This window comes from Mycoavidus sp. SF9855 (assembly GCF_024582735.1).
GTDB lineage: Bacteria > Pseudomonadota > Gammaproteobacteria > Burkholderiales > Burkholderiaceae > Mycoavidus.
Window position 1 is genome coordinate 915,712 of record NZ_CP102085.1, and the last position, 57,671, is coordinate 973,382.

Annotated in this window: 13 protein-coding genes and 2 pseudogenes (2 of these 15 only partly in view); 12 read left to right on the top strand and 3 right to left on the bottom strand. The window is 54.1% G+C overall.

Features of this window, described 5'->3' with window-relative positions:
- On the top strand, window positions 1-17,841 hold the 3' portion of the coding sequence (locus NQD60_RS03910; RefSeq protein WP_257101144.1) for an SDR family NAD(P)-dependent oxidoreductase. Its footprint begins 17,205 nt before the window's first position; only the last 17,841 of its 35,046 coding nucleotides appear in the window; its start codon lies off the left edge, out of view; it ends in the stop codon at window positions 17,839-17,841.
- 169 nt (window positions 17,842-18,010) lie between these two features.
- On the opposite strand, the gene NQD60_RS03915 is transcribed toward NQD60_RS03910, so the two are convergent.
- Window positions 18,011-18,865: a sulfurtransferase gene (locus NQD60_RS03915; RefSeq protein WP_257101145.1), complete on the bottom strand. Its 855-nt coding sequence runs from the start codon at window positions 18,863-18,865 to the stop codon at window positions 18,011-18,013.
- Between the two features lie 224 nt (window positions 18,866-19,089).
- On the opposite strand from NQD60_RS03915, the gene dnaE reads away from it, so the two are divergent.
- The 3 genes from dnaE to NQD60_RS03930 are packed head-to-tail and all read left to right on the top strand — an operon-like array spanning window position 19,090 to window position 25,148.
- Entirely contained in the window at window positions 19,090-22,662 is a 3,573-nt protein-coding gene (gene dnaE / locus NQD60_RS03920; RefSeq protein ID WP_257101261.1) for a DNA polymerase III subunit alpha, read from the top strand.
- Window positions 22,663-22,675: 13 nt separating this feature from the next.
- Window positions 22,676-24,754: an LTA synthase family protein gene (locus NQD60_RS03925; protein WP_257101146.1), complete on the top strand. Its 2,079-nt coding sequence runs from the start codon at window positions 22,676-22,678 to the stop codon at window positions 24,752-24,754.
- A complete protein-coding gene (locus tag NQD60_RS03930; protein WP_257101147.1) occupies window positions 24,747-25,148 on the top strand; it encodes a diacylglycerol kinase in 402 nt (133 codons plus the stop codon). The genes NQD60_RS03925 and NQD60_RS03930 overlap by 8 nt, the downstream gene beginning before the upstream one ends.
- Before the next feature lie 103 nt (window positions 25,149-25,251).
- Here the strand turns inward: NQD60_RS03930 and NQD60_RS03935 are convergent.
- Window positions 25,252-25,389: pseudogene (locus NQD60_RS03935) on the bottom strand (IS5/IS1182 family transposase); the annotation flags it as partial.
- Between the two features lie 745 nt (window positions 25,390-26,134).
- Between NQD60_RS03935 and NQD60_RS03940 the strand changes: the two are divergent.
- The 8 genes and pseudogenes from NQD60_RS03940 (at window position 26,135) to NQD60_RS03975 (ending at window position 57,566) form a co-directional block, all read left to right on the top strand.
- Window positions 26,135-31,966, top strand: a complete 5,832-nt coding sequence (locus NQD60_RS03940) for a HEAT repeat domain-containing protein (RefSeq protein WP_257101148.1) — start codon at window positions 26,135-26,137, stop codon at window positions 31,964-31,966.
- Between the two features lie 59 nt (window positions 31,967-32,025).
- Window positions 32,026-32,109 (top strand): annotated as a pseudogene (locus NQD60_RS03945) (IS5/IS1182 family transposase); the annotation flags it as partial.
- Window positions 32,110-32,327: 218 nt separating this feature from the next.
- A complete protein-coding gene (locus NQD60_RS03950) occupies window positions 32,328-53,150 on the top strand; it encodes an SDR family NAD(P)-dependent oxidoreductase (protein ID WP_257101149.1) in 20,823 nt (6,940 codons plus the stop codon).
- A gap of 125 nt (window positions 53,151-53,275) precedes the next feature.
- On the top strand, window positions 53,276-53,524 hold the full coding sequence (locus tag NQD60_RS03955) for an acyl carrier protein (protein WP_223694478.1): 249 nt from the start codon (window positions 53,276-53,278) through the stop codon (window positions 53,522-53,524).
- Window positions 53,502-54,731 (top strand): beta-ketoacyl synthase N-terminal-like domain-containing protein, encoded by a 1,230-nt coding sequence (locus NQD60_RS03960; RefSeq protein WP_257101150.1) that lies wholly within the window; start codon window positions 53,502-53,504, stop codon window positions 54,729-54,731. Before NQD60_RS03955 ends, NQD60_RS03960 begins: the two co-directional genes overlap by 23 nt.
- A 30-nt stretch (window positions 54,732-54,761) precedes the next feature.
- A complete protein-coding gene (locus NQD60_RS03965; protein ID WP_257101151.1) occupies window positions 54,762-56,024 on the top strand; it encodes a hydroxymethylglutaryl-CoA synthase family protein in 1,263 nt (420 codons plus the stop codon).
- Window positions 56,018-56,815 (top strand): enoyl-CoA hydratase/isomerase, encoded by a 798-nt coding sequence (locus NQD60_RS03970; protein WP_257101262.1) that lies wholly within the window; start codon window positions 56,018-56,020, stop codon window positions 56,813-56,815. The genes NQD60_RS03965 and NQD60_RS03970 overlap by 7 nt, the downstream gene beginning before the upstream one ends.
- 1 nt (window position 56,816) lies before the next feature.
- Window positions 56,817-57,566: a polyketide synthase gene (locus NQD60_RS03975; RefSeq protein ID WP_257101152.1), complete on the top strand. Its 750-nt coding sequence runs from the start codon at window positions 56,817-56,819 to the stop codon at window positions 57,564-57,566.
- A 14-nt stretch (window positions 57,567-57,580) separates the two neighbouring features.
- Here the strand turns inward: NQD60_RS03975 and NQD60_RS03980 are convergent, their stop codons facing one another.
- On the bottom strand, window positions 57,581-57,671 hold the final stretch of the coding sequence (locus NQD60_RS03980) for a glycosyltransferase family 2 protein (protein WP_257101153.1). Its footprint extends 821 nt past the window's final position; 91 of the gene's 912 nt are visible here — the last part of the coding sequence; the start codon falls outside the window, past its right edge — the gene reads right to left on this strand; its stop codon occupies window positions 57,581-57,583.

Below are 57,671 nucleotides of genomic sequence, written 5' to 3' on the forward strand. Positions count from 1 at the left end.
CAGCTCTCATGTTATACGCGAGATGAGGGGGCATGCGCGGATATGTACCAAGGCGAGCTTAAGCGTAGCCAGGAGATACAGACGCTACTCCGAGATGATGAAGGGATACAAAGGGCGGTCGAAGCTTGGGCCATCAATGGTAGGCTTGGTAAGCTCGCGCAGTTATGGGCACAGGGGTTTGAACTGGAATGGGGACAATTATATAGAGCGGCAAAACCGCAGCGGATCAGCCTTCCGACGTATCCCTTTGCTAAGGAACGGTACTGGGTGCCGCACACAGAGGTGACAACATCTGTTGAGTTCACTGCTCAGCAAAATCGCCGGTTAATTGAGAAATCAACCATTGCTCAAACGCTGCCTGCCACCACGCTAATGTCTTTCGCAGAAACATGGCAGGTCCAAGCGCTTAAGTCGTTAACCATTCAAACTCCCCAACTCTTGGTATGTCTGCTATCTAATCCAAGGCACCAGGAAATAGCGGCGAAGGTGTTTGCGCAGCGAGCACCTCAAACCAAGCTTGTATTTGTGGCACAAGGAGAGGAAGGACTCGCTGCTGCCGTAGAAGCCCAATGCTACTGTATCTCATCGCAAGCACCTGCTGAATCCTACGCCACATTGCTGCGCCAGATTCAGGCTAGCCATGGGGCAGTAGATGCAGTGCTTTACTTATGGCCTTTGGAGACGTCTGAACTCATCGAAGATGTGACCCCGATGGTGCATTTGCTACAAGCAATCGGGCATAGCGCATTGCCTTGTCGCGAGGTACTGTTAGCTGGGTACAGTGCAGACGACTTGGCGCTCGCTTACTTAGAATCGTGGATCGGTATCGAGCGTTCGCTTGGTTTGATTATGCCTAACACCCGCATCACAGTGGTCATCGAAAAAGCACTGAAGCTCAATATGGTCGCTTGGACCGAACGCCTATTGACCGAATTGGCGAGCGCCTCGATGCAAAGCGCGTTGTACTGCGCTGGACAACGTTATGTTTGCCATATTGATCCCCTGGAAATGAATTCAGACGCAATACCACTCCGGCAGGGTGGGACTTACTGGATTATTGGTGGCTGTGGCGGACTCGGCGCAGCCCTAGCAAAACATCTTGCCGGCACATACGGTGCTAACCTTGTGCTCAGTGGGCGAGGATCACTCGATGATAGTAAGCGGCAGCAACTCCAGAAACTAGAAACGCTGCGCGCCCAGGTGTTATACCAACAGGCTGATGTAACGGATGCTGTTGCTTTGCGCGCAGTTCTGATTCAGGCTCATAAACGGTTCGGGCGGATTGACGGTGTCATCCATGCGGCAGGCATTAGTGAAAGGCACAGTCTTTTGGAGCAAGATATCGTCCAATTTCGCCAGGAACTCACGCCCAAAATCCAAGGTACGCTAGTACTCGACACCGTGCTGCAGGATCAGCCGCTAGATTTTCTGTGCTATTTCTCTTCCTCCTCAGCAATTCTTGGTGACTTCGGAGCGTGTAGCTATGCGATGGGCAACCGCTTTCTGATGGCCTATGCGCGGGCTCGACAAATGCGGGTCGAGCGCGGTGCGGCGATGGGTAAGACGCTGGCGATCGGCTGGCCGCTATGGCGTGATGGTGGGATGCAGGTGGGCGATGCACAACAGACAAAGTTGTATCTAGCATCGAGTGGGCAGCGGGTGTTGGAGATGAGTGAGGGGTGTGAGCTGTTTGGGCGGCTACTGGGCCAATCGGCAGGCCAGCCGTTAATTATAGCGGGCCATCCCGAGCGAGTCCAGCGCTTGCTGGCCCGGGTCTCGGCAGGGGACAGCGGTGCCTTAGCGCATCCTGAGGGCGCTGCTCAGGGTCAGGGTTATCGCTTGGAACTCAAAGGCTTGAGTCTATTGCAGTGTGTGGCGTGGGATTTAACGGAACATTCACATCAGTTGCTCAGAGTGCCGCGCAATGTACTTGAACTGGATACGAATCTGGCAGAATTCGGTTTTGATTCGATTGGGCTCAAAGAGTTTGCACAGCGTTTGAGCGTGCATTACGGATTGGCGCTCTCTCCCTCACTGTTCTTTAGCTATGCGAGTCTGGGACAATTAGCCGAGTATCTGCTAACGACGTATAGGCCTGAATTGGAAAAATTTTACCAGACGGGTGTTGTAGCCGTGCCGGACACGATCATGCCGAGCAGAGCACTCCCTCAAATGTTACGCTCAACGTTATCTGATTTAGCCAGTGCCGTAGGTACGGCTGAGCCCATTGCACTGATTGGTATGAGTGGGCGTTTTCCAAGCGCGCGCACGGTCGATGAACTCTGGCAAATTCTGCGGGATGGTCAAGAGGTTGTGCGGGAAATTCCAGTGGATCGCTTTGATTGGCGGCAATGCTACGGCGATCCGAAGCAAGGGCCGGACAAGACCCCAGGTAAATGGTTAGGTGCCATGCCAGGCGTAGATGAATTCGATCCCCTGTTTTTTGAGATTTCGCCGCGCGAGGCTGAAATGATGGATCCGCGCCAGCGTTTACTGCTACAAGAGGCATGGCGAGCACTAGAAGACGCAGGCTACGGTAATACTCATCTGCAGCAGCACACAATCGGGATGTTCGTGGGCGTGGAGCAGGGTGATTACCAGTTGCTGGCCAGGCAACAGGCTACGGGTACGTCAAACCACGACGGAATTCTGGCCGCCCGCTTGGCTTATGCGCTGAATTTTCGGGGGCCGGCAATGGCGATCAATACCGCTTGCTCGTCGGGACTGGTGGCGGTACATCAAGCGTGTCAGAGCTTGCGTAGCGGCGAGTGCAGTACGGCAATTGCCGCAGGAGTGAGCCTATTACTGACGCCAAACACCCTAATTTCTATGGGACAGCTGGGCATGCTTTCGCCCCAGGGCAAGTGCTATGCGTTCGATCGACGGGCCGATGGGATGGTGCCAGGCGAGGCGGTGGTCGCTGTAGTTTTGAAGCCTGTGTCGCAAGCACAAGCCGACGGAGATCCGATCTACGCGGTGATTGCCGGCAGTGGTATCAACTATGATGGCAAGACCCAAGGTATTACGGCGCCCAGCGGCGCTGCGCAGACGCAACTATTGCAAACGGTCTACGAACGCTTCCGGATCAATCCCAGCGAGTTGGACTATATTGTGACGCACGGTACAGGTACCGCGTTAGGCGATCCGATCGAAATCAGTGCATTGGCCGACGCCTTCAAGCCATATACCCCAAAGCACGGATATTGCGCGCTAACGTCGACTAAAACCAATCTAGGACACACGTTGGCGGCCTCGGGCCTAGTTAGTCTAGTGAGTTTAGTACAGGCGATGCGTCACGAGGTGATTCCACCCAGTCTGCACTGTGCAGAGGAGAGTGATTACATCGTCTGGCAGACGAGCCCATTTTATGTCAATAAGGTAGCGAAGCCGTGGCCGGTGCGTATGGATCGGTCCAGGTTGGGGGCAGTCAGTGCATTCGGCATGAGCGGCACAAATGCGCATATAGTCGTGCAAAGCTATGAAGGTGATGACCTAGGCAGTGCGGGCGAGTCACTAGGAAAATCGTACTCTCTGCTTGCGTTATCGGCGAAGACGGCTCAGGCGCTGCGTGATCGGGTCGAGGATCTATTGGCGGTAATCAAAGCGCAATCGTGGGACGGTGCGCGTTCGCGTGCGATCAGTTATACATTGCTCACGGGACGGCAGCATTTTGCTTATCGATGTGCGATGGTGATTCAGGATCGGGAAGATGCAGTTTATATACTGCAACAAGCGCTGGGACTCGAGAAACGCGTGAATTTATTTCGTGGGCAGGTGGAGCGGGAATTTGAAGCGCAAAAGGCGTTGTTTAATTATGGCGAAGAATTACTGAAACGAGTGGCAGCGCAGCAAAACCATGATAGCGCAGTGCAAGAAGCGCTCTACGCTCTGGCTGATATGTATTGTCAAGGCTATGAGCTACCGTGGGAGCAGCTATACGGTGGGGTAAAACCGAGGCGGATCAGCCTGCCGGCGTATCCGTTTGCTAAGGAGCGATATTGGGTCCCACAAACGGTAGTGCAAGGTGGGCCAGAACGCCAACTGCATCCGCTGGTACACCGAAATACATCATCTTTGAGTCAGCAGCGTTTTAGTACGACGCTCACGGGCGAGGAATTCTTCCTACGTGATCACGTAGTGCAAGGTCAGCGGGTGGTGCCCGGAGTCGCTCAGCTAGAGTGGGCACGGGCGGCGGTGGCATTAGCTAGCTATGACGAGGTCGGTACAGCGGGATTATCAGTTTTGCTGGAGGAGGTGACGTGGTTGCGCCCACTGATAGTCGCGCAGTCGCAGGAAGTACATATCGGTCTGGATATACATGAAGACCGTCGTATTGGCTTTGAGATCTACAGCGGCAGTGGGGATGAAGTGGTCGTGTATAGCCAGGGCTTGGCTCAACTCACCGAGGCGGGTGAAGCACCGTGGATTGATCTGGAGGGGGCGCGAGAAAAATGTGAGCAGACGTTGGCAGGCAAGGCGTGTTATGCGCAGTTTGCGCAACTGGGGTTAGATTACGGCCTGAGCTTCCAGGTTCTGAATGAATTGCGGGTAGGTCATCACCTGGCAGTGGGCGCCTTGTGTATGGTGGCAGAGGCGCTCACAGGATATGTGTGGAAGCCGAATCTACTAGATGGAGCACTGCAAACGAGCTTAGGTCTGATGCAAGACGAGGCTGGCGTACTCCTGCCAGCGTTGCCGTTTGCGGTGGCGCAAGTAAGGCAATGGAGTCAATTGCCGATGCCGGCGTGGGCGGTAGTGCGTGCAGGGATCGGCGATAGCGCGTCAATGCGCAAGTTCGACATCGACATTGTCGATGCGGGTGGGCAAGTGGCGTTACGCTTAAGTGGTTTGAGTACACGGCCTCTGCATGATGCAGTCAAGCAGTTGGCAGCCCCACCTCAGACTGTCCTGTTGACGCCGCAATGGACAACACAAGCTATAGCACAACCCACGGCAATACCGGTGTATGGGATACACGGAATTCTGCTATGCGAGGTTGGCGAAGGTGATTCAAATACAGTCGTTGAACTTGCCGCTGCAGTACCAGTAGCGCAGTGTGTGCGCTTGACCGCAACGGGCCTTCTGGCGCAGCGCTATATAGCGTATGCGACGCAATTGCTGGCATGGATACAGAAAGAGGTGACAGCCCATGCGGACAAGGCGCTGTTGCTCCAACTGGTGGTTCCTAATGAAGGCGAAGGCACAGTGTTGCAGGGGCTGGGCGGGTTACTGCGTAGCGCGCAGCAGGAATACCCATTGTTGGTGTGCCAGGTGGTGGCGGTGGCAGCTGAGACATCCATACCAGTATTGGCACAACGATTGCGAGCTGAAGCGTCGTCACCAACGCCCATGGTGCGCTACTTAGAAGGTGAACGAGAGGTTTGGGACTTTGCTCGATTGGAAAGCAAAGAGACGATGCTACCGTGGCATGAAAAGGGCGTTTATCTGATTACAGGTGGTTTGGGTGGACTAGGGCAAGTGTTCGCCCGAGCGATTGCACAGGTTCGCCGTCCAGTGCTGGTCCTCACCGGGCGTGGTGCGCTAAAGCCAGCACAGGAGCATGTGCTGCAAGAGCTACAGACAATGGGTGCCCAGGTCGTGTACCGAGCGGTGGACGTGAGCGATACAGTAGCAGTGGCCGCCTTAGTGACGGAAATAGTGGCGCAGTACGGGCAATTGAATGGCGTGATCCATAGCGCTGGAGTGTTGCACGATGGCTTGTTAGCCCAGAAAACTGACGAGACCCTACGGCAGGTGTTAGCGCCGAAGGTGGCGGGTTTGATGGCCTTGGATAAGGCGACACGAGAGGTAGCGCTGGACTGGCTGGTATTGTGCTCGTCGGTGGCTGGCGTGTGGGGCAATCTGGGGCAGACGGATTATGCGGCGGGCAATGGTTTTTTAGACACATATGCGCAGTATCGAGCAGATTTAGTGGCTCAGGGGCAGCGTCAAGGCCATACCGTATCAATAAGTTGGCCGTTATGGGCTGAAGGGGGCATGGAGATAGATGAGGTTACCCAAAAGCGGCTGCGAAGGGAGACAGGGCTAGAGCCATTACCGAATGCTGCCGGTGTGGCAGCCTTATGTCAAGCACTGACACAGGACGTAGCACACGTGGTGGTGGGGTACGGTGCCGTAGCCCGCGTGTTACAACGCATACGGACTGCTTGCGCAACACCGCTGCTGGCGGCGGCAGGAGCTCTGGACACTGCTTGCTCAGCCGCAGTGGGCGAGTTGCAGTCGCAAATAGAATCTGCGTTGATGGGGTTGATCTCGGTGCAGCTAAAAATTGCGCGCGAAGAACTGGAGCCCGATGCGTCGCTGAGCGAATTTGGTTTTGATTCGATCACGCTGACGGAGTTCGGTCATGTACTGAACCAAAAGTACAGTTTGTCCCTAAGTCCAACGATATTCTTTGAATATTCGACGATTGCAGCGCTGGCGAGCTATTTGGCGAGGGAATACCAAACGGTGTTCGCGTCCACGTTTGCAGTAGAGGTGGAGATGCCAATCTGTCTAGGTAACGACGCTGCTCCTGCCCCATTTCTACCTATTTCTGGTCGTCGGCGAGGACGCGTTATAGGGGACAAGCTGGAGAACGATGAAAGGGGGCGTGATACGTTCAAGGGTGAGCCAATTGCCGTGATTGGTATGAGTGGCTCTTTTCCGCAAGCTGAGGATATCAATACCCTGTGGGCAAACCTGATGGCCGAACGGAATAGCATTGGGACGTTGCCAGCCAGCCGTTGGGAGTGTGGGGTAGCACCGTCGATTCGTCATGCAGGTGTGATTGAAAACATGGACGCATTTGATCCGCTATTTTTTGGTATTTCACCGCGCGAAGCGCAAGCGATGGATCCGCAGCAGCGGCTGCTGATGCTGTATGTGTACCGGGTGATCGAAGATGCAGGTTACTCGGTGCAAAATCTGTCGGGCAGTAATACGGCGTTGCTGGTGGGGACTGCGAGTAGCGGTTATGGGAATTTACTGGCGCAGGCGGGCGAGGCGGTGGCAGGATACAGCGCAGTGGGCTTGGTGGGGTCGATGGGACCAAACCGGATGAGCTACTGGTTAAATTGGCATGGACCGAGTGAACCGATCGATACCGCGTGCTCGAGTTCGCTGGTGGCGGTGCACAGGGCGCTGGAGTTGTTACGTAGCGGCCAATGCGCCCAAGCAGTGGTGGGCGGAGTCAACACGTTGTTGTCGATGGAGATGCATGAGAGTTTTACCCAAGCTGGTATGCTGAGCCCAGATGGACGCTGCAAGACCTTCTCAGCCCAGGCTAATGGCTATGTGCGCGCAGAGGGCGTGGGTATGGTGTTCCTCAAGCCGCTGTCAGCGGCTGAGCGAGATGGGGATCATATTTACGGTCTGATCAAAGGCAGTGCAACCAACCATGGTGGGCGAGCCAATTCACTGACGGCGCCGAACCCGCGAGCGCAAGCTGATTTAATCAAGGCTGCATTGCAACAAGCCGGGGTGGAGCCGGAGACAATTAGCTATATCGAGGCGCATGGTACCGGTACTTCATTAGGTGATCCAATCGAGGTGCAGGGCCTTAAAAGTGCGTTTTCTGAACTGGCCACAGGGTTGCCGGCAGCGTATTGCGGGTTAGGCTCAGTGAAGAGCAATATCGGTCATCTTGAGTTGGCGGCAGGAGTGGTAGGACTGATCAAGGTTCTGCTGCAGATGCAGCATCGAACCTTGGTGAAGAGCGTGCACAGTGAAGAATTGAATCCGCTGCTTGCTTTGGACGGCAGTCCATTCTATGTAGTGCAACAAACGCGTGTGTGGGAAGCCTTACGAGATCGGCAAGGGCAGATATTGCCCCGCCGGGCTGGAGTCAGTTCGTTTGGCTTTGGTGGGGTGAATGCGCATGTCATCGTTGAGGAATATGTGGCACCGCAGGAGGCACCCTCGATATTAAGTGGGCCTGTGGTGGTAGTTCTATCGGCCAGAAATGAGGAACAGCTGGGGGCGCAGGTGCAGCAGTTGTTGGCGTACCTTGGGCGTCAGGCTGAGGTAAATCTGGCTGATTTAGCGTATACGCTCCAAGTAGGACGGCAAGCGCTAGAGGCCCGATTAGCAGTGGTGACTAGGTCTATCAGTGAGCTGCAGGAGCAGTTATCACGCTATGCGTGTGGTGAGGTCGTTCAAGAAAACATATTTCACGGTGACGTGAAACGCGAGCTGGGTGCCTTGTCAATGTTCCGGGCCGATGAGGAATTGCAGGAAGCAATTAGTAAGTGGGTTGCCCGTGGCAAGGTGAGCAAGTTGGCGCAGTTGTGGGTGCAGGGACTAGAGGTAGAGTGGGGACAGTTATATGGTCAAACGAAGCCGCAGCGGATGAGTCTTCCGACCTATCCATTTGCCAAAAGCCGGTATTGGATGCCGCAAAAAGTGGAGCAAGATGGACCGACCCGCCAACTGCATCCGCTGGTACACCGAAATACATCATCTTTGAGTCAGCAGCGTTTTAGTACGACGCTCACGGGTGAGGAATTCTTCCTACGTGATCACGTAGGATTGGTGCCTGCAGCTGCTCAAATGGAGTGGGCGCGTGCGGCGGTGGCATTGGCCAGTGATGACGAAGGAGATGTGAAAAAGCTATCGGTATTGCTGCAAGAGGTAACGTGGTTACGCCCATTCGTGGTGACGCAACCGCAGGAAGTGCATATTGGTCTAGAGAGACAGGAAGCCGGTCGTATTCGCTTTGAGATCTACAGCGGTAGTGGGGATGAAGCGGTGGTGTATAGCCAAGGTTGGGCACAGTTGGATGAGGTGGGGGAAGCGCCATGGGTAGATTTGGAGGTAGTACGAAAACAATGTGAGCAAACATTGACGGGTGAAGCGTGTTATGCGCGGCTTACGCAACTGGGGTTAGATCTTGGCCCTAGCTTCCAGACTTTGACGGAATTACGGATAGGGGACAACGTAGCGGTAGGTGCTTTGAGGCTGCCAGGCGAAGTACTGAGGGGGTATACATGGCAGCCGAATTTACTGGATGCCTCATTGCAAACGAGTGGGTTGGCACAAGAATTAAACGGCGCAGCCTTAGGGCTACCGTTCACAGTGGCGCAAGTGAAGGCATGGGGTGAACTACCCACACCGGCGTGGGCGGTGGTGCATCCGAGCGTGGGCGACAGCGCGGCAATCCGCAAATTTGACGCTGACATTGTTGATGCGAGTGGGCGGGTAGCGTTACGCCTCAGTGGTTTGAGTACACGGCCTCTGCATGATGCAGTCAAGCAGTTAACAGCCCCACCTCAGACTGTCCTGTTGACGCCGCAATGGACAACACAAGCTATAGCAGAACCCACGGCAATACCGGTGTATGGGATACACGGAATTCTGCTATGCGAGGTTGGCGAAGGTGATTCAAATACAGTCGTTGAACTTGCCGCTGCAGTACCAGTAGCGCAGTGTGTGCGCTTGACCGCAACGGGCCTTCTGGCGCAGCGCTATATAGCGTATGCGACGCAATTGCTGGCATGGATACAGAAAGAGGTGACAGCCCATGCGGGCAAGGCACTGTTGCTCCAACTGGTGGTTCCTAATGAAGGCGAAGGCACAGTGTTGCAGGGGCTGGGCGGGTTACTGCGTAGCGCGCAGCAGGAATACCCATTGTTGGTGTGCCAGGTGGTGGCGGTGGCAGCTGAGACATCCATACCAGTATTGGTACAACGATTGCGAGCTGAAGCGTCGTCACCAACGCCCATGGTGCGCTACTTAGAAGATGAACGAGAGGTTTGGGACTTTGCTCGATTGGAAAGCGAAGAGACGATGCTACCGTGGCATGAAAAGGGCGTTTATCTGATTACAGGTGGTTTGGGTGGACTAGGGCAAGTGTTCGCCCGAGCGATTGCACAGGTTCACCGTCCAGTGCTGGTCCTCACCGGGCGTGGTGCGCTAAAGCCAGCACAGGAGCATGTGCTGCAAGAGCTACAGACAATGGGTGCCCAGGTCGTGTACCGAGCGGTGGACGTGAGCGATACAGTAGCAGTGGCCGCCTTAGTGACGGAAATAGTGGCGCAGTACGGGCAATTGAATGGCGTGATCCATAGCGCTGGAGTGTTGCACGATGGCTTGTTAGCCCAGAAAACTGACGAGACCCTGCGGCAGGTGTTAGCGCCGAAGGTGGCGGGTTTGATGGCCTTGGATAAGGCGACACGAGAGGTAGCGCTGGACTGGCTGGTATTGTGCTCGTCGGTGGCTGGCGTGTGGGGCAATCTGGGGCAGACGGATTATGCAGCGGGCAATGGTTTTTTAGACACATATGCGCAGTATCGAGCAGATTTAGTGGCTCAGGGGCAGCGTCAAGGCCGTACCGTATCAATAAGTTGGCCGTTATGGGCTGAAGGGGGCATGGAGATAGATGAAGTTACCCAAAAGCGGCTGCGAAGAGAGACAGGGCTAGAGCCATTACCGAGTGCTGCCGGTGTGGCAGCCTTATGTCAAGCACTGACACAGGACGTAGCACACGTGGTGGTGGGGTATGGTGCCGTAGCCCGCGTGTTACAACGCATACGGACTGCTTGCGCAACACCGCTGCTGGCGGCGGCAGGAGTTCTGGACACTGCTTGCTCAGCCGCAGTGGGCGAATTGCAGTCGCAAATAGAATCCGCGTTGATGGGGTTGATCTCGGTGCAGCTAAAAATTGCGCGCGAAGAACTGGAGCGCGGTAAGCCGCTGAGTGAATTTGGTTTTGATTCGATCACGCTGACGGAGTTCGGTCATATACTGAACCAAAAGTACAGTTTGTCCCTAAGTCCAACGATATTCTTTGAATATTCGACGATTGCAGCGCTGGCGAGCTATTTGGCGAGGGAATACCAAACGGTGTTCGCGTCCACGTTTGCAGTAGAGGTGGAGATGCCAATCTGTCTAGGTAACGACGCTGCTCCTGCCCCATTTCTACCTATTTCTGGTCGTCGGCGAGGACGCGTTATAGGGGACAAGCTGGAGAACGATGAAAGGGGGCGTGATACGTTCAAGGGTGAGCCAATTGCCGTGATTGGCATGAGCGGCTCTTTTCCGCAAGCTGAGGATATCAATACCCTGTGGGCAAACCTGATGGCCGAACGGAATAGCATTGGGACGTTGCCAGCCAGCCGTTGGGAGTGTGGGGTAGCACCGTCGATTCGTCATGCAGGTGTGATTGAAAACATGGACGCATTTGATCCGCTATTTTTTGGTATTTCACCGCGCGAAGCGCAAGCGATGGATCCGCAGCAGCGGCTGCTGATGCTGTATGTGTACCGGGTGATCGAAGATGCAGGTTACTCGGTGCAAAATCTGTCGGGCAGTAATACGGCGTTGCTGGTGGGGACTGCGAGTAGCGGTTATGGGAATTTACTGGCGCAGGCGGGCGAGGCGGTGGCAGGATACAGCGCAGTGGGCTTGGTGGGGTCGATGGGACCAAACCGGATGAGCTACTGGTTAAATTGGCATGGACCGAGTGAACCGATCGATACCGCGTGCTCGAGTTCGCTGGTGGCGGTGCACAGGGCGCTGGAGTTGTTACGTAGCGGCCAATGCGCCCAAGCAGTGGTGGGCGGAGTCAACACGTTGTTGTCGATGGAGATGCATGAGAGTTGTACCCAGGCTGGTATGTTGAGCAGGGATGGACGCTGCAAGACCTTCTCAGCCCAGGCTAATGGCTATGTGCGCGCAGAGGGCGTGGGTATGGTGTTCCTCAAGTTGCTGTCAGCGGCTGAGCGAGATGGGGATCATATTTACGGTCTGATCAAGGGCAGTGCAACCAACCATGGTGGGCGAGCCAATTCACTGACGGCGCCGAACCCGCGAGCGCAAGCGAATTTGATTAAGACTGCATTGCAACAAGCCGGGGTGGAGCCGGAGACAATTAGCTATATCGAGGCGCATGGTACGGGTACCGAGTTAGGTGATCCAGTTGAGGTACAGGGCCTCAAGAGCGCATTCGCAGAATTGTCTGCTGGGTTACCGGTGGGGTATTGTGGGTTGGGGACTGTGAAGAGCAATATCGGTCACCTGGAGCTGGCCTCAGGTGTGGCGGGTCTGATCAAAGTACTGCTGCAGTTACAGCATCGGACCTTGGTTAAAAGCTTGCATTGCGAAGAACTGAGTCCGCTACTTGCTCTGCAAGATAGCCCATTCTATGTGGTGCAGCAAACACGTGTGTGGGAAGCCTTACGAGATCGGCAAGGGCAAGAATTGCCACGCCGAGCGGGGGTCAGCTCGTTTGGCTTTGGTGGGGTGAATGCACATGTCATCGTTGAGGAATATGTGGGACCACAGAGGACACCCACGGCATTAAGTGGACCTGTGGTAGTGATTCTATCGGCCAGAAACGAGGAACAGCTGGGGACGCAGGTGCAGCAGTTGTTGGCGTACCTTGGGCGTCAGGCTGAGGTAAATCTGGCTGATTTAGCGTATACGCTCCAAGTAGGACGGCAAGCGCTAGAGGCCCGATTAGCAGTGGTGACTAGGTCTATCAGTGAACTGCAGGAGCAGTTATCACACTATGCGTGTGGCGAGGTCGTTCAAGAAAACATATTTCACGGTGACGTGAAACGCGAGTTGGGTGCCTTGTCAATGTTCCGGGCCGATGAGGAATTGCAGGAAGCAATTAGTAAGTGGGTTGCCCGTGGCAAGGTGAGCAAGTTGGCGCAGTTGTGGGTGCAGGGACTAGAGGTAGAGTGGGGACAGTTATATGGTCAAACGAAGCCGCAGCGGATGAGTCTTCCGACCTATCCATTTGCTAAGGAACGGTATTGGGTCCCGCAAATGGTGGCGCGAAGCGGCGCAGAGTATCAGCTTCACCCATTGGTACACCGGAACATGTCGGATTTGAATGGACAACGCTTTAATACGACGCTTACGGGTGAGGAGTTTTTCCTGCGTGATCATGTGGTGCAAGGCCAGCGAATCGTGCCTGGAGCGGCCCAACTAGAATGGGCGCGCGCGGCGGTGGTGCTGGCCAGCGGTGGTGAGGTCGGGCAGGCAGTGATGCTGGAGGATGTGACGTGGCTACGCCCACTGATGGTAGCACAGCCGCAGGAAGTACATATTGCTCTAAAGAAGCAGGAAAGTGGCCGTATTCGTTTCGAGATCTACAGCGGTAGTGGGGATGAAGCGGTGGTGTATAGCCAGGGTTGGGCCCAGTTCGCTGAGGCGAGTGAAGCACCGGGGGTGGATCTGGAGAGGTTGCGAGAACAATGTGGGCAGACGCTGACGGGTGAAGCGTGTTATGCGCGGCTTGTACAACTGGGGTTAGATCTTGGTCCTAGTTTCCGGGTTCTAAAGGAATTGCAAATAGGGGATAACGTAGCGGTGGGTGCTTTGAGGCTGCAGGGCGGGGTGCTGAAGGGATACGCATGGCAGCCGAATTTACTGGATGGAGCGTTGCAGGCGAGTTTAGGGCTGACAAAAGACTTGAACAGCGCGGCCTTAGCATTGCCTTTTGCAGTGACACAGGTGAGGCAATGGGGCGAGTTGCCGACGCCAGCGTGGGTGGTAGTGCGTCCGAGCGTGGGCGACAGCACGGTAATCCGTAAATTCGACATCGATATCGTCGATGTGCGTGGGCGGATAGCGCTACACCTAAGTGGCTTCAGTACACGATCTCTATATAAAGCAGCGGATTACGCAACACCCGCTTCTCATATAGCCCCAACAACACTTGCTTTACCGGCGACAGTCGTGGTGGGCGAGTTAACACTGACTCCTGTATGGGAAGCGATGGAGGAGATTGGAGAAGTCTGGCCACTTCCTCAACAGCGGGTTATGTTGCTAACTCCCCCTCAAGCTTCACAGTCAGCCTGGCTGACGTATTACCCGCACGCGGAACAAGTCGCCCTAACTGGCGTTGAGAGTGTGGCGACGTTAGTGGAACACTTGCACCGCAAATCTCCGTTGGATCATCTGGTATGGTGGGTACCAGTAGCTAACACATTGGCAGTGCAACTGGGGTTTAAGTTGATCAAGGCGCTGCTGGCGTTGGGCTACGGCTCGCGCCCCCTCGGCTTGACGATAGTGACGCAGCAAGCGCAGGCGGTGTGGGCGGGTGAGGCGATCGATACTATGGCAGCAGGTGTACACGGCTTGATTGGCTCGTTGGTTAAAGAGTATGCGCACTGGCAGGTACGACTGCTCGATGTGCCGGCGTACGAGGACCCGCCCTTGACGTGGTTGCTAGGACAGCCGGCCGATGAACGGGGTGATGCGCGAGCGTATCGGTATGGGCAAGGGTATCGGCAACGATTGGTGTCGTGTACGTTGCCTACCGCTATGGAGCCAGCTTATCGTACGGCCGGTGTGTACGTGATCCTAGGTGGGGCGGGTGGTTTGGGGGTGGCTTTAAGCGAGTATCTGATTCAACATTACCAGGCACAAGTGGTGTGGTTAGGCCGTCGTACTGAGGATGCAACAATCGCGCAACAATGCGCCCGACTTGGGGCATTGGGTCCAACACCTCTCTACCTACAGGCGGATGCAACGAATCGAGAGGCCGTGGAGTTAGCGCACAAAGTGATTCGGCAACGTTTCGACGCAATTCATGGTGTGGTGCATGCAGCGATCGTGTTGGCTGACCAAAGCTTAACGCAAATGGACGAGGCGACCTTTGAGGCAGCGTGGTCAGCCAAGGCAGCGAGTACAGTGCACTTAAGTGAGGTGTTCGGTCAAGAGGCGCTAGACTTCTTTTTGTTCTTTTCGTCGATGCAGAGCTTTATGAAGCAGCCGGGACAAAGTAATTATGCGGCTGGATGCTGCTTTATAGATGCTTTTGCGCAAGAATTGCGTAGCCAGGTCTATTACCCAGTGAAAGTGATGAATTGGGGCTATTGGGGTAGCGTGGGGGTAGTGGCCTCGGCGTTCTATCGAGAGCGAATGGCGCAAAGAGGTATTGGCTCGATCGAACCACCTGAGGCAATGGCGGTGCTGGAGCAGTTGCTGGCAGGGCCGGTTGACCAATTGGCGTTTGCCAAGTTGGCGCGGGCGGAAATAGCGAGTGCTTTTGGGATTGCGGTGCACGAGACAGTAATGACGGCGGCACCCGCCACGCCGATTATAGTACCACCGCAGATGAGGCGAGTGGGACAACCGGAAAGTGCAGTAGAAGATCTGGCCGATCTTGAAGCAAAACTTGTACCGTTGTTGTATTCGCAGCTGGCGGCTTTAGGGTGGCTTACAGCGGATGCGCGCCCGCTGGCGAAGTACGCGCATTGGCACGCATACAGCCTGCATTTATTCGAGGTGCATGGTATGCTCGAGGCAACCCTAGAAAGGCCAGCCGAGTTGTGGGCCCAGTGGGAGATATACTGTGCTGCTGCACAAAACAAGCCAACATTGCGGGCTTATGTCCAATTAGTTAATGCCACGTTGCAGGCTCTGCCAGTCGTGCTGCGCGGTGAGATTGAGGCGACCGAGGTGTTGTTCTCGCAAGGGCAGCTAGATCAAGTAGACGGCATATACCGCAACCATCCGGCGGCAGACTACTTTAATACAGTGCTTAGCGAGTGCCTCGTTGCGTATGTGCAAGCACGCCTGCAGGCGGACCCGAAAGCAACGCTGCGTATATTAGAAATTAGCGGGGGTACCGGAAGCACCAGTGCGGTGGTGTTCGCACAACTTGCACCGTATGCATCGCAGATTGAGCAATATTGTTATACGGATATATCACCGGCGTCTCTGCTTCATGCGCAGCAGCATTATGCGCCCCAAGTGCCGTATTTGTATACAAAGCGGCTGGACATTGAGCGCGACCCGCTAGCACAGGATTTCGCGCTAGGGTACTATGACGTAGTGATAGCCGCTAATGTTCTCCACGCTACATGTGATATCCGCCGCTCGGTGCGTCATGCCAAGGCCCTGCTCAAGGGCAATGGTTTGCTGTTGCTTAATGAACTCACAGATATAGGCGTGTTTGCGCACTTGACGTTCGGGTTATTGGATGGCTGGTGGTTAGCTGAAGATAGTGCATTGCGGGTTGCTGGCACGCCTGGGTTGACGCCGCCGATGTGGCGGCAGGTGCTGGCGGCGGAAGGATTTCAGGAGATTATCTTCCCAGCTGAGGCGGCGCATCGGCTGGGTCAGCAGATTACGGTGGCTATGAGCAATGGTGTGGTGCAACAGCTGTGCCAGACCGAGTCCCCGATTAGCCCGTTGGGCTTGGTTGTAGTGCCGGCCCAGGACCAGGCTGCTCAAGTGCGACACTCTTCCCACTCTGAGATCCAACCTGCAAGGGCGAAAGAAAAACAGTTAACATCCTATGTGCGCCAACGCGTAGGCGAGATCGTGGCCGAGATGCTCCAACTTAGTGTCGAGCAGTTGGAAGAGGAGCGTGCCTTTGTAGAATACGGTGTGGATTCTATAACCAGTGTGGGGCTGGTCAATGCGATTAATAAGCAGTTGGACTTGACGTTACCGACCACCGTGTTGTTTGACCACACCACAATCGATAAATTGTCTGCGCATATTCTCTCAGCGCATCTGAGGATTACCGAAAAATTACCGGTGCGTCCCAGTTTCAAATCAGTACATGGCCTTAACGGCGCGCCACCGCGTGCTCAGCAACTAACACTAGAAGCTTTCTTCGAGAAAGAGGATTTAGCTGCGGCAAAGGAGGCGGGCCAAGCTGTCTCTCAAGAGCAGGGTCCCAGCCAAGTGCTGTTAACTGGGAGCAATGGTTTTCTCGGCAGTATGCTGACTTTGGAGCTGCTTGACCAGTTACCCCCGAACGGCAAACTATACTGCCTCGTTCGTGCTCATACAATCGAGGAGGGCTTAAAACGTTTAAGTGCAAGTTTAGCGGGTAACATGTCACAGAACCAATTTGAAAAGCTTGTCGAGCAAGGACGCTTGGTTGTTGTTACTGGTGATCTAACGCTCCCTAAACTTGGCCTGGACGAAGAGGTCTGGCGCCAGCTGGCCGTAGAGGTTGATGCAATTGTGCATAACGGTGCCATGGTTAATCACTTATTTTCCTACGAGCAAATGTTTGAGCCAAACGTACTAGGTACCGTAGAAGTAGCTCGATTAGCCATCAGCATTAGACACAAGGCAATCCATTTTGTTTCCAGCGTTGTTGTGGGTTATGCTTTGCCGCCACGCCCCCCTATCCGCGAAGATGAAGACAACGATGCCCTGTATGAGGAATGGCCAGCCAGCGCTGGTTATGCTACTGGTTATGGCGCCACCAAATGGGTGGGAGAAATTCTGCTACGTCGGTTGAGTGAGCGCTTTGATATACCCGTAAACATCTATCGCTGTGGCATGCTCTTAGCACATTCGACACGCGCGGGAAAAATCAATGCAAATGATGTACTGTCGCGTTTATTAACTAGCTTAAACATCACCGGCATCGCGCCACACTCATTTTATGCGGAGTCGGCCGTATCTGGCCGATTTAATGGTTTGCCAGTCGATTTTGTTGCGCGCGCACTAACCGCTTTGACCCTGAAACCTTATCAAGGATATACGATTTATCACGTGGTCAACCACGATTACAATGGTGTGTCTCTAGATCATATTGTTGATTGGATGATCGAGCGCGGATGCACAATTACGCGCATCCACGATTACGAGCAGTGGCATCAACAGTTTACCCAGCAGCTTTCGATGTTGGATATGGTGACGCGTGCGCAGTCGGCTTATCCTATCCTTAAACTGTGGCAGCAGCCTATAGTTCCTGAGGATGAAATACACTTCGATGTCTCGCGCTTCGCGAGCAAAGTAGTAGAACTCTCGACAGAAATGGATATTGGGCCAAAAATTCCTGTGTTAACGCAAGAATTTATTCTGAAATGTCTCGATGATCTGGGAATTGTGGTGGAGAATCGTTTGACAGAGGCGTAGCGAGGAGAATCCATTGAGGGGCTTGGCTACTCCTGGATAAAGTCCGGGAAATCATAAAAGAAGGTGCTAGCGCTACTCAGGTACGGCTTATACAAAAACTCAACCATATTATTAGGAGGCGGGGGTTCAGTAATGCCCCCTGCTACCCGGCATTGTGAACTTTACTGTTTTAGGCAGCTGCCCGCCTGTCATAACAATGCTGGCAATGTTTATCAGGTACATAATGGGGTGAGCGCTGGGCTTCAGGAGTCAGCACGGCGCGGCAGCCAAAGCACTGTAGCGTAGCGGTTGGCTTAAGCTCTGGATTTAACGCTGTGCGCTGATCAAATACAAAACAATCACCGTTATAATGCGCGCCCCCGACTTCCTCGAAATACTTGAGAATGCCGCCCTCTAGCTGATAGACAGATTCAATACCAATATTTTGCATATGTAATGCGGCTTTTTCACAGCGAATGCCGCCGGTGCAAAATGACACCACGGTTTTGTCAGTAAAGTCTTCACGATGTGCTTCAATGGCGGCGGGAAATTCGCTGAACTTAGTGAGCCGGTAATCCAATGCGTTGGAAAAAGTGCCGAGATCGGTTTCAAATTCATTACGCGTATCCAGCATCACAACTGGGCGCCCGTTATCGTCCTGACCATGGTCAAGCCATTGCTTGAGTGTCTGCGCGCTCACTGCGGGTGCGCGGGACTGGCCAGGCTGGATGGCCGGGGTGTGCATGGTGATGATTTCTTTTTTTAATCTAACCAGCATCCGCCGAAACGGCTGTTTAGCGGATAGGCTTTCTTTGAACTGTAGATCTGCTAAATGACCTTCAAAGAGAGGGGCTTCGCGCAGCCATTGGATAAAAGCATCAGCAGCAGCGCGTGGGCCAGCGACAAACAGATTAATCCCTTCAGGCGCAAGTAAAATGGTGCCGCGCAAGCCGAGTTCATCGCAACGCGAGCGAATGGGCTCACGCCATTGTGCGGGTGAATGGAGGGTAAAAAAACGGTAAGCAGCAAGATTAACGATATTCATGACAGGAGGTGTATCGCGCTTTATCCAAGGAACTTGGATGGGCTTTTGCGAAGCCGCTTAATTAGGGCGCAAAGGCATAGCTAGCCAGGCAAAAAACAAGGGGTTAGCATAACAGAATGTGCTGTCATTGTCATTACGATGCAAAGACCGGCGCTAGGGTGCCATCTGCTCTAACGAATAGATTGAGCGCGCAAAGATCATGCAATGGCCTGGCGTTAGGTACAATAGCGACTATGCAAAATTCTCGCTTTATTCACCTTCGTCTTCATTCCGAATATTCAGTTACTGATGGCATTGCGCGCCTTGACGATGCCGTCAAAGCGGCCGCCAGCGATGGCCAGGGAGCGCTTGCGCTGACTGATTTGAGCAATCTATTCGGGGTCGTGAAGTTTTATCAGAAAGCACGCAGTGTTGGCGTCAAACCGATTGTCGGCTGCGATGTTTGGGTCACTAACCCGCTAGACCTTGATAAGCCAGCCAGAGCTTTGCTGCTGGTGCGGGATCAGCAAGGCTATTTAAATCTTTGTGAACTGTTAAGCCGGGCCTGGTTAACAAACCAGCACCGAGGCCGTGCTCAGATCCAAGTTGAATGGCTCGAAAGTGGTTTAGCGAGTGGGCTGATAGCTTTATCGGGTGGACTTTCCGGTGATATTGGGCAAGCCTTTTCAGTCGGTAATGAAGCGGCTGCACGCCGTCATGCGCTGCGCTGGGCGCGGATTTTTCCGGATGGCTTTTATATCGAAGTGCAGCGCGCCGGCCTGCCTGGCGAAGCTACTTATATTCAGCAAGCAGCAGCGCTGGCTGCTGAGTTGCAGTTGCCGGTGGTGGCGACGCACCCGGTGCAATTTATGACGCCGGATGATTTCACGGCACACGAGGCACGCGTCTGTATCGCCGAAGGGAATTTACTCGCCAATCCACGCCGAGCCAAACATTTTACTCAGGCTCAGTACTTTCGCACGCAGGCTGACATGGCGGAGCTTTTTGCCGATTTGCCTTCGGCTTTAGCGAATACCATTGAAATTGCTCAACGCTGCAATTTGACGCTGGAGTTGGGTAAGCCCAAATTGCCCCTGTTTCCGACGCCAGTTGGCTTATCGCTTGATGGCTATCTTATGCAACAAGCGCAACAAGGGCTTGAACTGCGGCTTGAGCAACTATTTGAGGACCCAACGCAGCGTGAGCGCGAGCGGCCGACTTATTGTCAGCGCCTTGAATTTGAATGCACGACGATTATCAAAATGGGCTTTGCTGGCTATTTTTTGATTGTGGCCGACTTTATCAACTGGGCTAAGCAAAACGGCGTGCCGGTGGGTCCTGGCCGCGGCTCTGGCGCGGGCTCGCTGGTGGCGTTTGTCTTAGGCATTACCGACCTTGATCCGCTGCGCTATAAATTATTGTTTGAGCGTTTTCTCAATCCAGAACGGGTCTCGATGCCGGACTTCGATATTGATTTTTGTCAACACGGGCGTGATCGTGTGATTCAATATGTGAAGAGTAAATACGGCGCAGATGCCGTCTCACAGATTGCAACTTTTGGCACGATGGCAGCCAAGGCTGCGGTGCGTGATATTGGCCGCGTGCTCGATCTTGGCTATACCTTTACGGATGGGATTGCCAAGCTGATCCCGTTTAAGCCAGGCAAGCATGTGACCATTGCTGATGCCATTAAAGAAGAGCCGCTACTGGCGCAACGTTTAGCTGATGAAGATGAAGTGCAGCAGCTACTTGAATTGGCGCAGCGCGTTGAAGGGCTAACGCGCAATATTGGCATGCATGCCGGTGGCGTGTTAATTGCCCCTGGCAAGCTCACGCATTTCTGCCCGCTCTATACCCAGCATATGCCGCTGGCGCAAAACGCGCAGGAGTTGCTGGATGCGAATGCACCCAGCGCGGCGGTGGTTAGCCAATATGACAAAGACGATGTTGAAGCCGTGGGCTTGGTCAAATTCGACTTTTTGGGTTTGACTACTCTGACTATTTTGGATTGGGCCGAGCGCGATATCCGCCGGCTTGATCCAAGCCGTTCTGCGTGGTCGCTCGCGCAGGTGCCATTGAACGATCCAGCAACTTTCTCGTTTCTAAAAAAAGCCAATACAGTGGCCGTGTTCCAGCTTGAAAGTCGCGGCATGCAAGGGATGCTGAAGGACGCGCAACCCGATCGCTTTGAAGACATTATTGCGCTGGTTGCACTTTATCGTCCTGGGCCGATGGATCTGATTCCAAGTTTTTGCGCACGCAAGCATGGCCGTGAGAAAGTCGATTATCCCGATCCGCGGGTTAAAGCCGTGCTTGAAGAGACCTATGGCATTATGGTCTATCAAGAGCAGGTGATGCAGATGGCACAGATCATTGGTGGCTATTCATTAGGCGGCGCTGATTTATTACGCCGCGCGATGGGTAAGAAAAAACCCGAAGAAATGGCGCAGCATCGTGAGCTGTTTCGGGAAGGTGCGGCGCAAAATGGACTGTTGCGCGAGAAAGCCGATGAAATTTTCGATTTGATGGAAAAATTTGCCGGTTACGGTTTTAACAAATCTCATGCTGCCGCCTATGCACTTCTTGCCTATCACACAGCTTGGCTAAAAGCGCATTATCCGGCTGAATTTATGGCGGCTAATATGAGCCTTGCCCTAGATGACACCGATAAAATCAAAATTTTATTTGAAGACTGCCTGGCCAATCAGTTAACCGTATTGCCGCCTGATATTAATCGCTCAGTCTATCGTTTTGAGCCGGCGGCGGCCGCTGGCCAGCCGGCGCGCATGATTCATTATGGGCTGGGAGCGATCAAGGGAAGCGGGCAGAGCGCTATCGAAGATATTTTGCGCGCGCGTGCTGAACAGCCGTTTACCGATTTGTTTGATTTTTGTTTGCGGATTGACCGCCGGATGGTGAATCGCCGCACGATTGAAGCATTGATTCGCGCTGGCGCGTTCGATTCGTTACAGACCAATCGTGCACAGTTATTGGCCTCGGTATCGCTGGCGCTAGAAGCCGCCGAGCAGCGTTGCGCGCATGAGTTGCAAGCAGGTTTATTCGACCACACTGAGCTTGCCGATGGGTGTGAGTTGGTGGCTGAAGCCGCCTGGCCACAAAAGCGTGTATTGCAAGAAGAAAAAGCCGCCTTGGGCTTTTATTTATCAGGGCATTTGTTTGATGCATATCGCCGCGAGGTCAGCCGTTTTGTGAAACAAAAACTGAATAACTTGCAGGAAGGGCGGGAGAAACTGGTGGCCGGCGTGATTAGCAGTATGCGCACGCAGCTTACGCAGCGCGGCAAAATGCTGATTGTGATGCTTGATGATGGCACCGCACAATGTGAAGTGACCGTGTTTAATGAGCTCTATGAAGCAAACCGTGAGCTTTTTAAAGAAGATGAACTGCTGGTGGTGATGGGCAACGCGCGCTATGATAGTTTCACCGGCGGTATTCGCTTTAATGCCGAAACGGTACTGGACCTAGCACGTGCGCGTAGCTCTTTTGCCCGCGCACTGCGCATCTCGGTGAGCGACCAAGTCAAGCTACTTAGATTGCATGAACTCTTGCAATCGTACAGGGTATCGAGCGATCTAAGTGCGCCAAGCAATGGCCTGCAGCAGCCGGTCAGCCGCGCTTATGGCGCCCCCAAGAAAGACCATTCCAAGGCTAGCCTGCCGGTGCTGATCGATTACAGTAACCAAGCGATCCGCAGCGAATTCACGCTCGGGGATAAATGGCGCGTCAAACCAGCGGATGAACTGCTGCTTGGGTTGCAAGCCGAGGATTGGGCAACCGCAGTCGAAGTTGTCTATTAAATACATTCACTTTATGCCAACTTTAAGCTTTTCTCGCGCCGTATGGGCCGTGCTCATTTTGGGTACTTTAAGTTTTACTGGCTTTCGTATTGCTCAGTTGTTGAGCTATGGCGACCCAAGCTTGATTGGACAGCAGTGTAAAGAGTTGGTGCGAGCCTTTTGGATGGGCGCGCGATTTGATTTCAAAATGTTGGCAACCGGCTTGCTCGTATGCTTTGTATTAGCGAGTCTAATCGCCGTGCCAAAATTTTCGCGCAAAATAGGGGGCTATGTGCAGCGAGCGATGGTGATCGCATTGTTTTTCGCTACCAATTTTGCCGCCATTTGCCAATATTTTTATTATGGTTTCTATAAGACACCGTTTACGCCGATTCTCTTCGGCTTGTATGAGGATGACACGTATGGCGTCATAGCGGCGATTTGGAGTGATTATCCGGTTGTTTGGGCATGGTTGATGGTGATCGCATTAACCTGGGTGCAAACGCGCTTGACCTTTGGCTGGGCGAGAGGAGCGCAGAGCGTTGCACGCGTCACAAAGTTCTGCTGGCGGGCGCCTGCGGTGGTGCTGATCACTTTACTGGCGCTGGTATTTTTTGCGCGTGGCCAATTAGGCAAATTTCCATTGCGCGATCAGGATGCCGTGGTGTGTGCCAACCCTTTCATTAATGATTTGGTCCGCAATGCCTGGCAGACACTCTACGATGCGGTTAAAGATCGGCGTCAGCAAATTCATATAAGCACTGATGATCCAACTCGGCAATTGGCGGTCTATGGTTTCCATTCACTCGAAGAGGTGGCTCATACGCTCGGGGCAAAGTCAGGTAGTCGACAGGATTTAGAAGCCTTTATTTTTCAGCGTACACCAACTAATGAATTTGTTAAGGCGCACCCGCCGCATGTGGTCTTTGCATTGATGGAATCGTGGGGGGCGCATCAGCTTAAATTTGATACGGCGCAAAACAATCTAACCGGTGCATTAAAAAAGCATTTAGAGCGCGATACACTCTTTCATAATTTTTTCTCAGCCCAATTAGGCACTCACCCAACGTTAGAAGCGCTCCTGCTCAATTCACCCTTGACGCCATTGACGCAAGGCAGCTATGGCTTTATGAGTTATCCAGCAGCGGCAGCAAAACCCTTTAAAGAGCAGGGCTATCGTACTTTATTTCTGTATGGCGGCAGCAATGCGTGGCGCTCGATTGGCCGTGTGATGAAGCATCAGTACTTTGATGAAGTCTATGATATGGGTAACATTATTGAACGTTACCCTGATGCGCAACGTAATGTATGGGGTATCTATGATGAATATTTATTCCACTTTGCTTATGATCTTTTGCAAGATAGCGAAGCGCGCGGGGAGAAAGTTTTTCTCTTTTTGTTAACGACAACTAATCATCCACCTCATCAAACACCGGATCACTATCAGCCGTTAGCACTCGAGCTCTCTAAGATGGCCCCCCATTTTTCTGCCGATGCGCAGAACGCTCAGAAAATGGTTTGGACTTACCAATATGCGAATCATCAGCTGGGTTTATTTCTTGACCGCATTAGTCATTCAGCCTTAAATGAGAAGACGCTGGTGGCGGCAACCGGGGATCATAATATGCGCGCCTTGTTGCACTATCGCCAACCAACCGATAGTAAAGACTTGTATCGCGTGCCTGCCTACTTTCGTGTGCCGCCAGCGTATCGACCCAGCTTTAAACCTGATCCTAGCCGCTATGCCGGTCACCGAGATATTTTTCCGAGCCTTTATCATCTTGCCTTGTCGGACGCAGTGTATCCGCATTTTGGAGACAGCCTGTTTGCTGAGGTGCTGTCACAAAACCAGTATGCGATCGTGGCTTTTGAGTCGTTATTCAGTCGAGAAGGCGCTTTATTGCCCTTTGTTGGCAGACATCCGTCTGCTTTTGACTGGGATGTTTCTCAGACTGCGCTAGCAGCAAGTGCAGATTCGACACCTCTGTTACAAGAGCAAGGCCGGCAAGCGCGAGCATGGTTGGCATTGGCTGATTGGTATACGCGTTATCAAGTGATGCAAGGGGTGCAGCGCGCCAATGCGCAACATAGAGGAGCAAAAGTCAATGAATAATTCTGATCAAAAGCACCAAGAGTTGGCCCGTCTCTGGCATGCGCTAGGGTATTCTTTGTGCGGTATGCGCGATGCGCTGCTTAAGGAAAGCGCCTTCCGTCAAGAAATGATACTGGCCCTCATGCTGGTTCCACTGGCGGTTGTTTTACCCGTGACGATGGTTGAAAGGCTGATGTTGATTGCCTCAATACTGTGGGTATTAAGTCTTGAACTGCTTAATTCTGCTGTTGAAGCGGCTATTGACCGTATTTCGCTAGAGCGACATCCACTTGCCAAACAAGCGAAAGATTTTGCGAGTGCCGCTGTTTTTATCGCCCTGTGTTTGTGTGGATTGGTCTGGCTATCGTTGGCTGGCCCGTTGGTATGGGCGTGGTTACGTTCAGTGTTAACCTAATTTCGCACGGTTTGTTTTTTTCTCTACTCACTTAGCGCATTCAGCGGCGACCTCAATTTAAAAAAGATTCTCGAACTAGGGCGTGTTGACGTTTCACATAGCTAAACTCAATCAGTTTCCCAAAAGCATCGACTGCTAAATGGATTTTGGTGGTCTGACCAGCACGACTTTTCCCGATGGCTTCATCTTGCCCACTCGCCGCTCCAGCGCTGTGCTGGTGAGCTTTGATATAGCTATCCTCGTGTCCGCAATTATCATCAGACAACTCACCACTTACCTTTTGGTTCAAGCTTGTTAGCATCTTTAGCTTGTCAATCCTTACGAGTTTTATCAGCAATTCACATATGTTGACCATGCTATCCAGCCTAGCGCCCTGACCGCTTTGATGCTAGCAGTCGTTGGAGTTGCCTCACGGCTCTTCCTCCTCTTTCGAAGGGCTGCATTGTCCCAAAAGCTCCTAACCTAACCTAACCTAATCTAATCTAATCTAATCTAATCTAATCTAATCTAATCTAATCTAATCTAATCTAATCTAATCTAATCTAATCTAACCATTACTAGTTACGCTAGTTTTAGTAGGCTACTGCCGGAGGAACGGCAGGTTTCTCTCTACTTGTGAAACAGTACCTAACGCGACTTTGCTCGTTGCACGATAAGCGGGATTATCAAACAAGGTGAGGGATTTTTTACCGCTCAGAATTCAGCCGATGACCTGTCGAATGGCTTAAAAAAACCTGGTAAATCGTGCTATGCGATCAACTCTTGAGTGAAGGAACGCTCTAGCAAACGGAAAAGCGTTCATCTAAGCTATTTGAGTGTGGCGTTGATTGATGGTGCTCACAGAAGCAGGATTCACTTTGAACAGGATGTCGGCCCACAAGGGTTTAAACCAAGTTACTTCTGACCGAAAACCACTAGCGGATCACTGAGCGATAGTTTTTAGTCAAAGATAGAAGGGGAAAGTCATGGAGCCAATAGGGAACGCGTTGAACAGCCCAAGACTCATCTTGATATCGGCTCACCACTCTCTCAAAGCGGCGCAAAATTTAGAAGACCTGAAGGAAAGGGAAGAATATTATGTTGAAGCGCGTCGTTTAGCGGAACAAGCGGCAAAGATCAGCTCTACTGACGCTACTAAATTCAAAGCAAAACAAGACCTTGCAGCTATCTGGTTTGATTACGGGCGCTTTTTGGACATGCAGCGCCGCTTCACTGAGGCTGAAGATGCTTATCGAAAAGCGCGAGAGTACGGATGTGAAGCAAATAAGTTAAAGCAGAATCAACCCAAAGTGCAGAACTTGCGTATGGACATCGGTCTTCAGTACAACCGATTTTTACTCGCTCGTGGAAGGATAGTTCAAGCGGATGAAGTGCTTAAAGAGTCTGTTCAGATTCAAACCCCCGCTTCCAACCGCTCATGCATTAGGCAATGTTTTTCTTCGTCTGTAGACTGGGTTCCCTCTAGGGGGGACGTTGATCAGGGCGGCCCTTCGTATCGAGCAAACAACCTAGATTTTGAGAGACATGTGTCAAGCCTTTTGTCCCGCGCTAAGCCCTTTTTTACCCAACGTTTGCAATCTGACGCCTTGTCACCGTCTTACCATTTACCTCAACCGGGTGAATTCATCCAAGAAACCCGTCATCTAGCTTGGTGTATACAACAAGAGGGTACGCTTGAAGATGAGAAACGTGTTTGGATAAGAGAAGCTGAGCAAATGGTCGGGTGGTTTAAAAAAACTGACGTCGCCAAAAATCTGAAGAATGTCCAGGAAATCGTTACACTCGCTTCTATCGATAATTCAGAGTTGCATCGCCAGATCACCTGTGCGCTGTTAGATGATCTGAAGCTAGAAACTGATTGTCCCCTCAACCTTTTCTTATTGCGAGGATTGTCGGTGATGGTGTTCCATCGCTGGCATCTCACGCAAGATCTCCATGGATCGAGCGATTGCGACATGTTATTACGAGTGTTGTCTCCCAAATTAAATAATATTCAAACCTATAATAATTTGGAACAAGTGCGAACATTGTTGCAAACCATCTCGCTAGTATTAGATCTGATGATTCATCTTCGGTTGAAAAAAATTGATCGGATCGGGGTCGAGGACCCCCTCAAAGCTGGACTCAAGAGATTTGACCATAAGAAAAAATATCCGGAGCTGGCTTGGCTCATTTGTTATATTCGGCAAGCGTTAAAGCGCTTACCGAATAATGAGGCGCTTTCAGAAGAACTGACGCGCCGTGGGCTATTTGCCACAATAGGAGGATTATATTTAACAGCGTTTGGTTTAAAGATAGCTGTGACTCATGGTTTAGGGGCCATTGGCGAGGCCTTAAAGCCTGACCTGCTTTTGAGCGCATTTGAGAACTTTAAAAAGGCAATCAGTGGGATCGAATTCTTAAAGCGTGCCCCTTGGTATGGAGAGCTCTGCTTTATCGATATGTTGATTGACACGGGGAGGCTCGATTTATTGGAACAGCTGTTTGGCCAGAACACGGGTAAGCGTAACAAACAGTATCTACGCGGCTTATGTGATCGATTAGAGCGTCTAGCTTGTATTCAGGCCGATTCCAACGCTCGAGACGGTGCTCTTAAGTTGCTCAAAGGTTTCCAACTCGGTGAGATTGCATGGGCTAAACATGAGGCCATTCAACAATATGCGAGTCAGAGCCTGAATCGTTTAGCGTTCATGTGGCCGACTCCTGATATCGACGCTATGGAGCGAGGTGGCTATGCCCCTCCCGCTTGGCATCCATTTTGGTCTGCCCAGCCAAGTAATCAGTTACTGAACGGCTCACGAGCCAAAGCGCAGCATCAAGCCAAACTGGATGCTGTGCTGTCTCAACTCCCCTCGATAACATCGCACAACAAACAGATGCAGCGCTTGTTCCTACCGACTCTCTCCCTGAAAGACGTGCGCCAAGCCCTTGACCAGTACTATCAGTTATCTGATTTATCGATTCAGCGGGTATCGGGCGATGAAGTGCCGCTTAACACCGGCTATATCAAACCAGTCATCGTTAAAAATCGTGCCCAACGCGAACAAGATCAGAAAGAGCTGATGGCGCTGGACACACTCTTTGAGTCGCAAACGTTACGCGGTTGCTCAACGGGTGTGCCCAAATGGATTTGGATTTTCGGGGAGCCGGGGATCGGCAAAACCACCTTATGCAAAAACCTTGTCTATGAGTATCAGCACAATGCGGCTTGGCAGGGCCTTTTTGATTGCGTATTGTGGCTGCCGTTACGGGACCTTAAGATCCATCAACCCCAAAGCTTAGAAGAATTACTTACTGAAAAATATTTTGTGAATCAGGGCAGCCGACGAGCGCTCCAACTCGCAGAGTTTTTTCAACAGAATCATCGAGATAAGACACTCTTTATCTTAGATGGCTTAGATGAGGTGGTCGGCGACCTGAGTGGAAACAGTACTTTAGGGATATTTTTACGTGGGTTGTTCAATCGGGATTATGGACCGCTCGGTCAAGCTCATGTTGTGATCACCTCCCGACATGCTGGGGTGGGTGCACGCCAGCAGCCCGGTCAGCTGGATTTAGAGCTGGAAACCATCGGTTTTAGTCCGAACGATGTGAAAACGTACATTCAAAAGTTTGCGCCTGAATCGAACCGGGACGCGATTCAGCAGGTTATAGAGCGCACCCCCCTGATTCAGGGACTGATTGATAAACCGATTTTTCTCGACGCGCTGTGTTTTAGTTGGGATAAGCTTCCCAAAGATCGAGAGGTGACCGTGACCATGTTATACGAAGCCATGGTCGATAAATTATGGCGTAAAGATGCTGTGTCCTTAAAGAAAAGAGACTCCGACGGTGTGCTATTAGAGACCCACGTGGTCCAAGAATGGCCAAAGGCTGGTTTAGAAAGGTTGATGGCTCATGAGATCCAATATTTAAGCTACTTAGCGTTTAGGGGATTAGAGGCAGGGAAGTTTGAGTTTAGCTTGGAGGAGTTGAATCAGCACCAAGAGGAATTTAATAATAAGAGACCAGCAGGGATGGAGCTGCTGTTCAGATTCATTAATAATCTGGGAAATACCTCCTTTTTACATACGGCCGATGCTAAACGCCACTATCATTTTCTGCACCCAACCTTGCAGGAGTTCTTTGCGGCTAAGTTCCTGGTGTGGTATCTGCAGGCTGCTTTAGAAGCCACTGAAATGTCTGCGCCTTCAAAAGTCGCGCAGACCGAGTTAGATTTGACACCCGATCAAGCGCAACTGGAAAAATTTATCGCTCAGCATAAATATAATCCGCGTTATGAGGTAGTTTGGTGGATGGTGGCGGGATTGCTTAAGAAGGGGGCTGCACTGGAGCGTTTCTTTGCTCTATTAGGGCAAGCGCCGCGTGACCTCATCGGCGGTTGTCATCAGCGGGTAATGATGGGGTGTCTGAGCGAAGCGCGCATCCAATTGAATAAAATGACTGTCGACAGGCTGGAAACAGAGTTGATGCAGTGGTTGTGGCTTGAGATCGATGCGTTTGCACGCGAGCGGATGGGTCTGGTGAGCCAATTAGGTAGTCAGAGGGCTTTTCCAGAGCATCTGTTGCTCACATGCCTGGACCTTGCTAAGGGCCGGAAAGAGAATATTATTCTAACTTTAGGAGCACGCTCAACTTTGTCTGCCGACGCTATCTCGGCCTTGATCACTGCATTAAAGGATGAAAAGGGGGTTGTCAGAGATGTGGCCGCTGGGGTATTACGCGAACAGAAAACGCTGTCTGACGCCGCCAGCCAGGCCTTGATCGCAATGTTACAGCATGAAAGCGAGTCTGCCAGGTATGTGGCTGCTCAGGTATTAGGTGAACACAAAACGCTGGATAACGACGCTATCTCGGCCTTGATCATGACGGTGTTAAAGGATGGGCACGAGTCTGTCAGGTCTGTGGCTGCCCAGGCATTAGGCGAACAGGAAACGTTGTCTGACGCTGCCGGCCAGGCCTTGGTCGCAACGTTACAGCATGAAAGCGAGTCTGTCAGGTCTGCGGCTGCCACGGCATTAGGCGGACATAAAACGTTGTCTGACGCTGCCGGTCAGGCCTTGGTCGCAACGTTACAGCATGAAAGCGAATCTGTCAGGTCTGCGGCTGCCACGGCATTAGGCGGACAGGAAACGTTGTCTGACGCTGCCAGCCAGGCCTTGATCGCAGCGTTACAGGATGAAAGTCAGTCTGTCAGGTCTGCGGCCGCCAGCGCATTAAGCGGACCGGAAACGCTGTCTGACGCTACCAGCCAGGCTTTGATCGCAACGTTACAGAATGAAAGCAAGTCTGTCAGGTATCAGGCTGCCAGGGCATTAGGCGGACATAAAACGCTGTCTGACGCCGCCAGCCGGGCCTTGATTGCGGCGTTACAGGATGAAGACCCGTCTGTCAGGTCTGCGGCCGCCAGGGCACTAAGCAGACATAAACCGCTGTTAAGCGGATATAAAATGCTGTCTGCGGTCGCCACGGCATTAAGCGAACCGATAACTCTGTCTGACGCTGCCAGCCAGGCCTTGGTCGCAACGTTACAGCATGAACGCGAGTCTGTCAGGTCTGTGGCTGCCCAGGTATTACGCGAACATAAAACGCTGTCTGACGCTGCCAGCCAGGCCTTGGTCGCAACGTTACAGCATGAACGCGAGTCTGTCAGGTCTGCGGCTGCCATGGCATTAGGCGGATATAAAACGCTGTCTGACGCTGCCAGCCAGGCCTTGATTGCAACGTTACAGCATGAAAGCGAGTCTGTCAGGTCTATGGCTGCCCAGGCATTAGGCGAACAGGAAACGTTGTCTGACGCTGCCAGCCAGGCCTTGATCGCAGCGTTAAAGGATGAAAGTCAGTCTGTCAGGACTGCGGCCGCCAGCGCATTAGGCCAACCCAAAACGCTGGGTGACGATGCTATTCCGGCCTTGATCATGATGGTGTTAAAGGATGGGCACGAGTCTGTCAGGTCTGTGGCTGCCCAGGCATTAGGCAGACAGGAAACGTTGTCTGACGCTGCCAGCCAGGCCTTGATCGCAGCGTTACAGGATGAAAGTCAGTCTGTCAGGTCTGCGGCCGCCAGCGCATTAAGCGGACCGATAACGCTGTCTGACGCTGCCAGCCAGGCCTTGGTCGCAATGTTACTGCATGAAAGCGAGTCTGTCAGGTCTGTGGCTGCCCAGGTATTAGACGGACCGATAACGCTGTCTGACGCTACCAGCCAGGCCTTGATCGCAGCGTTACAGCATGAAGACCCGTCTGTCAGGTCTGCGGCTGCCCAGGCATTAGGCCAACAGAAACAGCTGCCCACCGACACCAACGCTCTCTCGACCTTGATCATCACGGTGTTAAAGGATAAAAACAAGGATGTCAGGTATCAGGCTGCCAGGGCATTAGGCGAACAGGAAACGCTGTCTGACGCTGTCCGAGAGGCCTTGACCGCAGTGTTACAGGATGAATGCAGCAGGTGGGTCAGGTATGTGGCTGCCCAGGCATTGGGCGGACAGGAAACGCTGTCTGACACCGCTATCGCGGCCTTGATCACAGCGTTACAGGATGAAGACAAGTATGTCAGGTCTGTGGCTGCCGGAAGCTTAGACTCGCATATTGATCAGCTTTACACAGTGCTGCCCGTCTTGGAAGTGGAAGAAATTCAAACGGTATATAAGAGGTTTTTGTTTGGTTACAGCTGTTATCGTATAGCGTCGCTGTATATTCAAGGAAATCAACTTCATTTTTATACGGCGACTGGGCCGGGGCAACCTATTCCTCTGACATCTGAACAAAAAGCTACGTTGATTCAGGCCTTTAGAGCTGTCAGGGCGGAAGCTTAGATTGGTCTATTACCAGAAGAAGAGCCGTTTTTTATGAAGACATGAAGCAATCAATAGGTGTAGCGGCCCGATTCGATAAGTTAAAACGCAATTATGAGAGTGGGGTCGCTATGGCTTGCACTTTCTTGTGGCTGTCTATGTGAAACGTCAACACGCCCTAGTTTGATGAAACTCCGTAGGACTACGCGGAATATATCTCTAGCAGAAGCAAAGGGCTGGGGCCAATAAAATAAAAAGAGATGCATGCCGGATAAAATTTGCTTATGATATCCGTCACTTTCAAGTCTTAAGATTAACCTAGTCCGTCACCTATGTGGCGAGGCGTCATATAACAAAATATAACGTTTGAGGGGGAGTCATTATGCTAGACGTCATCAATGGATTGGCTAATGGATGGGTTGCTTCACATGTGATTGGTAGCTTCGTCCGGCACGGAGTTTGGCAGGCGATGTCAGCCCGACCGATGAGGCTTAAGAAGCTGGCATCACGCTACCGAGGCAATGTTGGGCATCTGCATGCGGGTCTGCGGCTCTTATATGAATTAGGTTGGGTGGAGTGGGTTGAAGCGGACCGATATGGAGTGGTCGCAGGTGCTTGTCTGGCACGGCAGTTGCCGAGCGATTTAGAGGAGTTGGCGCAACTACCGCTGGTGCAAGCGCTAGCGGTTGAACAATCTGAGCAGTCCGAATACTTACTGCGCTGGCTAGATCGCTGTAACGCTAGTTGGCCCGGAGTCGAGCCAATGGTGGCGAGCCTCTTGGACGGCGCTTTGTTGACGCCATTGCTAGCACACCTGCACACATTGGGTAGTGACGTATTGGCACAAACGCAGCCAAGCGACATATCAGTGGCTGCGTTACACGCGGTGCAAACCGTGTTCATTCAGCGTGGCTGGGGGCAGGTTGAGGCGGCAAATTTTCAGTTAACGCCGAGTGGCCGGGCGTTGCTGGCGAATAGTGGTGTTTTGGGTACGGTGGTGTCCTACACACCGATGCTTCGTCATCTTGATGATTTATTGTTCGGCGAAGCTCAGGACATCTTTGGCCAAGATGAGCCGAGGCATGAATTGCATCTGGACCGGACCCTGAATATTATCGCCAGTGGCGTGCAACATCAAAGCCACTTTGCTGAGCTTGACACGCTCATTCTACGCATCTTCGATCACCCCCCTTTAGCCACGCAACCCCGTTACATCGCGGATATGGGGTGCGGTGACGGGAGTTTACTGCTCAGAATCTACCAGCTTATCAAAACGCGTTCAGCACGAGGGCAGGCATTGGCGGAGTATCCACTCACGCTGATCGGCGCAGACGACAATGCGTTATCACTTGAAGCCACAGGAAAAACGTTGGCTGGGTTACCACACTTACTGGTGCGGGGAAGTATCGCAGACCCGCAGCAATTGATCACTGATTTAGCCGCAGCAGGCATCGAAGATCCAGAAAACATTTTGCATGTGCGGGCGTTTTTAGACCATGAGTGCCCGTTCCTGTCGATTGAAGACAAGAGAGCGGCTCGGCGGCGAGAGGGTTTGAATTACACTGGCGTATACATAGCGCGCGATGGCAGCGAAATCAAACCTGCCCACGCAGTACAGGGATTGGTTGAGCATCTGCGCCGCTGGCGCATGGCAGTTTCTCGCTTTGGTTTGCTCTCACTAGAGGTGCATTGTCTGCGGCCGAATACCGTTAAGTGCCTGGGGAATATGACAGAAAGCGCTCATTTTGATGCTTTTAAAGCGTTTTCTGGTCAGCAACTGGTCGAAGCTTCGGTTTTTTTAATGGCGGCAGCTGAAGTTGGCCTCTTTCCTGAGCCGGGCCTGTCGCGCACTTTTCCCGAGCGGCTGAACTTTACCCGCCTCTCTTTGCATCGGTTGATCCCCCAGTCTTATACGATTCGTCATCCAGTACGAGCCGATCTATCTCGCCTCAAGCATCTTAACCGGATGTGCGAGCCAAGCGCCATGCGTATCTCCACTGCGGAAATAAAGCGGCGCGTGTGTGATGTTCCACAGCAGCAAATGGTATTGGAGTTTGCCGGACAGATTGCGGCTGTGTTGTATACGCAGCGCATTGATTCTGTCGCAGCACTGCGCAGCATCTGCTATGCCGAAGTCGGGTGTTTATGCCAAGCAGAAGGCCGCTATGTGCAGTTGTTAGGATTATTTGTTGCGCCCGAGATGCATGGACGAGGGTTCAGTGATGCGCTGCTTGACTTGATGCTGGTCTATGGCTCGCTGCTTGACGGTGTAGAGGCTATCGTGGGTGTCACACGCTGCGCTCATTATAGTCAGTATCAGGCGGAGTGCAGCCTCGATCAGTATATTGAGTTACGCGACGAACAGGGCCAATTGATTGATCCGATGTTGCATTTCCATGCTTCGCATGGTGCCGTGATACGCGAAGTGCTGCCGGGGTTCAGGCCGGGAGACACAGAGAACGAAGGGGCTGGGGTGTTAATTGAATATCGCTTGCGCTCTGAGCAGAAGACGGTCGTCGAAACCGCAGGTCCACAAGCGGTATCGACTGATACTACGCGAGCTGTCAATCAGGTTGAGCCGATCGTGCGCAGCGCTGTGATAGAGGTATTGGGCAGTCAACGGGCGCCAGCCTATGATCCCCAGGCGCCGCTGATGGAGATGGGGCTCAGTTCACTGGAGTTGCTTGAATTAAGAAGGCGGCTGAGTACTCGCCTGGGAGAGTCGTTACCCTCGACGTTTTTCTTTAGCTATGGAACGCCTGAGGCGATCATTGGATACTTTATGGCTCAGGTCGCGGTTCAGCCGGTAGCGCAGACAACCGTGACGCCAGCGCCGCAGGCAAGCATAGTCCCAGCACGTGTGACACATGCTTCAGCGAGTCATGGTTCAGGGCAGGAGTCCAGCCGCCAGGACCAAGTCGTCGCGATCATTGGTGTGGCTTGTCGCCTGCCGGATAGAGTGAATACCCCGGCACAGTTCTGGCAAGAATTGCTGGCAGCGCGTGATGGGGTGGGGGCGTTACCCGCCCACCGGCAGGTGCTGTGGGGGAGCCAAGCAGAGCCATGTCGTTGGCAGGCAGGCTTTCTGACCGAGGTAGAGTGCTTCGATGCGGGTTTCTTTCGTATTTCGCCACGTGAGGCGAAATTATTGGATCCACAGCAACGTTTGTTATTAGAGGTCGCTTGGGAAGCACTGGAATCTGCTGCGATCGCGCCAGCCATGCTGCGTGGGACGCGTAGTGGAGTCTTCGTAGGCATGATGGGCAGTGACTACGAAGATGTGATTACGCGCAATGGCAGCAAGGCGGACATCAACGCCCACTTTGCCACCGGTAATGCGTGTTCGGTGGCGGCAGGTCGGTTGTCGTATTTCTTTGATTGGCAAGGTCCGGCACTCAGTATCGATACTGCCTGCAGTTCATCGCTGGTAGCCGTGCACACGGCATGTCGCAGCCTATTGGGCGGGGAGTGCACTCTGGCCTTGGCGGCTGGGGTGAATCTATTGCTCGATGACAAGCGGTTTCTAGCCTACGAACAGGCAGGTATGCTCTCACCTCATGGGCGGTGTCGGACATTCGATGCGTCGGCAGATGGGTATGTGCGAGGGGAAGGCTGTGCGGCGGTGGTTTTGAAGCGTTTATCTGATGCGCAGGCCGATGAGGACCCGATCATGGCAGTGATCCGGGGCAGTGCTATCAATCAAGATGGCAGCAGCAGTGGCTTAACTGCGCCGAACCAGTTGGCGCAGCAGGCAGTGATTGAAGCGGCGCTAGTTCAGGCGGGGTTAGCGCCGCACGAGATCGGCTACTTGGAGGCACATGGAACGGGTACTAAACTAGGCGATCCGATCGAGATCATGGCCGCTGCCCAAGTATTGGGGGCGGGTCGCTCAGCCAATCAGCCCCTTTTGATTGGCTCGCTCAAGAGTGTGATGGGTCATCTAGAAGCGGCGGCGGGTATTGCCGGGCTGATTAAGACGGTCCTGTCGATGCAGCACGGAGTGATTCCAGCACAGTTGCATTTTGCAACACCAAACCCGTATATTCCTTGGGAGCGCTTGCCGGTGCAGGTCGTCGCGCAAACCCAGAGGTGGCCGGCCGGGCTAAAGCGGGCGGGAGTGAGTTCATTCGGCTTTAGCGGCACCAATGCGCATGTTATTGTTGAGGAATATATTTCGCCACAGAAGACGTCAACGATGTTGAGCGGGCCGGTAATCATTGTGCTATCGGCCAAAAGCCAAGCACGGCTGCGGCAACAAGCACAGCAATTGCAGACATATTTGAAATGCCAGGCTGAGGTGAACCTGGCCGACCTAGCGTATACGCTCCAGGTAGGACGCGAGGCCTTGGACGTTCGGTTAGCGCTTGTGGTGAGGTCCATCAATGAGCTGAAAGAACAGTTGTTGGGCTATGCGCAAGGCAAGGCGTCTCAGGAAAATATATACCAGGGTGAATTCAAGCGCGGCCAGGAAACATTGGCGATGTTTCGCGCTGATGAAGATCAGCAAAAGAGCATCGCAGCGTGGCTTGGCAAAGGCGAACTTGATAAGTTGGCGCAGTTGTGGACACAAGGACTAGAGGTAGCGTGGGGACACGTATACGGTGCAGTGAAACCAAAGCGCATCAGCCTGCCAACGTATCCCTTTGCTAAAGAACGATACTGGGTGCTGAAGGCAGTACCGGATCCAGTGGTGGGGGGCGAGCAGGTCGTGCCGAGGGCAGTGCAACTGGAGAGGACGCGCGCGGCCGCTAATAAGCCGGGAATTGGGCCCGCTACAGAGGGTGCGACAGGTAAGCCTAGTGGTATTTCGTTGCGGACGCTTGAGACTGACCTGCGCAACGATGTGCCAACGCCGGCCAGCGGCAATCAATACGTGCCAGCGATGAATCACAAAACAGGCAGAGATGCAACTGATTCGCCAGCGGAGGAAACAAGCAACAGTCGCCCCGCGTCGCTAAAGACCCTGCAAGAAGAACTGACCAAGACTCTCGCCGAAGTATTGTATTTGGAGTACACGGAGATTGATGCAGAGTATCCGTTTGTCGAGCTTGGCTTGGATTCGATCACGGGTGTGGAATGGGCGCAGTTAATCAACCAATCTTTTGGTTTGTCATTACCGGTGACACGCCTGTATGACTATCCCACTATCCGGCGTTTGGCGGAGCACCTGTTGCCGATGGTTCTGAGCGTACCAGCTGGATCATTGGCGAATCATGAAACATCGACTGACATAATGGATTCGCCCGTGCTAGAAACGGGCAGCAATCGCTCTGAGTCGCTAAAGAGCTTGCAAGAAAAACTGACCAAGAGTCTTGCCGAAGTACTGTACTTGGAGTGCGCGGAGATTGATACAGAGTATCCGTTTGTTGAGCTTGGCTTGGATTCGATCACTGGCGTGGAATGGGCGCAGTTAATTAACCAATCTTTTGGTTTGTCGTTACCGGTGACACGGCTGTATGACTATCCCACCATCCGGCGTTTGGCCGAGCATTTGTCGCCGATGGTCCTAAGCGACCCGTTACTTGGCGCATCGATGCTGCCAGGCGAAACTCATGGTCTGGTTGCTGCGTCAGCCCCACGCTTGTCTGCAGCGCCCCGTCCAGTACCTGCGGCGCCGGAGATTCAACCGATACCGCAGCAGGAGGGCGTTGCTATCGTGGGGATGTCGGGGGCCTTTCCAAAATCAAAAAACCTAGAAGAGTTCTGGGATAACCTCGTGCAGGGTAGGGATTGTGTGTCGGAAGTTCCTGTGCAGCGGTGGTCGATCGAACAGTACTACGATCCGCGTCCGGCTACGCTGGGCCGAACGTATAGCAAGTGGATGGGGGCGTTGGAGGAGGCCGAGTGCTTCGATCCGTTGTTTTTCAATATTTCCCCGGCTGAAGCGCAATGGATGGATCCTCAGCAACGTCTGTTTCTAGAGCATAGCTGGAACTGTATCGAAGCCGCGGGCATCAATCCGCACACTTTGTCAGATAGCCGCTGTGGCGTGTATGTGGGTTGCAGCGCTAGCGGCTATGGTCGAGTGGGTGATGGCAGCGAGTTGACCGCCCAGGGACTGCTGGGGAGTGCGTCGTCGATCCTGTCGGCCCGAATCGCGTATTTTCTGAATTTGAAGGGTCCTTGCTTGGCGCTTGACACCGCTTGTTCGTCGTCGTTGGTGGCCATCGCTGAAGCGTGCGACAGCTTAATCTTCAGACAAAACGACTTAGTTCTTGCGGGTGGCGTATGTGTGTTGGCAGGACCGGATATGCACATCATGACCAGCAGCGCAGGCATGTTATCGAAAGTCGGACGTTGCTTCACTTTCGATGCACGAGCGGATGGTTTTGTGCCGGCAGAGGGGGTGGGTGTCTTACTGCTTAAGCGCTTAACGGATGCAGTGCGCGATCAAGACCTGATCCACGGTGTCCTGCGGGGTTGGGGGGTGAATCAGGACGGCCGCACGAACGGTATTACGGCGCCAAGTGTGAGCTCGCAGATAACCTTACAAAAACAGGTCTACGAACGCTTTGGGATCAATCCAGAGACGATCTCCCTGGTCGAAGCTCATGGCACGGGTACGGCATTAGGGGATCCGATCGAGGTAGAAGCTTTAACGGCATCGTTCCGTGCATATACCGCGCAGCAGGACTACTGCGCTTTAGGATCGGTCAAAAGCAATCTTGGCCATCTGCTCGCTGCCGCTGGCGTTGCGGGCGTGATCAAAGTGTTGTTGGCGTTGCGCCATCGCGTGCTGCCGCCGACGATCAATTTCTCTACGCTCAATGAGCGTATCGCAGTGGCTGGCAGTCCTTTTTACATCAATACTGATTTGCAGCCGTGGACGGTGGCGGGAGATCAACCGCGGCGTGCAGCGGTGAGTTCATTTGGCTTTAGCGGTACGAATGCCCATCTGCTGCTGGAAGAATACCCATCGTCGGTACCCGTGCGTCGGGTGGACCATCCTCAGCAGGTCTTGCTTGTGTTGTCGGCAAAGGCCCCGGAGCGGCTGCAAGCGTACGCCGCAAAAATGAAGGCGTGGGCCGAGGGGGAAACGGAGCTTGATCTTGCTGCTCTAGCTTACACCCTACAGACTGGGCGTGAGGCGATGGTTCATCGGCTGGCGTTGGTGGTGGAGTCGCGCGAGCAGATGCTGGATGCGCTTGACAGATTCACTCGTGGTCAATCGGCGCCTGGCTTTTTCACAGGGCAGGTCAAAAAAAGTGCCGAGCACGCGGCACTCTTTGAGGATGATGAGGACGCCGATGTATTGTTGCAGGCGTGGCTGCGTGCCAAGAAGTTGCGCAAGCTAGCGCAGTTGTGGGTGCAGGGACTGGCCGTGGAGTGGGGACAGTTATATGGTCAAACCAAGCCGCGGCGGATGAGCCTTCCGACCTATCCGTTTGCGAAGGAGCGGTACTGGGGGCAGACACGGGTGGTGCCAAATGGGTTAGAACGCCAATTGCATCCGTTGCTGCACCGAAATACGTCAGATTTGAGCCAACAGCGTTTTAGTACGACGCTGACCGGCAAGGAATTTTTCCTGCACGACCACGTGGTGCAAGGTCAGCGTATTGTGCCTGGAGCTGCCCAATTGGAGTGGGCGCGCGCGGCGGTGGCGTTGGCGAGTCATGGTGAGGTAGGACAGACCGTGATGCTGGAAGAGGTGATGTGGCTGCGCCCATTGGTGGTAGCCGAGCCACGAGAAGTCCATATCGGTTTGGAGAGTCAGGCAGACGGTCGGGTTGGCTTTGAAATCTACAGCGATAGTGGGGATGAAGCCGTTGTGTATAGCCGGGGTTGGGCTCAATGGGTGGCGGTAGGTGAAGCACCGCAGGTGGATCTAGAGGCAGTGCGGGCACACTGTGAGCGGACCGTGGCGGGGGAGGCGTGTTATGCACAGTTTGCGCAACAGGGCTTAGAGTTTGGTCCGAGCTTCCAGGTTTTAAAAGAATTGTGGCTAGGCGATCAGGTTGCGGTAGGTGCCTTGCGCTTGACCGCAGATGCGCCAGCCGGTTATGTCTGGGCGCCAAATATGTTGGATGGGGCGCTGCAGGCAAGCGTGGGCCTGGCGCAAAATAAGACGGATGCACCCTTAGCGCTACCCTTCGCGGTAGCCCAGGTGAGGCAATGGGGTGAACTGCCGATGCCGGCGTGGATTGTGGTGCGCCCAAGCGTCGACGACAGTGCGTTGGTGCGCAAGTTAGAGCTTGAAATTGCGGATGGGAATGGGCAAGTGGCGCTGCGCTTAAGTGGCTTCAGTACACGACCTCTGCCTGGAGCAATTCTTGTGCATGAGGCCATTGAGCAGGCAGTCGCGGCTCCTCAGACGGTCCTATTAGCGCCGCAGTGGACGGCGCAAGCCCCTGTACAAGCAGCGCTCTCCCCGATCTATGAGAGGCACGGGATCTTATTGTGTGAAGTGGGCCAAGATCGGCCAGAGAGGATCGCTGAGCTTACTGCTGCGCTGCCTACAGCACAGTGCGTGGGGTTAACCGGAAACGGCACACTGGCGCAGCGCTATACGGCGTATGCGATGCAATTGTTGGCATGGCTACAGAAAGAAGTTGCAGCCCATCCGGATAAGGCGCTCTTGCTACAACTGATTATCCCCAGCGAAGTTGAAGGCTTAGTGCTGCAGGGGCTAGGTGGATTACTGCGGAGTGCGCAACAAGAATACCGGTTGTTGGCGTGCCAGGTGGTAGCGGTGGAGGCGGAGGTGTCGATGCTGGTTTTGGCGCAACGATTGCGAGCCGAGGCGGCATCCCCCTCGCCAATGGTGCGGTATGTTAATGGGCAACGAGAGGTCTGGGACTTTGCGCCGTTGGACAACGAAGAGACAACGCTACCCTGGCGTGAGCAGGGTGTCTACTTAATCACCGGCGGTTTGGGCGGGCTGGGGCAAGTGTTCGCGCGGGCGATAGCGCAGCAGGTCCGCCATCCGGTGTTAGTGTTGACTGGGCGCCGTGCGTTAAAGCTGGCGCAGGAGCGTGTGCTGGAGGAATTACAGACGATGGGCGCGCGGGTTGCATATCGCGCTGCGGATGTGAGTGATGCTGTGGCCGTGGCGGCCTTAGTGCTAGAAATAGTGGCGCAGTATGGGCAATTGAACGGCGTGATCCATAGCGCTGGGATAGTGCACGACGGTTTGCTGGCGCAGAAGACTGGCGCGACCCTACAGCAGGTGCTGGAGCCGAAGGTGATGGGCTTGATAGCGTTGGATCAGGCGACGCGAGAGGTGGCGCTGGATTGGCTGGTGCTGTGCTCGTCAGTAGCGAGTGTGTGGGGCAACGTGGGGCAGACCGATTATGCTGCAGCGAATGGCTTCTTGGACAGCTATGCGCAGTACCGAACAAGCCTAGTGGCGCAGGGAAAGCGCCAAGGTCGCACCGTATCGGTGAATTGGCCGTTGTGGGCCGAAGGCGGTATGCAGCTAGATCTGGCGACCCAAGAGCGACTGCGACGGGAGACCGGGTTAGAGGCGATGCCGAGTGCTGCGGGCGTCACTGCGCTGTGTCAAGCGCTGGCACAGAGCGCCGCGCACGTGGCGGTGGGCTATGGTGCCGTGGCCCGCGTGCTGCATCAGTTGCAAGTGGCTTGCCAAGCGCGGCGACTGCCAACGGTGACGGGAAGTGCGGATAACCCAGTTGCAATTGACGAATTGCAGTTGCAAATAGAGCATGGGTTGACAGGATTAATCTCGGCGCAACTCAAAATTGCGCGCGAAGAGTTGGAGCGCGATGCCGCGCTGAGCGAATTTGGGTTTGATTCGATCACGCTAACGGAGTTCGGCAACGCATTGCACCAGAAGTACGGCTTAACCCTGAGTCCCACGATATTCTTCGAGTATGCGACGATTGCAGCGCTGGCGGGCTATCTGGCGCGGGAACACCAAGCGGTGCTGGCACCGGTGTTTACCGCAACAGTGGCGACGCCAATCCGTCCAAATGGCAGCGCTCTGCCTCAGCCGTTTGCATCCACCCGTAGCCATTGGCGAGGACGCCTTGCGGCGGCACCGCTTAGGCGTGAGGCGAGTGAGTACGGGCCGAGCCGGGTCGAGCCGATCGCGGTGATCGGTATGAGCGGATGTTTCCCGCAAGCAGAGGATATCGATGCCTTGTGGGCTAACCTACTGGCAGAGCGGAACAGCATCGGGTCATTGCCAGCCAACCGCTGGGACCGTGGGTCAGCACCGGCGATTTGCCATGCCGGTGTGATCGAAAATATAGACCAATTTGATCCGCTCTTTTTTGGTATTTCGCCGCGCGAAGCGCAAGCGATGGATCCACAGCAGCGACTGCTGATGCTGTCTGTGTACCGAGTGATTGAGGATGCCGGCTATTCAGTGCAGGGCCTGTCGGGCAGCGCTACGGCACTGCTGGTCGGGGCTGCCGCCGGTAGCGGTTATGGAAATTTGCTGGCGCAGGCGGGCGAGACGGTGGCCGGCTATAGCGCGGCGGGACTGGTAGGGTCGATGGGACCCAATCGGATGAGCTATTGGTTGAACTGGCATGGGCCGAGTGAACCGATCGAGACGGCTTGCTCAAGTTCGCTGGTCGCGGTGCATCGAGCGCTAGAATTGCTGCGCAGCGGGCAGTGCGCACAGGCGGTGGTAGGCGGGGTCAACACCCTGTTGTCAATGGACATGCACGAAAGTTTTACCCAGGCGGGCATGTTGAGCCCGGATGGACGCTGCAAGACTTTCTCCGCGCAGGCTGATGGTTATGTGCGCGGGGAGGGGGTGGGCATGCTGTTTCTCAAACCACTAGCGGCGGCCGAGCGCGATGGAGATCATATTTATGGTTTGCTCAAGGGCAGTGCCACCAACCATGGTGGGCGGGCCAATTCACTGACGTCGCCAAACCCGCGAGCACAGGCGGATCTGATCAAAGCTGCACTGCAACAAGCTGGGGTAGAACCTGGGACAGTCAGCTATATTGAAGCGCATGGCACGGGTACCGCGTTAGGGGATCCGATCGAAGTGCAAGGGCTTAAGAGCGCCTTTGCAGAGCTGTCCTCAGAGCGACCCGCGCAGCGTTGCGGCTTAGGTTCGGTGAAGAGCAATATTGGGCACCTGGAACTGGCCGCGGGGGTGGCGGGCCTGATTAAGGTTTTACTGCAGCTACAACACCGGACCTTAGTGAAGAGCTTGCATTGCGAAGAACTGAATCCACTGCTGGCGTTGGACGGCAGTCCGTTCTATGTGGTGCAGCAAACACAAGCCTGGGAAGCCTTACGAGACCGGCAGGGACAGGAATTACCGCGGCGCGCCGGGGTGAGTTCGTTTGGCTTTGGTGGGGTCAATGCGCATGTCATCGTTGAGGAGTATGTGGCGCCACACAGGCCTGCGATGGTCTTCAGTGGACCTGTGGTGGTAGTCCTATCGGCCAGAAACGAGGCGCAGCTAAGGCAGCAGGTGCAGCAGTTGCTGGCGTACCTGGAGCGCCAGGCTGAGGTGAATCTGGCCGACTTGGCGTATACGCTGCAGGTGGGGCGCGAGGCACTGGGGGTCAGAGTGGCGTGGGTGGTCAGCACGGTCGAAGTACTCAAAGAGCGCTTGTTACGTCATGCGCAAGGTGAGCCGACTGGCGCGGACACCTATCAAGGCGAGCTCAAGCACGAGCAGGGCATCTTGGCGGTGTTCCGGGCTGATGAGGAGTTGCAAGAAGTCATCGGTAAGTGGCTGGCCCGCCGCAAAATAGGTAAGCTGGCAGAGTTGTGGGTGCAGGGGCTGGTGGTGGCGTGGGAGCAGTTATACGGTCAAACAAAACCAAAGCGGATCAGTCTCCCAACCTATCCTTTTGCTAAGGAGCGGTACTGGGCGCCGACGACGGTGCAGGATCAGGCGGTGCGAGGTGAGTCGGTCATATCGGCGGGAGTGCAGTTGGAGGATAAGCCCGGAATTCTGCTTAGTGCCGAGAGTGTGACGGATAAGCCAAGCGGCATCGCGTTGCAAACGCTTGAGGTTGAATTGCTCAACGAAGTGCCCTCCTTGCTTAGCAGCGCTCAGTGCACACGAGTAGCGAATTATGGCACAGCCGATGAGATAACACCTTTACCGGTGGTGGAGGTGGCTAGAGGATTAAGCGGTGTCAGCAGTAGTCGCTGCGCATCGCCACAAATCTTGGCGGCAGAACTGACCAGGAGTCTCGCTGAAGTATTGTATCTGGAGCACGCGGACATCGATGCGGATCATCCGTTTGCTGAACTTGGACTGGATTCGATCACTGGCGTGGAATGGGTGCAAGCGATCAATAAATCTTTTGGTCTATCGTTGCCGGTGACACGCCTGTATGACTATCCTACCATCCGGTGCCTGGCGGAGCATCTGTCGTCGCTGGGCCTGAGCGTGCAGAGTGCACCAATGCATCAGCCAACAGTTGGTGATATAACAGATCGATCGATGCTTCTTAATCCTCTAGCGGGGGGCAACTCGGACAACGCTAAAAACCCGCTACTTGGAACCTCGATGCCGCCTGGCGAATCGCACGATGAGGTTCCAACTCAAACAGCGAACGTGCCGATGGCACCAGAGCACCATTATACCGTTGGTGCGGACGTTGTTCAGCCAATACCGCAACAGGAGGGCGTTGCCATTGTAGGGATGTCGGGAGCCTTTCCAAAATCAAAAAACCTAGAAGAGTTTTGGGATAACCTCGTGCAGGGTAGGGATTGCGTGTCGGAAGTTCCTGCGCAGCGCTGGCCGATCGAGGGGTACTATGATCCGCGCCCGGCTATCCTAGGTCGGACGTACAGCAAATGGATGGGGGTCTTGGAGGAAGCAGAGTGCTTCGATCCGTTATTTTTCAACATTTCACCGGCCGAAGCACAGTGGATGGATCCTCAGCAACGCCTGTTTTTGGAGCATAGTTGGAATTGTATCGAGGCCGCAGGCATCAATCCGCAAACTTTGTCGAATAGCCGCTGCGGTGTGTATGTGGGTTGTGGCGCTAGCGATTATGGTCGGGTTGGCGACGGTAGCGAGCTGACGGCCCATGGGTTACTCGGGAGTGCGTCGTCGATTTTGTCGGCCCGGATCGCCTATTTTCTGAATTTGAAGGGTCCTTGCCTGGCGATTGACACCGCTTGTTCGTCGTCGTTGGTGGCCATCGCTGAGGCATGCGACAGCTTAATGCTCAGACAAAGTGACTTAGTTCTCGCCGGCGGTGTATATGTGTCAGCGGGGCCGGATATGCACATCATGACCGGCAGCGCAGGCATGCTATCGAAAGTCGGACGCTGTTTCACTTTCGATGCGCGGGCGGATGGTTTTGTGCCAGGAGAAGGGGTGGGTGTCCTATTGCTGAAGCGTTTCACGGATGCGGTACGCGATCAAGATCTAATCCACGGTGTGTTGCGGGGTTGGGGGGTGAATCAGGACGGCCGCACGAATGGTATTACGGCACCCAGCGTAAGCTCGCAGATAACCTTACAAAAGCAGGTCTATGAACGCTTTGGGATCAACCCGGAGACGATCTCTCTGATAGAAGCTCATGGTACGGGTACTGCATTAGGGGACCCGATTGAGGTGGAAGCTTTAACGGAGTCGTTCCGTTCATATACCGCGAAGCAGGGCTACTGCGCTTTAGGATCGGTCAAAAGCAATATTGGCCATCTGCTAACCGCCGCCGGTGTTTCGGGCGTGATCAAAGTGTTGCTGGCGTTGCGCCATCGTATGCTGCCGCCGACGATCAATTTCTCCACGCTCAACGAGCGTATCACGGTGGAGGGCAGTCCTTTTTACATCAATACTGCCCCGACGCCGTGGACGGCGGATGAGGGGCAACGGCGGCGCGCAGCGGTGAGTTCATTTGGCTTTAGCGGCACGAATGCCCATCTGGTGCTCGAAGACTATCCATCATCGGTAGACATGCGCCGGGCGGAGAGTCCTCAGCAGGTTTTAATCGTGTTGTCGGCAAAGACAGCGGAACGGCTGCAAGCGTATGCCGCAAAAATGAAGGCGTGGGCCGAAGGGAAAACGGAGCTTGATCTTGCCGCTCTAGCTTATACCCTGCAGACTGGACGCGAGGCGATGATTCACCGGCTAGCGTTGGTGACGGAATCGCGGGCACAGATGTTAGATGCATTCGACAGATTCACGCGTGGTCAATCGGCGCCTGGCCTCTTCACCGGGCAGGTCAAAAAGAGTGCCGAGCACGCGGCACTCTTTGAGGAGGATGAGGATGACAAGGCGCTGTTACAGACGTGGATGCGTGCCAAGAAGTTGCGTAAGTTAGCCCAATTGTGGGTGCAGGGACAGAGTTTCGACTGGACCAATTTGTACCCGCAGAGCAAGCCGCTTCGTCTGAGTCTGCCAACCTATCCTTTCGCCAAAGAGCGATATTGGGTGCCGGCGATGAGGGTGCAGGGCGGGCTAGTAAGTCAGCTTCATCCGCTCGTACACCGTAACACATCAGATTTTGGTGAGCAGCGCTTTAGTACGACGCTCACGGGCGAAGAATTTTTCCTCCGCGATCACGTGGTACGAGGTGAGCGGCTCGCGCCTGGGGTAGCACAGCTGGAGTGGGCGCGTGCGGCGGTGGCATTGGCCAATGGGGGGGAGATTGGCACGGCGGGGCGATCGGTTCTCTTGCAGGAAGTGACCTGGCTGCGCCCGCTGGTGATAACACAGCCGCAGGAAGTGCATATTGGACTGGAGATGCAGGAAGATGGCTGTATTGGCTTTGAGATCTACAGCGGTAGCGGGGACGATGCGGTCGTGTATAGCCAGGGTTGGGCTCAGCTAGCCGAAATGGGCGAAGCGCCGCAGGTGGATCTGGAGGCCGTGCTAGCACAATGTGAGCAGCAGTTGACGGGCGAGGCCTGTTATCTGCGGTTCGCCCAATTAGGGTTAAGTTACGGTCCGAGCTTCCAGGTTCTGGGCGAATTGCGGGTCGGCCATCACCTCGCGGTGGGTGCTTTACGTTTGGCCGCAGAGATGCCAGTCGGCTATGCGTGGGTGCCGAATATGTTAGACGGGGCGCTACAGGCAAGCGTGGGGCTGACGCTAGACAAGACCGATGGATCCTTGGCGTTGCCATTCGCTGTGGCGCGGGTGCAGCAATGGGGGGAACTGCCCACGCCGGCGTGGGCAGTGGTGCAGCCAGGAGCAGGCGACAGCACGGCAATCCGCAAGTTCGATGTTGACATCGTCGATGCGAATGGACGGGTGGCATTACGTTTAAGTGGTTTCAGTGCACGCACTTTGCATGAGGCAGCTGAGCATGTAGTGACTGCACCTCAGACCGTTCTGCGGGCACCGCACTGGATAGCACAAACCATCGCGCAACCAGCAGCAGTGCCGGCCTATGGGGTGCAAGGAATTTTGTTGTGTGAGGTAGGCAAAGAGGGGCCAAAGAGACTCGCTGAACTTGCTGCTGCGCTGCCTACAGCACAGTGCGTGGGGTTAACCGGAAACGGCACACTGGCGCAGCGCTATACGACGTATGCGATGCAATTGTTGGCATGGCTACAGAAAGAAGTTGCAGCCCATCCAAATAAGGCGCTGTTGCTGCAACTGGTTGTCCCCAGCGAAGGCGAAGACGCGGTGCTGCAGGGGCTAGGTGGATTACTGCGGAGTGCGCAGCAAGAGTACCGGTTGTTGGCGTGCCAGGTGGTAGCAGTGGAGGCGGGGGTGTCGATGCCGGTCTTGGCGCAACGATTGCGAGCCGAGGCGGCATCCCCCTCTGCAATGGTGCGGTATGTTAATGGGCAACGAGAGGTCTGGGACTTTGCGCCGTTGGAACACGAAGAGATGACGCTACCCTGGCGTGACCAGGGTGTCTATTTAATCACCGGCGGCTTGGGTGGGTTGGGGCAAGTGTTCGCGCGGGCGATAGCGCAGCAGGTCCGCCATCCGGTGTTAGTGTTGACTGGGCGCCGCGCGTTAAGGCCGGCGCAAGAGCGTGTGCTGGAAGAATTACAGACGATGGGCGCGCGCGTTGCGTACCGGGCCGTGGATGTGAGCGATGCCGTGGCTGTGGCGGCCTTAGTGATAGAAATCGTGGCGCAGTACGGGCAATTGAACGGCATGATCCATAGCGCTGGGGTAGTGCACGACGGTTTGCTGGCGCAGAAGACTGGCGCGACCCTACAGCAGGTGCTGGCGCCAAAGGTGGCAGGTCTAGTGGCCTTGGATGAGGCGACACGAGAGGTGGCGCTGGACTGGCTGATGCTGTGCTCGTCGGCGGCTAGCGTGTGGGGTAATGTGGGACAGACCGATTACGCCGCGGCGAATGGCTTCTTGGACAGCTATGCGCAGTACCGAGCCGGCTTGGTGGCGCAGGGGCAGCGCCAAGGTCGCACCGTATCGGTGAGTTGGCCGTTATGGGCCGAGGGCGGTATGCAGCTAGATCCGGCGACCCAAGAGCGGCTGCGACGGGATACCGGGTTAGAGGCGATGCCGAGTGCCGCGGGTATCACTGCGCTGTGTCAAGCGCTGGCACAGAGTGCTGCGCACGTGGTGGTGGGCTATGGTGTTGTGGCCCGCGTGCTGCATTACCTGCAAGTGGCTTGCCAAGCGCGGCTACTATCGCCGGTGGCGATCGAGGAACGGGTGGCTGATGACCCCGCCGCAGTTGACGAATTGCAGTCGCAAATAGAGCATGTGCTGACAGGATTGATCTCGGCGCAACTCAAAATTGCGCGTGAGGAACTGGAGCGCGATACATCGCTGAGTGAATTTGGGTTTGATTCGATCACGTTAACGGAGTTCGGCAACGCCTTGCACCAGAAGTACGGCTTAACCCTGAGTCCTACGATATTCTTCGAGTATTCGACGATTGCAGCGCTGGCGGGCTATCTGGTGCGGGAATACCAAGCGGAGCTCGCGCCGGCGTTTACGGCAATGGCGACGACGCCAATCGGTCCAGATAGCGGCACTCTTTCTCCAACGCTAGCTCCTGTTGTTCCTCGGCGCCGGCAGGGGCACGTTGCAATGGCAACGCTAAAGGACGATGCGAAGCGGAGCGAGACGATTAAGGCCGAGCCAATTGCGGTGATCGGCATGAGTGGTTGTTTCCCGCAAGCTGAGGATATCAATGCTTTTTGGGCCAACCTACTGGCGCAGCGCGACAGCATCGGGTCATTGCCAGCCAACCGCTGGGACCGTGGGTCAGCGCCGGCGATTTGCCATGCCGGCGTGATCGAAAGCATAGACGAATTTGATCCGCTCTTTTTTGGTATTTCGCCGCGCGAAGCGCAAGCGATGGATCCGCAGCAGCGACTGCTGATGCTGTCTGTGTACCGAGTGATTGAGGATGCTGGCTACTCGGTACAAAGCTTGTCGGGCAGCGCTACGGCACTGCTGGTGGGGACGGCTGGGACCGGTTATGGACAGTTGCTAGCGCAGGCGGGTGAGACAGTGGCAGGATACAGTGCGGCGGGAGTAGTGGGATCGATGGGTCCGAACCGGATGAGCTATTGGTTAAATTGGCACGGGCCGAGTGAACCGGTCGAGACGGCGTGCTCGAGTTCGCTGGTCGCGGTGCACCGGGCGCTAGAACTGTTACGCAGTGGCCAGTGCGCGCAGGCGGTGGTGGGCGGGGTCAACACGCTGCTGTCGTTGGAGACGCACGAGAGTTTTACCCAGGCAGGTATGCTAAGCCCGGATGGGCGCTGCAAGACTTTCTCCGCGCAGGCCGATGGCTATGTGCGCGGGGAGGGGGTGGGTATGCTGTTTCTCAAACCGCTGGCGGCGGCTGAACGAGATGGGGACCATATCTACGGCCTGCTCAAGGGCAGTGCGACTAACCATGGCGGTCGGGCCAATTCACTGACAGCACCGAACCCGCGAGCGCAAGCTGATCTGATCAAGGCTGCACTGCAGCAAGCCGGGGTGGCGCCGGAGACAATCGGCTATATCGAGGCGCATGGCACAGGCACTGACTTAGGCGATCCGATCGAGGTCCAAGGACTCAAGAGCGCATTTGCCGAGTTGGCCCCAGAACTGTTGTCAGGACAGAGTTGTGGCTTGGGCTCGGTGAAGAGCAATATCGGGCATCTAGAACTGGCCGCAGGAGTGGCCGGGCTGATCAAGGTACTGTTGCAAATGCAGCATCGGACCTTAATCAAAAGCTTGCATTGCGAAGAACTCAATCCGCTGTTGGCTTTGCACGGTAGCCCGTTCTATGTGGTGCAGCAAACGCAAGCCTGGGAAGCCTTACGAGATCGGCAAGGACAGGAATTGCCACGGCGCGCTGGCGTCAGTTCGTTTGGCTTTGGTGGGGTCAATGCGCACGTCATCGTTGAGGAGTATGTGGCGCCACAGAGGGTAGCGACGGTATGCAGTGGACCTGTGGTGGTGGTCCTATCGGCCAGAACCGGAGAACAGCTACGGCAGCAGATACAGCAATTGCTAGCGTACTTGGAGCGCCAGCCGGAGGTGAATCTGGCCGACTTGGCGTATACGCTGCAGGTGGGGCGCGAAGCGCTGGGGGTGAGGTTGGCGTTGGTCGTTAGCACGGTCGATGTACTGCAAGAACGATTGTTACGTTACCTGCGAGGCGAAGCGGTTCAGGAAGATACCTACGAAGGCGAGCTCAAGCACGAGCAACGCATCTTGTCGGTGTTCCGGGCTGATGAAGAGTTGCAGGAAGCCATTGGCAAGTGGATAGTACGCCGCAAAATAGGTAAGTTAGCAGAATTGTGGGTGCAGGGGTTGGTGGTGGAGTGGGGGCAGTTATACGGTCCAAAAAAACCGCAGCGGATCAGTCTCCCAACCTATCCGTTTGCCAAAGAGCGGTACTGGGTGCCACAGAAGGTAATGCTGCCCAACGCAAGCGAGCAACATGTACTGGCTGAGACAGCAACTCTGAACCCCGGCCCAAGTGCGGCGGGTGACTTACAGTCACAGATAGAACATGCGTTGACGGAGCTGATCTCGGCGCAACTAAAAATTGCACGCAAGGAATTGGAGCGAGATACGCCGCTTAGTGCATTTGGTTTTGACTCGATTACGCTGACGGAGTTCAGTCGTGTATTGAACCAAAAATATGGTGTATCGATGACGCCGGCCATGTTTCTCAAATACACGACGGTTGCAAAGTTAGCCGGCTATTTAGCGCGGGCACAACCAGCGGGGCTCGTGCCTATGTTTGAAGTAACGGCTGCAATGCGTACCGATGCTGGCACAGTTTCGCCGCCCTACCTGCAGCATCAAGAAGGGAACCATACAGTGGCAATGCCGGAAAGCCATCCCACCGAGCTTGAACCCATCGCGGTGATCGGGATGAGCGGATGTTTCCCGCAAGCAAACACTCTGCAAGAATATTGGGACAATTTAGTCACCGGACGGGATTGTATTACTGAAATTCCGACAGATCGCTGGTCGCTGGATGGCTTCTATATTGAAGACAAACAAACTGCACTGGCCCAAGGTTGTAGCTACACCAAATGGGGCGGGTTTATTCCAGAACTCAACACGGTCTTTAATACCGAGTTTTTCACGACGGCATTCGAAACGCACTCTATTTGTACTGATTGGACAGATGAGCAAAAACTGTTTGTGCAGATGGTCTGGACTCTACTTGAGTCGGCCGGCTACACCAGCGCTGAATTGAACAAAGTGTGCCAATCTCGGGTAGGCGTTTATGCCGGTATGATGTCTCATCCAATGGGGCTAACCGAAGCCAATAAACTTAAAATGATGGCGGCTCATACCATGGGTGGTTTGTCGGGCATGGTGTCGCACTTATTCAAATTTTACGGACCGAGTCTTGTCATTGACACCTACAGCGCTTCTTCCATGACAGCGCTGCACATGGCCTGCACCAGCTTGGCACATGGCGAATGTGAGGCGGCGATTGCGGGTGGCATTATGCTGATGTATCCAGAGTTGTATCAGTATTCTTGCCAGCTTGGTATCCTGGGTAGCCATCCTGGCAGTCGAAGTTTTGCGGCGAACAGCGATGGGCCTTTATTCTGTGATGGCGCTGGGGTTGTGTTGCTAAAACGCTTATCTAAAGCAATTCAAGATAAAGACACTATTTTGGGCGTGATCAAATCAACGGTCGCCAATAATGTCGGCAATATTGGCCTATCAAGCATGCCAACCCCCGATGTCATCGCGAATTCAATTAAAGAAAATATCGTTAAATCGGGGATTGATCCGCGGACCATCAGCTATGTCGAGACATTTGCACCAGGATTCGCGATCGCGGATGCGCTTGAAGTGTTTGCCACTGAACAAGCTTTTCGTGAATTTACTCAGGATCGGCAGTTTTGTGCGCTAGGGTCATTGAAGCCCAGTATTGGCCATGCTACGGCAGCCTCAGGTATTTCGCAGCTGATTAAAGTACTGCTGCAAATGCAGCATAAACAATTGGCGCCGACTCTTCAGGTTAGCCCTATGCGCTCTGATTTAGAGTTGGAGCATTCTCCGTTCTATCTACAGCAAGAGGCGCAAGCCTGGGACCGTCCTTGTATTCAAGTCAATGGAGCGGAACAAGAGATACCCCGCCGTGCGATGATCAATTCGATGGGCTATGGTGATTTTTATGCTGGTGTGATTCTTGAAGAATACTGTCGTGAGGGAACCTCAGACCTTCGAGAAGCGCCGCAAATTGAGTGCCCCGCCAGCGAGCAGCTGATTGTTTTATCAGCCAAGACGGCCGAGCATTTAAAAGCCATGATCGAACAGCTAGGGCAATTTGTCCGGAGTCAAGCGCAATTTTCGTTACAGGACATGGCCTATACGCTGCAGTTAGGGCGCCAAGCGATGCCGTTGCGCTGGGCTGTGGTAGTGCAAGATCGAGCTAGCTTACTCAGTGCTTTAACCTTTGCCTCAAAACAACAAGAGGTGACGTCGTCAGTTACGCCAGGCAGAACGATTTTTGCCGGCACCATCGATCAATCCGCTAAAAGTGGCGGGGTGCGACGAGAGGTACAGGCCCAAACGCCAATGCTGCAGCACTATTTGGCAAAAAAAGATTTCGCGCAGATTGCTGCCTGCTGGGTGAAGGGAGAGAGCATCGCTTGGGAGCTATTGCATGAAGGGCAATCGCCACGACGCATTGAGTTGCCGACCTATCCCTTTTTGTTGGAAATGCAAGTACACTATCAAAAAAATAAGCAATATCTAACCGCGACTGGAGACATACTTAAAGAAGCGGGTGACTCAGATAAAGAAGCGGGTGACGCAGATAAAGAAGCGGGTGACGCAGACTGCCCATCAAGCGCTGCGCAGCTGGCCGATGATCATGCAAAGTTTTCTGATGTCAGCTGAACTCACTAAGCGTAAAGGCCGGGCCAATGTTTAAAAGATGATTGGAGCGCTACTGCCGGTAGTGAAGGTTTATTTTTTTGATGTAATCAAAATGATTGGTCTACAGCTATTCAAGGGAGAAAATAATGAATCAAGAAGAAATATTTCAGTTGATTATCCGTCACACGCAAGAGGTGTTGCCGGGTCTCGAGCAGCATCCATTTCAGCACAGTGACCAGTTGCACGATCTGGGCGCCAATTCGGTGGATCGCGCTGAGATTGTGATGCTGGTGCTGGATTCGTTATCCCTAAAGATCCCCCGCGTAGAAACCTTCGGGCCTAACAACATCGGAGAATTGGCGGACCTGCTACATGCGAAACTCGTCGAAGCTTGAGCCAGTTATAACGGGCGTCGGGGTGACTTCGGCGATCGGCCAAGGCCAAGGCAATTTTATCCGTGCTTTGCTGGGCTCACAATCTTCTTTCGGCGTGATGCAGCGTCCTGGCCGCCAGCGAGATTCGGCCTTCCTGGGAGCCGAAATTGCGTCTTTGCAGATTCCCGATGAGATTGCGCGCCAGCCGCTTCGACGCGCTTCGTTCTCGACTCAAGTCGCATTGTCCACCCTGCATGAAGCATGGCATGATGCACGCCTGAATGAAGTTGATCCAGCCCGCATCGGCCTTATCGTTGGCGGATCGAACATCCAACAGCGTGATTTAGTGCTGGCTCACGATGCTTACGCCACGCGTTCGGAATTTCTAAGTCCGACCTACGGCGTATCTTTCATGGATACCGATCTCTGTGGCTTCTGTACCGAGCAGTTTGGTATCCGTGGGCTTGCCTACACGGTGGGCGGCGCATCGGCGAGCGGCCAGTTAGCGATCATCCAGGCTATGCAGGCGGTGCAAACTGGCCAAGTTGATACGTGTATCGCCTTAGGTGCACTGATGGATGTGTCCTTCTGGGAATGTCGGGGTTTACGCAATCTCGGTGCGATGGGCTCGGACCGCTATGCGCAAGAGCCTGCGCTGGCATGTCGGCCATTTGATCGCAACCGCGATGGCTTTATTTACGGTGAATGTTGCGGGGTCGTGGTGGTCGAGGCTGCCACAGCGGCCCAGCAGCGTGTGGTAAAACCGTATGCCTGGCTGTCGGGCTGGGGGCTCGTGATGGATGCGCAGCAAAACCCCAATCCGTCGGTCGACGGTGAAGTGAAGGCCATGCAAACGGCGTTGCATCGCGCCGCATGCACCCCTGAGAGCATCGATTATATTAATCCGCATGGCACAGGATCTCCGCTCGGGGATGAGACTGAATTGCAAGCCATTCATGCCTGCCAACTGTCTCACGCTTATCTCAACACCACTAAATCCATCATCGGCCACGGCCTGAGCGCAGCAGGCACAGTCGAGGTGGTTGCAACTTTGCTCCAAATGCAGGCTGGCCGTTTGCATCCCACGAGAAACCTGGACGATCCGATCGACGCCTCACTGAACTGGGTTCGTCAGCACAGTGTCGCGCACTTTATCGATACCGCGCTAACCCTCAGTATGGGATTTGGCGGTATCAATACCGCCTTGTGTTTGCGCAGATATAACTAATTACTTACTCATTACTTGGAGAACGACCCCATGATGTCGGTTGGCATAGAAGCGATGAACGTATTTGGCGGCACGACCTACCTAGATGTCAGCCAACTCGCGCAACATCGGAAACTGGACACCGCCCGTTTTCAGAATCTGCTGATGGATCAAAAAGCGCTGGCTCTGCCCTATGAAGACCCGGTGACGTTTGGCGCGAATGCCGCTAGGCCGATCGTCGATGCGCTGTCCGCAGCTGAGAAAGATCGGATTGAAATGCTGATCACCTGCACCGAGTCCGGTATCGATTTTGGTAAATCCCTCAGCACTTATCTTCATCATTATCTTGGACTGAACCGGAACTGCCGCCTGTTTGAAATCAAACAAGCCTGCTATTCCGGCACCGCTGGCCTGCAAATGGCGGTGAATTTCATTCTGTCGCAGGTCTCACCTGGCGCCAAAGCGCTGGTGATCGCAACCGACATTGCGCGCTTTATGCTCGCCGATGGCGCTGATGAGCTGCAGGCAGAGCTTGCCTTCGCCGAGCCAAGCTCTGGTGCTGGTGCGGTCGCTTTTCTGGTCAGCGAGCGGCCCCACATTTTCCAAATCGACGTGGGCGCCAATGGCTATTACGGCTACGAAGTCATGGACACCTGCCGCCCAGCCCCAGACATGGAGGTAGGCGACGCGGATCTGTCGCTGCTTTCGTATCTGGATTGCTGCGAAAATGCTTTTCTCGAATATAAAAAAAGAGTTCCTGATGTAGATTACGCGCGTTCGTTTCAATATTTATCCTTTCATACGCCGTTTGGCGGTATGGTAAAAGGTGCTCATCGCACGATGATGCGCAAGATAACGGGCGCTAAACCGGCTGAGATCGAAGCGGACTTTGAGCAACGCGTGCTGCCTGGACTGATCTATTGCCGACGGGTTGGCAACATCATGGGCGGTGGTGTTTTATTGGCGCTGGCGAGTACGATCGACCATGGCAATTTTCAGAACCCCGCGCGGATCGGTTATTTTTCCTACGGTTCGGGTTGCTGTTCCGAATTCTTAAGCGGTATCGTACGCAAAGAAGGGCAAATCGCCCTGCAGCAACTCAAGATCGGCCAGCAACTCGACCAGCGTTACGCGTTATCGATGGAAGAATACGACTATTTGCTGAGCGGCAATAGCCAGCTTCGGTTCGGTACCCGCAATATCTGCCTCGATGAGGATATTTTTCCTGGCGCCAAGCTTGCCCAAACCGGTAAAAAATATCTGAAACTGCGGGAGATTAAAGCGTTCCACCGCGTCTACGAGTGGGCATCATGACGGCGCCATCCTACCAAACCATACGTGTGCGTTTTCAGGACCCCATCTGCTTTTTGCAACTGTACCGTCCTGACGCACAGAATACGATTAACGACCAATTGCTCGCTGAATGCTCGGACGTGCTCGATCGCTGTGAAGAGAGCGCCACCGTACTGGTTATCGAAGGACTTCCGGAAACCTTCTGTTTCGGCGCCGATTTCACGGCTATACGGGCAGCGCAGACCCAGGGTAACGGTCACTCAGCAGCGGCTTTCGCCAGCGGCGGCCCTGAGCCCCTGTATGACCTATGGCAACGGCTCACTACCGGGCCCTATGTGGTGATTTCTCATGTGCGCGGCAAGGCCAACGCCGGCGGTGTGGGTTTTGTCGCAGCTAGCGATATTGTGATCGCTGATGACAGCGCTGTATTTAGTTTATCTGAATTGCTGTTCGGCTTAATGCCTGCGTGCGTGTTGCCGTTTTTGAGCCGTCGTGTGGGTTGGCAGAAAGCCCACTACATGACGTTAATGACCCACCCTATCAGCGTGTCTCAGGCAGTTGCTTGGGGCTTGGTCGATGCGCATGAGCCCAATAGCGATATTCTGCTGCGCCGCCACCTATCGCGCCTTAAACGCTTGAATAAAACTGCGGTGGCCCGCTACAAGCGCTTTGCCAGTTCGCTCAGTGGTTCCTTAGTGGTAGATCGGCAGTTAGCGTTGGCCGCGAACAAAGAGGTGTTTTCCGACCCGCGCAATATTGACAACATTGTGCGCTACGTCGAACAAGGCATTTTTCCATGGGAGTCCTCCTAATATGGCTACATCCGTCGTTCATCGCAGCACCATTGAACCTTCCATTGTGCAAGTTACGCTGGCAGATCGGGAGCATAAGAATACGTTTTCGGACGGCATTGTTACTGGTCTGATCGATGTATTTCGGGACATCGGGTCCGATCCGACATGCAAGGTCGTGATTCTCACCGGATATGACACTTATTTTTGCGCCGGCGGCACCCAGGAGATGCTCCTGAATTTATCCAGAGGTCAGGGAAAATTCACCGATGCACCGATTTACACTCTGCCTTTGAGTTGTGAGATTCCGGTCATTTCTGCCATGCAAGGACATGGTATTGGTGGCGGCTTCGCGCTCGGTCTATTTGCCGACTTTGTCATTCTTGGCAACGAAAGCGTGTATACGGCCAATTTCATGAAATACGGTTTTACGCCCGGTTTCGGCTCTACGCTCATCCTGCGGGAAAAGCTCGGGCTGCCTTTGGCGCAGGAAATGCTGATGACCGCCAAAAATTACCGAGGCGCCGAACTCGCCCAGCGAGGCATTTCATTCCCAGTTTTGCCAAGAGCCGAAGTGCTGCCGTATGCCTATGAGCTTGCCAGGCAACTCGCAGAAAAGCCACGCCACTCCCTCGTAATATTAAAAAATCACCTGGTGGAGGATCTTCGACACCGCTTGCCTGCCGTCATCGAGAAAGAAGTAATGATGCACGAAAAGACGTTTCATCACGAGGAAGTGAGGGAGCGGATCAAGACGCTCTTTGGAAAGTAGCGTATCTTGCATTCTTACCGGCCTAAAGAAGGCTGGCGACTCTTACTGCGCTCAACTCGGCATGAGCCGAATGGAGTCGTTTCGGCGGGTTCCTGCTTTATCAAG

Bases quoted from the DNA above. Each gene is read 5' to 3' on its own strand.
- NQD60_RS03915 (WP_257101145.1), bottom strand. From the start codon at position 18,865: ATGAATATCGTTAATCTTGCTGCTTACCGTTTTTTTACCCTCCATTCA.
- NQD60_RS03925 (WP_257101146.1), top strand. From the start codon at position 22,676: ATGCCAACTTTAAGCTTTTCTCGCGCCGTATGGGCCGTGCTCATTTTG.
- NQD60_RS03930 (WP_257101147.1), top strand. From the start codon at position 24,747: ATGAATAATTCTGATCAAAAGCACCAAGAGTTGGCCCGTCTCTGGCAT.
- NQD60_RS03950 (WP_257101149.1), top strand. From the start codon at position 32,328: ATGCTAGACGTCATCAATGGATTGGCTAATGGATGGGTTGCTTCACAT.
- NQD60_RS03955 (WP_223694478.1), top strand. From the start codon at position 53,276: ATGAATCAAGAAGAAATATTTCAGTTGATTATCCGTCACACGCAAGAG.
- NQD60_RS03960 (WP_257101150.1), top strand. From the start codon at position 53,502: ATGCGAAACTCGTCGAAGCTTGAGCCAGTTATAACGGGCGTCGGGGTG.
- NQD60_RS03965 (WP_257101151.1), top strand. From the start codon at position 54,762: ATGATGTCGGTTGGCATAGAAGCGATGAACGTATTTGGCGGCACGACC.
- NQD60_RS03975 (WP_257101152.1), top strand. From the start codon at position 56,817: ATGGCTACATCCGTCGTTCATCGCAGCACCATTGAACCTTCCATTGTG.